The 56,661-nt window shown below is 52.2% G+C and carries 54 protein-coding genes and 1 pseudogene (2 of these 55 running past the window's edge); 23 read left to right on the top strand and 32 right to left on the bottom strand.

The features are described from left to right. Window positions 1-119 carry the 3' portion of a methyl-accepting chemotaxis protein gene (locus tag ACO6VX_RS14430; RefSeq protein WP_266094443.1) on the top strand. Its footprint begins 1,855 nt before the window's first position, so the window shows 119 of its 1,974 coding nt (coding positions 1,856-1,974); the start codon falls outside the window, past its left edge; its stop codon occupies window positions 117-119. A 104-nt stretch (window positions 120-223) separates the two neighbouring features. Beyond that, window positions 224-1,240: an NADPH-dependent aldehyde reductase Ahr gene (gene ahr / locus ACO6VX_RS14435; RefSeq protein ID WP_010257039.1), complete on the top strand. Its 1,017-nt coding sequence runs from the start codon at window positions 224-226 to the stop codon at window positions 1,238-1,240. A gap of 49 nt (window positions 1,241-1,289) precedes the next feature. Here the strand turns inward: ahr and ACO6VX_RS14440 are convergent, their stop codons facing one another. Next, window positions 1,290-1,958, bottom strand: coding sequence for a DUF2268 domain-containing putative Zn-dependent protease (locus ACO6VX_RS14440; RefSeq protein WP_031292291.1), 669 nt, complete (start codon window positions 1,956-1,958; stop codon window positions 1,290-1,292). Window positions 1,959-2,308: 350 nt separating this feature from the next. On the opposite strand from ACO6VX_RS14440, the gene ACO6VX_RS14445 reads away from it, so the two are divergent. After that, window positions 2,309-3,088: an MBL fold metallo-hydrolase gene (locus ACO6VX_RS14445; RefSeq protein WP_010257042.1), complete on the top strand. Its 780-nt coding sequence runs from the start codon at window positions 2,309-2,311 to the stop codon at window positions 3,086-3,088. Between the two features lie 74 nt (window positions 3,089-3,162). Next, the gene (locus ACO6VX_RS14450) at window positions 3,163-4,155 is read left to right on the top strand and encodes a GlxA family transcriptional regulator (protein WP_010257045.1); all 993 of its coding nucleotides are present in this window, start codon (window positions 3,163-3,165) and stop codon (window positions 4,153-4,155) included. A gap of 91 nt (window positions 4,156-4,246) precedes the next feature. On the opposite strand, the gene ACO6VX_RS14455 is transcribed toward ACO6VX_RS14450, so the two are convergent. Beyond that, a complete protein-coding gene (locus ACO6VX_RS14455; RefSeq protein WP_010257048.1) occupies window positions 4,247-4,648 on the bottom strand; it encodes an H-NS family nucleoid-associated regulatory protein in 402 nt (133 codons plus the stop codon). Window positions 4,649-4,923: 275 nt separating this feature from the next. Between ACO6VX_RS14455 and ACO6VX_RS14460 the strand changes: the two genes are divergently transcribed. Then, window positions 4,924-6,486, top strand: coding sequence for a sensor domain-containing diguanylate cyclase (locus ACO6VX_RS14460; RefSeq protein WP_033770124.1), 1,563 nt, complete (start codon window positions 4,924-4,926; stop codon window positions 6,484-6,486). 68 nt (window positions 6,487-6,554) lie between these two features. After that, a complete protein-coding gene (locus tag ACO6VX_RS14465; protein ID WP_159227255.1) occupies window positions 6,555-7,001 on the top strand; it encodes a VOC family protein in 447 nt (148 codons plus the stop codon). 229 nt (window positions 7,002-7,230) lie between these two features. Here the strand turns inward: ACO6VX_RS14465 and ACO6VX_RS14470 are convergent, their stop codons facing one another. Continuing rightward, window positions 7,231-7,632 carry an H-NS family nucleoid-associated regulatory protein gene (locus ACO6VX_RS14470; RefSeq protein WP_010257055.1) on the bottom strand — a complete coding sequence of 134 codons (402 nt, stop codon included), beginning with the start codon at window positions 7,630-7,632 and terminating at the stop codon, window positions 7,231-7,233. Window positions 7,633-8,504: 872 nt separating this feature from the next. Between ACO6VX_RS14470 and ACO6VX_RS14475 the strand changes: the two genes are divergently transcribed. Next, on the top strand, window positions 8,505-8,690 hold the full coding sequence (locus tag ACO6VX_RS14475; protein WP_010671932.1) for a DUF2256 domain-containing protein: 186 nt from the start codon (window positions 8,505-8,507) through the stop codon (window positions 8,688-8,690). A gap of 52 nt (window positions 8,691-8,742) precedes the next feature. Here the strand turns inward: ACO6VX_RS14475 and ACO6VX_RS14480 are convergent, their stop codons facing one another. The 3 genes from ACO6VX_RS14480 to ACO6VX_RS14490 form a co-directional block, all read right to left on the bottom strand. Continuing rightward, window positions 8,743-9,045, bottom strand: a complete 303-nt coding sequence (locus ACO6VX_RS14480; RefSeq protein ID WP_010257059.1) for a hypothetical protein — start codon at window positions 9,043-9,045, stop codon at window positions 8,743-8,745. A 105-nt stretch (window positions 9,046-9,150) separates the two neighbouring features. Beyond that, window positions 9,151-9,693, bottom strand: a complete 543-nt coding sequence (locus ACO6VX_RS14485) for a YfaZ family outer membrane protein (RefSeq protein WP_033770122.1) — start codon at window positions 9,691-9,693, stop codon at window positions 9,151-9,153. Window positions 9,694-9,756: 63 nt separating this feature from the next. Then, window positions 9,757-9,993 (bottom strand): YgdI/YgdR family lipoprotein, encoded by a 237-nt coding sequence (locus ACO6VX_RS14490; RefSeq protein ID WP_010257065.1) that lies wholly within the window; start codon window positions 9,991-9,993, stop codon window positions 9,757-9,759. A 971-nt stretch (window positions 9,994-10,964) separates the two neighbouring features. Here ACO6VX_RS14490 and ACO6VX_RS14495 point away from each other — a divergent pair. The 3 genes from ACO6VX_RS14495 (at window position 10,965) to feoB (ending at window position 14,392) form a co-directional block, all read left to right on the top strand. Then, window positions 10,965-11,345, top strand: coding sequence for a YgiW/YdeI family stress tolerance OB fold protein (locus ACO6VX_RS14495; protein ID WP_010257071.1), 381 nt, complete (start codon window positions 10,965-10,967; stop codon window positions 11,343-11,345). Window positions 11,346-11,840: 495 nt separating this feature from the next. Beyond that, window positions 11,841-12,065, top strand: a complete 225-nt coding sequence (gene feoA / locus ACO6VX_RS14500; RefSeq protein WP_033781080.1) for a ferrous iron transporter A — start codon at window positions 11,841-11,843, stop codon at window positions 12,063-12,065. Beyond that, complete coding sequence (feoB, locus tag ACO6VX_RS14505; protein ID WP_422431641.1) at window positions 12,065-14,392, top strand: Fe(2+) transporter permease subunit FeoB; 2,328 nt, start codon at window positions 12,065-12,067, stop codon at window positions 14,390-14,392. Before feoA ends, feoB begins: the two co-directional genes overlap by 1 nt. A 435-nt stretch (window positions 14,393-14,827) precedes the next feature. On the opposite strand, the gene ACO6VX_RS14510 is transcribed toward feoB, so the two are convergent. After that, window positions 14,828-15,865 carry a tyrosine-type recombinase/integrase gene (locus tag ACO6VX_RS14510; RefSeq protein ID WP_089415106.1) on the bottom strand — a complete coding sequence of 346 codons (1,038 nt, stop codon included), beginning with the start codon at window positions 15,863-15,865 and terminating at the stop codon, window positions 14,828-14,830. A 933-nt stretch (window positions 15,866-16,798) separates the two neighbouring features. Here ACO6VX_RS14510 and ACO6VX_RS14515 point away from each other — a divergent pair. Beyond that, window positions 16,799-17,269 (top strand): SgcJ/EcaC family oxidoreductase, encoded by a 471-nt coding sequence (locus ACO6VX_RS14515; RefSeq protein ID WP_061703002.1) that lies wholly within the window; start codon window positions 16,799-16,801, stop codon window positions 17,267-17,269. Between the two features lie 294 nt (window positions 17,270-17,563). On the opposite strand, the gene ACO6VX_RS14520 is transcribed toward ACO6VX_RS14515, so the two are convergent. From ACO6VX_RS14520 to ssuD, 5 genes are all read right to left on the bottom strand, one after another. Beyond that, on the bottom strand, window positions 17,564-18,781 hold the full coding sequence (locus ACO6VX_RS14520) for a monooxygenase (protein WP_122459962.1): 1,218 nt from the start codon (window positions 18,779-18,781) through the stop codon (window positions 17,564-17,566). Then, window positions 18,774-20,234, bottom strand: coding sequence for an MFS transporter (locus tag ACO6VX_RS14525; protein ID WP_033781082.1), 1,461 nt, complete (start codon window positions 20,232-20,234; stop codon window positions 18,774-18,776). Before ACO6VX_RS14525 ends, ACO6VX_RS14520 begins: the two co-directional genes overlap by 8 nt. A 358-nt stretch (window positions 20,235-20,592) precedes the next feature. Then, window positions 20,593-22,002, bottom strand: a complete 1,410-nt coding sequence (locus tag ACO6VX_RS14530; RefSeq protein WP_111534866.1) for an LLM class flavin-dependent oxidoreductase — start codon at window positions 22,000-22,002, stop codon at window positions 20,593-20,595. 68 nt (window positions 22,003-22,070) lie between these two features. Further along, window positions 22,071-23,483, bottom strand: a complete 1,413-nt coding sequence (locus ACO6VX_RS14535; protein ID WP_182500968.1) for an FAD/NAD(P)-binding protein — start codon at window positions 23,481-23,483, stop codon at window positions 22,071-22,073. 19 nt (window positions 23,484-23,502) lie between these two features. After that, complete coding sequence (ssuD, locus tag ACO6VX_RS14540) at window positions 23,503-24,675, bottom strand: FMNH2-dependent alkanesulfonate monooxygenase (protein WP_033759967.1); 1,173 nt, start codon at window positions 24,673-24,675, stop codon at window positions 23,503-23,505. 274 nt (window positions 24,676-24,949) lie between these two features. Here ssuD and ACO6VX_RS14545 point away from each other — a divergent pair, with 274 nt between their 5' ends. Next, a complete protein-coding gene (locus tag ACO6VX_RS14545) occupies window positions 24,950-26,839 on the top strand; it encodes a sigma-54-dependent Fis family transcriptional regulator (protein WP_323170425.1) in 1,890 nt (629 codons plus the stop codon). Between the two features lie 119 nt (window positions 26,840-26,958). After that, on the top strand, window positions 26,959-27,885 hold the full coding sequence (locus ACO6VX_RS14550; RefSeq protein WP_170933491.1) for a sulfonate ABC transporter substrate-binding protein: 927 nt from the start codon (window positions 26,959-26,961) through the stop codon (window positions 27,883-27,885). 314 nt (window positions 27,886-28,199) lie between these two features. Here ACO6VX_RS14550 and yahO read toward each other — a convergent pair whose 3' ends face one another. From yahO to ACO6VX_RS14565, 3 genes are all read right to left on the bottom strand, one after another. After that, window positions 28,200-28,469, bottom strand: coding sequence for a DUF1471 family periplasmic protein YahO (gene yahO, locus ACO6VX_RS14555; RefSeq protein ID WP_010257103.1), 270 nt, complete (start codon window positions 28,467-28,469; stop codon window positions 28,200-28,202). Window positions 28,470-28,744: 275 nt separating this feature from the next. After that, a complete protein-coding gene (locus ACO6VX_RS14560) occupies window positions 28,745-29,881 on the bottom strand; it encodes an HlyD family secretion protein (protein WP_122459968.1) in 1,137 nt (378 codons plus the stop codon). Between the two features lies 1 nt (window position 29,882). Next, the gene (locus tag ACO6VX_RS14565) at window positions 29,883-30,209 is read right to left on the bottom strand and encodes a DUF3302 domain-containing protein (protein ID WP_010257107.1); all 327 of its coding nucleotides are present in this window, start codon (window positions 30,207-30,209) and stop codon (window positions 29,883-29,885) included. A 594-nt stretch (window positions 30,210-30,803) separates the two neighbouring features. On the opposite strand from ACO6VX_RS14565, the gene pqiB reads away from it, so the two are divergent. The 3 genes from pqiB to ACO6VX_RS14580 all read left to right on the top strand — a co-directional run bounded on the left by pqiB (window position 30,804) and on the right by ACO6VX_RS14580 (window position 33,132). Continuing rightward, window positions 30,804-32,456: an intermembrane transport protein PqiB gene (gene pqiB, locus ACO6VX_RS14570; protein ID WP_192073353.1), complete on the top strand. Its 1,653-nt coding sequence runs from the start codon at window positions 30,804-30,806 to the stop codon at window positions 32,454-32,456. A gap of 140 nt (window positions 32,457-32,596) precedes the next feature. After that, complete coding sequence (locus ACO6VX_RS14575; protein ID WP_039387444.1) at window positions 32,597-32,848, top strand: type II toxin-antitoxin system Phd/YefM family antitoxin; 252 nt, start codon at window positions 32,597-32,599, stop codon at window positions 32,846-32,848. Then, complete coding sequence (locus ACO6VX_RS14580; protein WP_010257115.1) at window positions 32,845-33,132, top strand: type II toxin-antitoxin system RelE family toxin; 288 nt, start codon at window positions 32,845-32,847, stop codon at window positions 33,130-33,132. Before ACO6VX_RS14575 ends, ACO6VX_RS14580 begins: the two co-directional genes overlap by 4 nt. A gap of 273 nt (window positions 33,133-33,405) precedes the next feature. Here ACO6VX_RS14580 and ACO6VX_RS14585 read toward each other — a convergent pair whose 3' ends face one another. The 3 genes and pseudogenes from ACO6VX_RS14585 to ACO6VX_RS14595 form a co-directional block, all read right to left on the bottom strand. Further along, entirely contained in the window at window positions 33,406-33,696 is a 291-nt protein-coding gene (locus ACO6VX_RS14585; RefSeq protein WP_022624282.1) for a helix-turn-helix domain-containing protein, read from the bottom strand. Continuing rightward, window positions 33,693-34,025, bottom strand: coding sequence for a type II toxin-antitoxin system RelE/ParE family toxin (locus tag ACO6VX_RS14590; RefSeq protein ID WP_031292300.1), 333 nt, complete (start codon window positions 34,023-34,025; stop codon window positions 33,693-33,695). The genes ACO6VX_RS14585 and ACO6VX_RS14590 overlap by 4 nt, the downstream gene beginning before the upstream one ends. 118 nt (window positions 34,026-34,143) lie before the next feature. After that, window positions 34,144-34,418 (bottom strand): annotated as a pseudogene (locus ACO6VX_RS14595) (SAM-dependent DNA methyltransferase); the annotation flags it as partial. Window positions 34,419-34,595: 177 nt separating this feature from the next. Here ACO6VX_RS14595 and ACO6VX_RS14600 point away from each other — a divergent pair. Continuing rightward, window positions 34,596-34,787 carry a hypothetical protein gene (locus tag ACO6VX_RS14600; protein WP_241773195.1) on the top strand — a complete coding sequence of 64 codons (192 nt, stop codon included), beginning with the start codon at window positions 34,596-34,598 and terminating at the stop codon, window positions 34,785-34,787. 104 nt (window positions 34,788-34,891) lie between these two features. Here the strand turns inward: ACO6VX_RS14600 and arnF are convergent, their stop codons facing one another. From arnF to arnB, 7 genes are read right to left on the bottom strand one after another with little or no spacing between them, the layout of a single operon-like run. Then, window positions 34,892-35,257 carry a 4-amino-4-deoxy-L-arabinose-phosphoundecaprenol flippase subunit ArnF gene (gene arnF / locus ACO6VX_RS14605; RefSeq protein ID WP_022624285.1) on the bottom strand — a complete coding sequence of 122 codons (366 nt, stop codon included), beginning with the start codon at window positions 35,255-35,257 and terminating at the stop codon, window positions 34,892-34,894. Then, on the bottom strand, window positions 35,254-35,574 hold the full coding sequence (gene arnE / locus ACO6VX_RS14610; RefSeq protein ID WP_022624286.1) for a 4-amino-4-deoxy-L-arabinose-phosphoundecaprenol flippase subunit ArnE: 321 nt from the start codon (window positions 35,572-35,574) through the stop codon (window positions 35,254-35,256). The genes arnF and arnE overlap by 4 nt, the downstream gene beginning before the upstream one ends. Continuing rightward, entirely contained in the window at window positions 35,574-37,241 is a 1,668-nt protein-coding gene (gene arnT / locus ACO6VX_RS14615) for a lipid IV(A) 4-amino-4-deoxy-L-arabinosyltransferase (protein ID WP_422431652.1), read from the bottom strand. The genes arnE and arnT overlap by 1 nt, the downstream gene beginning before the upstream one ends. Continuing rightward, the gene (gene arnD, locus ACO6VX_RS14620) at window positions 37,241-38,143 is read right to left on the bottom strand and encodes a 4-deoxy-4-formamido-L-arabinose-phosphoundecaprenol deformylase (RefSeq protein WP_022624288.1); all 903 of its coding nucleotides are present in this window, start codon (window positions 38,141-38,143) and stop codon (window positions 37,241-37,243) included. The genes arnT and arnD overlap by 1 nt, the downstream gene beginning before the upstream one ends. Then, a complete protein-coding gene (gene arnA / locus ACO6VX_RS14625) occupies window positions 38,143-40,122 on the bottom strand; it encodes a bifunctional UDP-4-amino-4-deoxy-L-arabinose formyltransferase/UDP-glucuronic acid oxidase ArnA (RefSeq protein WP_397325150.1) in 1,980 nt (659 codons plus the stop codon). Before arnA ends, arnD begins: the two co-directional genes overlap by 1 nt. Beyond that, window positions 40,119-41,102, bottom strand: a complete 984-nt coding sequence (gene arnC, locus ACO6VX_RS14630) for an undecaprenyl-phosphate 4-deoxy-4-formamido-L-arabinose transferase (protein ID WP_010257142.1) — start codon at window positions 41,100-41,102, stop codon at window positions 40,119-40,121. The genes arnA and arnC overlap by 4 nt, the downstream gene beginning before the upstream one ends. A 1-nt stretch (window position 41,103) precedes the next feature. Further along, window positions 41,104-42,240 (bottom strand): UDP-4-amino-4-deoxy-L-arabinose aminotransferase, encoded by a 1,137-nt coding sequence (gene arnB, locus ACO6VX_RS14635; protein WP_060678748.1) that lies wholly within the window; start codon window positions 42,238-42,240, stop codon window positions 41,104-41,106. 698 nt (window positions 42,241-42,938) lie between these two features. Here arnB and ACO6VX_RS14640 point away from each other — a divergent pair. After that, a complete protein-coding gene (locus ACO6VX_RS14640) occupies window positions 42,939-43,517 on the top strand; it encodes a YceI family protein (protein ID WP_167430598.1) in 579 nt (192 codons plus the stop codon). 22 nt (window positions 43,518-43,539) lie between these two features. On the opposite strand, the gene ACO6VX_RS14645 is transcribed toward ACO6VX_RS14640, so the two are convergent. The 4 genes from ACO6VX_RS14645 to ACO6VX_RS14660 form a co-directional block, all read right to left on the bottom strand. After that, window positions 43,540-44,325 carry an anti-sigma factor family protein gene (locus tag ACO6VX_RS14645; RefSeq protein WP_422431655.1) on the bottom strand — a complete coding sequence of 262 codons (786 nt, stop codon included), beginning with the start codon at window positions 44,323-44,325 and terminating at the stop codon, window positions 43,540-43,542. Then, the gene (locus ACO6VX_RS14650) at window positions 44,322-44,771 is read right to left on the bottom strand and encodes a sigma-70 family RNA polymerase sigma factor (protein ID WP_010257152.1); all 450 of its coding nucleotides are present in this window, start codon (window positions 44,769-44,771) and stop codon (window positions 44,322-44,324) included. Before ACO6VX_RS14650 ends, ACO6VX_RS14645 begins: the two co-directional genes overlap by 4 nt. 87 nt (window positions 44,772-44,858) lie before the next feature. Then, entirely contained in the window at window positions 44,859-45,395 is a 537-nt protein-coding gene (locus ACO6VX_RS14655; RefSeq protein WP_022624294.1) for a tetratricopeptide repeat protein, read from the bottom strand. A 143-nt stretch (window positions 45,396-45,538) separates the two neighbouring features. Continuing rightward, a complete protein-coding gene (locus ACO6VX_RS14660) occupies window positions 45,539-46,552 on the bottom strand; it encodes a Gfo/Idh/MocA family oxidoreductase (RefSeq protein WP_422431657.1) in 1,014 nt (337 codons plus the stop codon). Between the two features lie 108 nt (window positions 46,553-46,660). Between ACO6VX_RS14660 and ACO6VX_RS14665 the strand changes: the two genes are divergently transcribed. From ACO6VX_RS14665 to ACO6VX_RS14675, 3 genes are all read left to right on the top strand, one after another. Then, window positions 46,661-47,671, top strand: a complete 1,011-nt coding sequence (locus ACO6VX_RS14665) for a LacI family DNA-binding transcriptional regulator (RefSeq protein WP_422431659.1) — start codon at window positions 46,661-46,663, stop codon at window positions 47,669-47,671. A gap of 602 nt (window positions 47,672-48,273) precedes the next feature. Next, window positions 48,274-48,717 (top strand): PACE efflux transporter, encoded by a 444-nt coding sequence (locus ACO6VX_RS14670; protein WP_022624297.1) that lies wholly within the window; start codon window positions 48,274-48,276, stop codon window positions 48,715-48,717. A 234-nt stretch (window positions 48,718-48,951) separates the two neighbouring features. Continuing rightward, window positions 48,952-49,155: an Hha/YmoA family nucleoid-associated regulatory protein gene (locus ACO6VX_RS14675; protein ID WP_010257166.1), complete on the top strand. Its 204-nt coding sequence runs from the start codon at window positions 48,952-48,954 to the stop codon at window positions 49,153-49,155. Window positions 49,156-49,690: 535 nt separating this feature from the next. Here the strand turns inward: ACO6VX_RS14675 and ACO6VX_RS14680 are convergent. Continuing rightward, window positions 49,691-49,903, bottom strand: a complete 213-nt coding sequence (locus ACO6VX_RS14680; protein ID WP_223566314.1) for a DUF333 domain-containing protein — start codon at window positions 49,901-49,903, stop codon at window positions 49,691-49,693. Window positions 49,904-50,559: 656 nt separating this feature from the next. Between ACO6VX_RS14680 and ACO6VX_RS14685 the strand changes: the two genes are divergently transcribed. Together ACO6VX_RS14685 and ACO6VX_RS14690 are read left to right on the top strand one after the other, a co-directional pair. Continuing rightward, window positions 50,560-53,457 carry an autotransporter outer membrane beta-barrel domain-containing protein gene (locus tag ACO6VX_RS14685; protein ID WP_422431662.1) on the top strand — a complete coding sequence of 966 codons (2,898 nt, stop codon included), beginning with the start codon at window positions 50,560-50,562 and terminating at the stop codon, window positions 53,455-53,457. Between the two features lie 40 nt (window positions 53,458-53,497). Further along, window positions 53,498-53,815, top strand: coding sequence for a NirD/YgiW/YdeI family stress tolerance protein (locus ACO6VX_RS14690; RefSeq protein WP_033760000.1), 318 nt, complete (start codon window positions 53,498-53,500; stop codon window positions 53,813-53,815). A gap of 62 nt (window positions 53,816-53,877) precedes the next feature. On the opposite strand, the gene ACO6VX_RS14695 is transcribed toward ACO6VX_RS14690, so the two are convergent. Continuing rightward, entirely contained in the window at window positions 53,878-55,122 is a 1,245-nt protein-coding gene (locus ACO6VX_RS14695) for an HlyD family type I secretion periplasmic adaptor subunit (RefSeq protein WP_010257175.1), read from the bottom strand. Beyond that, window positions 55,119-56,661, bottom strand: the 3' portion of a protein-coding gene (locus ACO6VX_RS14700; RefSeq protein WP_309600721.1) for a type I secretion system permease/ATPase. 734 nt of this gene lie beyond the right edge of the window; the window shows 1,543 of its 2,277 coding nt (coding positions 735-2,277); its start codon lies beyond the right edge, outside the window; the stop codon is at window positions 55,119-55,121. The genes ACO6VX_RS14695 and ACO6VX_RS14700 overlap by 4 nt, the downstream gene beginning before the upstream one ends.

Raw genomic sequence — 56,661 nt, forward strand, 5'->3', positions numbered from 1 at the left:
ACATTGCGAAGCATCTCGGCAGCCTGCGTGAACTGACGCAGGGGATGGATGCAATGCAGGAGGCCGTCGCGCAGCTCAAGGTGTTACAAACTCTTTCCGGTGCGCAGGTTAAGGCCTGATTTATCAGCATAAAAGACAAAAAAGTGCGGTGTAAGCGTAACGACCAGGCAGGGCGGGCTTTCAGTTGTTACACTTGTCGGTGATTAACCACGCAGAGGTATGAATGAAAATTAAAAGTTATGCAGCCATGCAGGCTGGCCAGGCCCTTGAACTCTATGAGTACGATGCCGCCGAACTGGCAGCCGAAGAAGTCGAAGTCCAGGTCGAATATTGTGGCGTCTGCCACTCAGATCTGTCGATGATCGACAACGAGTGGGGCATCTCTCAGTTCCCGGTGATTGCAGGACATGAAGTGATTGGCCGGGTTTCTGCCCTGGGCGAAGCGGCTAAGAACAAAGGTCTTTCAGTCGGCCAGCGTGTAGGAATCGGCTGGACAGCAAAAAGCTGTCAGCACTGCGATGCCTGTATTAACGGCGAGCAGGTTAACTGTCAGCAGGGCAGCATCCCGACCATCATGAACAAAGGTGGTTTTGCCGAGAAGCTGCGTGCTGACTGGCAATGGGTTATTCCGCTGCCAGAAAAACTGGATGTGGCGAGCGCCGGTCCGCTGCTGTGTGGCGGTATCACCGTGTTTAAACCGCTGCTGATGAGCAACATCACGGCAACCAGCCGTGTGGGTGTGATTGGTATCGGCGGACTGGGCCATATCGCAATCAAGATCCTGCACGCGATGGGTGCCGAAGTGGTGGCATTCAGCTCAACGCCAGATAAGAAGCAGTCGATCCTGGATATGGGCGCGGATGAAGTGGTTAACAGCCGTGATCCAGAAGCTCTGAAAAAGCAGGCAGGCCGTTTTGACCTGATCCTGAGTACTGTGGCGGTCGACCTGGACTGGAAACCTTATTTCGCTGCGCTGGCACCTCAGGGTAAATTCCACACCGTGGGTGCCGTAATGAAGCCGATTGAAGTGAGTGCTTTCGATCTGATCCTGGGCGACAAAGCGGTGACCGGTTCATCAACCGGCTCACCAGGCCAGCTGCGTTCGCTGCTGCGACTCGCCTCGCGTGCGGATATTGCGCCACAGGTTGAGTTCTTCCCGATGTCTGACATCAATAAAGCGCTGGATCACGTTCGCGCCGGTAAAGCCAATTACCGTGTGGTTCTGAAAGCCGATTTCTGATGCGAATCTGAAATGACATGCCGCAGCCTGCTGCGGCATTTTTTTATCCTCAATTTGTCAGCAGTCCCTTAGCCAGCCCCGCGGCAATCACCTCATCGGCTGTCACGCTGAACCATTTCTCTGTAGCACATTCCGCGTTATCACGGCGCCATGCGGCAACCATCTGGTAGCCCAGCGTATAGCCATACCATCGGCGAAAGTCACCCGTGCCGAAGAACCAGGCAGAATGATCATAATGAGGACTTTGCAGCGTGGTCAGCGGCACTGGATTAGCCTGCAACTCGCTTAGCTCTATGGCTTGCTCCCAGGGCTCTGCTGCCGTTTTAAGCAGCCAGCAGACGAACTGACCCGCCAGACCTTCGCTGACCAGCGCTTCACCCAGCGTCCAGCCATATCCCGGCCCGCGCATTCGCAAACAGTGATGGACTTCATGCACGATATGCCGCACCAGCGTGCCATTTTCCAGCATCCCGGGCAGATTCGGATTTGCCGGGTCAATGGCCAGGCCGAACAGGGTGGGCCCGTAAGCCCGGCCTGCAAAACCGGTTTCAGGTATTACTGCCTCCGGCATGCACTGAACCAGAATATCCAGACGAGGGACACGTGTCACGGAGGAGAGGTGCTCGCAGGCGAGCTCAGCGGCCCTGACTATTGACGATTTATAGGGCCCAACATCACCCGATGCCTCAAGCCAGTGCAATTTCCATAAGTCGTTCACAGACTCTCCTGTCAAAGGTTGATAATCAGAACACAGGTCCGGGACGCGCCAGAGCTACTAATACCTTAACCGGCAATGCTTTAAACAGACACCGGAAGAAAGCGTTATCGTTGTCGGTAAAGAGTTAAAAGCAACTTCCGGAACGCCTGCCTTTCCTGAACATTCAGGGCTGTCTCGTCGCGACGCCAGCACCGATAGATACCCTGCCACAAGAAAATAGTGCAGTTTGGCCCGATTCCATCGAACACTGTCCTTTGAGCCTGTTACGCGCAGGTAAACAGTGCCGTAAATTAACCTGATGGTAGCCAGTAAGCCTGGCTGATTTCACTGAGACTGTTTACGGAGCCAAAATGAAGCTGACCCAGATTCGTAATGCCACCCTGCTACTGGACTATGCAGGCAAAAAATTCCTGATCGACCCGATGCTGGCCGAAAAAGAGGCCTGGCCCGGGTTTGCCGGAAATGCCCGTCCGCATCTTAGAAATCCGATGGTTGAGCTGCCTGTCCCGGTCGCTGCACTGCTGGCAGTCGATGCGGTGATTATTACTCACACGCATATGGATCACTGGGATGAGGCTGCGCAGCAGCTAGTGCCGAAGACGATGATGATCTACAGCCAGGATGAAACGGATGCAGCGCTGATTCGTTCGCAGGGGTTTGAAAATGTTCGCGTGCTGCAGGATGAGAATCCGTTTGTTGATGGCCTGACGATTTATAAAACCGACGGTCAGCACGGCAGCAATGCGTTATATGCCGACAAAGTGATGGGCGATATTCTGGGTGACGCCTGTGGCCTGGTCTTTACCCATCCGGCAGAAAAAACCCTCTATATAGCTGGCGATACCGTATGGGTCAAACCCTATGTCAGAGCGCTGCAACGTTTTCAGCCGCAGGTGGTGGTAATGAATATCGGCAATGCAACCAACGATCTCTATGGCCCGATTATCATGGGAAAAGAGGATACCCAGCGCACGCTGAATATCCTGCCTGACGCAACGCTGGTTGCCTCACACATGGAGGCGATCAACCACTGTTTGCTGACGCGCGCAGAGCTGCGAGCCTGGACTACCGAACAGGGTATTGCTGACCAGGTGCTGATCCCGGAAGATGGTGACACAATGACGTTCTGAGCGTCGTGGCACTAACCCGGCACAATTGTGCTGTGAGGTCTCAACACTACGCTGCCACACAATAAGGGGAGAGGATGGCTGTTCTGAAAGTCGCGGTGCTGGCAACGGCCGGTTTTAGTCCGTTTCATTTTTCAGTTCCCTGTATTCTGTTCGGCTCAGCCCTGCCGCAGCCGGATCTGTTTCATGTTGATATCTGCGCACTGAAACCAGGCCCGGTCATCTCAGAGATGGGGTTGTCAATTACGGTGGAACAGGGTCTTGACCCGCTTGATCAGGCGGACATTATTATCGTGCCCTACTGGCATAATCCGGCTGAAAAACCTGCGCAGGCGCTGCTTGATAAGCTAGTGGCAGCCTGGCAGCGCGGCGCAGAGATCGTTGGACTATGTCTGGGCACTTACGTACTGGCTTATGCAGGTTTGCTCGATAAGCATCGTGCTGCCACTCACTGGGAATTTGAGCGTGACTTCAGCGAGCGCTTTCCGCAGGTTCACCTCGACAGTAATGCTCTTTATACCCGAGACGATCGTCTGATCACCTCTGCCGGCACCGCGGCGGGCATCGACTGCTGTCTGGATATCATCCGTCACCACTATGGCAGCGCCATGGCTAATCGGGTAGCCAGACGCATGGTGGTGCCGCCTTACCGTGAAGGCGGTCAGGCGCAGTTCATTGAGCGACCGGTTCCAGAAACAACGCGTGACAGTAAGATCAACGCGTTGCTGGCGTCCCTGCGACAGAATCTGGATCAGCCACAGGATCTTGACTCACTTTCGCGGACGCTTGGCATGAGCAGGCGAACGCTGACGCGTCATTTTCACAAGGCGACAGGCATGTCCCTGGGAGAGTGGCTGACAGCAGAGCGTCTGCAACGCAGCCAGCTATTACTCGAAACCACCGGCATCAGCATTGAATGTGTGGCAGAAGAGGCGGGTTTTGATTCGCCCGTGTCATTTCGTCAGCGTTTTAAATCCCGGTTTGGCGTCTCTCCCAGTGAGTGGCGCCGGACATTTCGGGGGCCGCATCCGGTGATGAGTGATGAGACATTACGACAGGACGATGAGTGACCAGGCCCGGATGAATTTCTGCGCCTGTGACTTTGCCTGCCGGAATATTCCCGCGTAATGACGGTCACTATTCCGGCAGAAATAAATGCGACTACAGCAGGAAATCATCCAGCGACTGGCCGTTTTCAATGGCCGCCTTAATTACGGAGGGCGTTCGGCCCTGACCCGTCCAGTAACGAACCTGACCATTTTCGTCATTGTAACGGTATTTCGCCGGACGCTTTGCGCGTTTCTTTTTGCCGGTTACCGAGGGGGATGCGCTATTCACCAGCTCCGCCGGGTTAATCCCTTCTTCCATTAACAGCTCCTGGTAGAACGCCAGTTTTTCTGCTTTCTCACGGGCTTCCGCTGCCCGCGCGTTTTCCTCTTCACGACGTTCATTTACCACGGTCTCTAATTTCTGGCGTAACTCTTCCAGCATATCTAAAGCCATATTGCGCGCCTCTGCACGAAGCGTGCGGATATTGTTCAGGCTGCTCAGGTTCTTACTCATAACAAATCCTCAAATACTCAACTTAATCAATGAAGTGCAAATTATTCAGCTGGCAAGGGTAACATTTACCCACGTGATATTTGAAGCGCTAGTGTAGCCTTATTCGCTATTAATCCTCTATTAAGGGTGCTAGTTGAACCAATAAAGAAGAAATTTTAAGCGAAATCTGCTGGTTAATTGCGGATTATCATTGTTGAAACAGGATTGTGGGATTTGCATTTTTGCTTTTGATTAACTGTGCTTAAATCAGTCAACAGGGTTTATTAAGGACAGGCATGAAGTTTCGCCAAAAAAATGAGGGTTCAGCGCCAAAAATCTCGCCGCTGCTAAGAAGTATTATCCTTTCAGGCGTATTGCTCAGCGTGGCGGTGATTGGCTTAAATGTGTGGACGCTGCGGGAAGACTGGAATGAAACCGTCGATAAAGCTGAAGATACGGCGGTTAATCTGTCGCTGTCACAGGCGCGCCAGGCGGACGATACTTTTTTGCAGACCGAGCTCTCTTTGCGCGAGGTGCAACGCGAGCTCGAAAAGCAGATTGCCACAACCGGTGTAGATGGCGAGTCGCTGAGCCAGACGATGCGCCTGTTGCAGAGCCACCTGCCACAACTACACGGCTTGTTCTACTATGATGCGCAGGGGAAATGGATAGCCACTTCTATGAGCCGGATACCGCCTGACATCAATAATTCCGATCGTGAATATTTCGATTATCACCGCACCAGCCCGCGCGATACCCTGCACGTCGGCCCGGTGCTTCGCAGCCGCACCACTCACGAGCTGGTGATCCCGGTTACGCTGCGTGTGAACGATGCCTTTAACGGCTTTCGGGGCGTCTTACTCGCCACCGTCAAAGTGGACTATTTCCGCCGTTTCTACAGCTATTATGAACTTAGCGAAGGCGATGTACTGGTACTGATGCTGGCAGACAGTACCGTGCTTTACGCCCGTCCGATGCCGGATAGCTACATCGGCAAAAACCTCTCAGTGAGTCCGCTTTTCCTCAGGATGCTGGCCCATGCGGATAAAGGCAGCGGTCAGTGGACCGCTGCGCTTGATGGTAAAAAACGCATCTTTGGCTTTGTCCGCTCACAGCGATACCCGCTGGTGGTGGCCGCGGGATATGACAAGCGCGCGCTGTTTAACCACTGGCTCAAAAGCTGGGTACATGATCTGATTCTGAGCCTGGCGCTGCTGATTGTTATTCTTTTACTGGGTGCATTTGTACTGCGTCAGGCACGGCATACGCTGCGTTATCAGCTTGAGCTGACCCGATTACGCGATGATCTGACCGCGGCTAATCGCGCACTGGAAAATCTGGCACAGAGTGATGGGCTGACGGGTGTTGCCAACCGGCGCCATTTTGATCACATGCTGACTGAATGCCTGCAGAACGCGGAGCGCAGTGGCCAGCCGGTGTCATTGATCCTGCTCGACATCGATTATTTTAAACGTTTCAACGATACCTACGGCCATGTGGCGGGTGACGACTGCCTGAAAAAAGTGGCTACTGTTCTGAAGAACGCCGCCCGCCGCAAAAACGAACTTACGGCCCGATATGGCGGCGAAGAGTTTGCCATTATTTTGCCCGGACAGCCGTTGTCAGCCGCGTTGAACTTCGCTGAATCGATCATAGACGCTGTTAACAGGCTCGATATTCCGCATCTCACCACGGAACTGCCGCAAAAGCACGTCACCCTGAGTGCAGGCTGCGCCGTCTATCTTGCTTCAGACTCACAACAGGAAAAAGAATCGCTGATAGCGCGCGCGGATGAGGCTTTGTATCACGCGAAACGGGCAGGGCGTAACCAGGCCATGTGTGAAGAACGTAGCGGCTGAGCATCCGTGATCAAATCCTGAATCCTGCCTGTGGCATGGTGACTGCTCAACTTAAACAGGGAGCGGCCATGTCAAACGATACCGGTTTCACTCATCTTGCTTTACAGGTACGGGATTTAGAGAAGAGCGTAGATTTTTATCAGCGTTATGCCGGGATGCAGGTGATACATCAGCGTGAACCTGGCATTCCTGAAGCACAGAAAGTGGCATGGCTGTCGGATTTAACCCGACCTTTTGCGCTGGTGCTGGTGCAATCTGACAACAATGAAGATACACCGCTGGGTCCATTTGGTCATATAGGCGTGGCCTGTAGCAGCCGTGAAGAGATAGATGAAAAAGTGGCACTCGCACGTCTCGAAGGTGTGTTGCGACGCGACGCGCAGCAATCTGGTGTGCCAGTCGGCTACTGGGCATTTTTTGCCGATCCTGATGGCAATACGCTTGAGCTCTCTTATGGTCAGCAGATCGGACTGGAAATTATCACAGCCCGCAACACACAATCGCTGAATAAATAAAGCGGTTGAGAGAACAGAATGAATCCCATTATCTGTTGCGTGACTGCGTAAAGCTTTTCAGTTATTGAGTTCAGGGTAACGCCTGAGCAGGATTATGGATGGAGAGACAATATCAAGATGAGAAAGGAAAGGGTACAGGCTGGCCGGTAATTGAGATGCTTGAGCCTGACGATTTATGGTGAAAAAACCGCCTGCCTGACGCAGGCGGTGTTTCATTATGCATACTGAATTAAATCAGGAAATCATCCAGCGATTTACCTGCATCAATGGCAGATTTAATAGCAGATGGGGTACGGCCCTGGCCAGTCCACTGCTTAACCTCACCATTTTCGTCGGTGTACTGATATTTAGCCGGACGAGGAGCGCGTTTTTTCTTCACGGCTGGTGCAGTCGGCATACCATTTAACAGTTCGTTAGGATCGATACCTTCCTGCAACAGTAATTCACGGTATTTTGCCAGTTTCTCAGCTTTTTCACGATTAGCTGCTTCAGAAGCCTGTGCTTCTTCACGTCGCTCACTCACCACAACCGACAGTTTTTCCAGCATTTCTTCCAGGGCAGCAAGGTCAAGCTCGCGAGCGTTTGCGCGAAGGGTACGGATATTATTCAAGCTGTTGAGAGTGTCACTCATCAAAGTCACCATAGTCATGTTCAGATAATAAAATACAGAGCGGGTTCACGCTGATGCTTTTCGTCAGACCTGCTTTTTTAAGATGCTTGCCTTCGAAGAATCAAAATACAGAACCGATAGTTCAACGCCAACATATTAATCGCTTTCTCAAAGAGTTTAAACTGTAATTAACGTAAGACCCTTAAACAAAAGTAAAGTTACTCTTTTTTTTACACTCTTCGCTCAAAATGTCAAAAAGGTGCCTCATCTGATGATGTTCAATAATTTAGTTACGTTATGGAAAAACCGGGCTTTCACGTCGCTTTTCCAGCGGAATCGCTTCGCTAATCACGGAGCTGCTTTGTTCCGATAGGCAGTCACCGTGCATACTTCTCCAGATAAAGCTGGATATGTCCATGAGGCCACCATAATAGGGTTGTAAAGGACGCATAGCAAAATTACTAAAAAATAACCATCAGGCGGCTGATTTATTCAGACTATATGTAAGGCCATGAAATCAGATTAATTTATCACTTAAATAACGTTCTGGTTAAGGCGATCATCACCAGACGGGTTATGGCTTGGTTTTAAAAGCCCGGAGAGACAAACCCCAGTAAAGGGGGATAAAACAGTCAGAATCACGCGTGGCCTGTATGACCCTGGATTGATTATTTACGGGCGTAATGACTTTTTAGCCGCCGTATGGGGCCAGAGAGGATGTCCGCTAATCAAGGCAACCTGAGCCACATCATCCGGGTACCATATTGCCTTATGCGCCGATGAAGCGGTAAACAGTGCGATCTCAATTGCCCTCAATACTTACTCACAAGCAAGCTAAACTGTATAAGAGACGCTATTGTCAGCGTTATAAGGGATTCTCAGGAGAGACTGGCGTGTTCAAAGGCAATAAAAAGTCATTACCGGTTCGCTACTGCAAAACGTGTAATAAACCGATGTCATGGCGAAAAAAGTGGGAACGATGCTGGGACGAGGTGTTGTATTGCTCGGAACGGTGCCGGCGGCAGCGTACTGATCGGCAAGAGGATGATACAGAAATAAAACCTGAACCTGACCTCTGACGCTGATCAAAGCTGGCCAGGGATTGACCTGGCCTCAGTCAGGGGAATGGGGCTATTGCTGTACCTCGATCTGTTGCCAGCCTCTTTTAAACATACAATCTTTAACCAGTATCTCTCGCTGGCTTTCATTGGCGTCGCTGGTGGAGTAATCGGTGTCAGTGGTTTTATATTTACTGTCTTTTGAGGTGTATTTACCGCTAACAACATTGTCAGGGGGTAAATCCCGCAGTGCCTGGGCCCGACAGGCTGTTTCCGCTATTGTTTCCTGCTGTTCAGATGCATCAGGCTTGACCCATTTATACTGCACACATCCGGTCAGACAGAGAGTAAATAACATCAGCATAAGAGGTTTCATAATCTGTTTCTCAGTGCTCCCCGCCTGAGTTGAGACGAGTGATTGAGTAAGGAAACCGATCGGCAGGGTTTCCTCACCACAAAAAAAGGGAAGAGTCATCCGACGTTAAAATGTCAGGCCGCCACCGATATAAGGACCATCGATCAGGGTATGACCCGGACGTCCATCTTTGCCATCAACACCCGCATAGCGATAGCCCACTTTTAAAACCAGTGGATCCACAGGTGACCAGCTGACACCGCCATTGGCCTCAACGAAATTCTTAACGCTGTTGGTCAGCTGTTCCGGGGCGGAATAACCTTCTCCATACAACGCAAAATTAGCGGGCAGATTGATTTTCACACCGCCGCCAACAGGAAACGCAACGCCGTTATCTCCTTTTTTGCCGCCGATGTAAGCGGCTTTAACGCCAGCCGTCAGCATCACAGGTCCAATTTCAAGGTTATAACCGGTACCCGCCTGACCAATCTGAACACCATCCGCCGTATTTTTGATCCACTGACCATCAACATAAAGCCCGCCGGATGAACGGCCGATTTCTGCGTCCAGCACCGAGGTGTTTTTACTTTGTTCGGCATTCAGGCCAATGGCCATGGCAGAGGAGGATGCACACAATAATAAGCCAAAGCCAATTACAGAAATTTTCATTGCTCAGTTTTCCCACAGAATCAGATTTTCAGGATAATGATTAAGATTGCTATTAAAGCAGGTTTACTTTTGCACAATCTCTTTAACATCGTGCTGTTGTAACTGATGCATGTTTCCATCCGTGTCTTTATAAGAGATCATGCCTGTTTCTTTATCTTTTGCGGGTTTGCCATGAGTCGTAATCATGTGCCCATCGTTGGTGGAGATCACATAATTGCTTGAGCAGGCGGAAAGGGACATAACAGAAGTTATCATCGCAATAGCAAAAGCGAATTTCTTGCCAGAATTAAAAGATGTCATTTTACTTTCCTGTCGTTTCTTTTTAAGAAGATGCGGCATTATTCGCTGTGATTGTTAAACGACATGCTAACAATCCGGCTGTTTGCCTCTTTATCAGGATGATAATGATCTGGATCAATATCATGGGTTGCTCAGGAGTATGCAACCATGGCGGGTATTGATTGTTTTGCGACCAGTACTTGCGGAAGCGAAGGCAGAAGGTTGTACTGAGAGAATCAGGAAGAAAACCAGCAAGGTAGAGGAAAAGAAACTTAAGCTCGAATCCGCAAAAATGAATCTGAAAGAAGGACAGGCTGATGCTCAAAGACTGAATTAAACTGATTTACTCGTAGGCTCACGCTGGCGAATCTCCGAACATCGGTAAATTCCGCATGTTCCTTTATCTCTTGTCAGTTTGGGTGGGCATCAGGCTATCACCACTCTCCTCTTCTTTTTATGCATTTTCAGACAGTATCAGGCAACATTCTTACCCTTTTAATGCCAGAAAGGGCTGCATTCCGAATGGGAGCCGTTGTCGATACACTGCATACTCAGCGTTACTGGGTTCTGTTAATATCATAGGGAACCAGGCATAAAAAAAACCACTCAGTTGAGTGGTTGTAAAAAGAAAAAAATAGTTAATGAGCAAAACTGCGATACATAATGTTTTAATACTGGGATATATCTATGCCAGGAAATAATATCCGTTAACAGACATGTTAGCTATGGGATTTATATGAAATGATGCAAAGTGAAAGCGTAACAATGACCATAATACACTGAATGTTAAAAATTCACCACTCACGTAACTGTTTATCGATTAATTTATTTTTTTAACAACATGGATTAAACTTTGATTGTTTTTCTGATGCGGATTTATCGTGCGCATCATGCTCATTACATTTTTAAAACACATGGAGGTAATCACTTTTCTTAAGATCCCGTTAAGATCTGCATCGTAAATTAGCCCGACAATTTTAACGGAGATAAATATGAAAAAGTTTCTTTTAGCAGCATTGTTTGCCGGTATGAGTTTTGGAGTTGCTGCACAGGAAGGTTTTGTTAATCCAGCAGGGCAGGGGTATTCTCAGGGCGGATTTAAAGGTCCGACACCCGGCGTCTCTTCTGTCGCTCAGGTTAAGACGCTGCGTGATGACGCATGGGTCGTTCTGGAAGGTAACATCATCAGACAAGTGGGGCATGAACTTTATGAGTTCAAAGATGCTACCGGAACGATTAATGTCGATATTGATGACAAGCGCTGGATGGGACAATCGTTATCACCGAGTGATAAAGTCCGTCTTGAAGGTGAAGTTGATAAAGACTGGAACAGTGTTGAGATTGATGTAAAAACGGTTCGGGTTCTTAAGTAATCCTTATTCGCTCATCACCTGGCGGTGGCCTGAAAATCAGGGCACTGCCATTGTGAAAATGATCCTTCCAGGACGCCTTTCTTTCATTACAGCGGCCGCAATTTAGTTACAACACCCTATTTGAGCAGATTACGTTACCGGCGCTATCCTGCCAGATTGGTTTTTTTGATTAAACCTGAACGGAGCCGTTCTGTGAATCCGAGTGCTCATTGACTAGCCGCCCCGCACGGCCCGAAGGGCCGTAGTAGTTATTTACGGCATATTGAATGATGTAACTAAATGGATGCTCTCTGCTAGAGTGCGGGAATGATTCAACATTCTCCACATCCGCCTTTAACTGTTGAACCCGCGCCTGGAAGACCCCCCATTTAATGCGCTGTTGACCTGCCGTTGACCCTGACGGCAGTTTTCTTCTGCCTGCCCGATGCCAGATCAAAAACCGAAACGAGTATCATTTATAGAATGAGTGCTTCTTACTTTTAGGCAGGGCGTGATATGGCAATTAATATGGGCAGTACCTACCGAATCCTAGGCTATCAGCCATCGGTAAATCCCGCCTGGCGCCAGAAATTACTGACAATGGGCATGCTTCCCGGCGCAGTTATTGAGGTCATTCGCGTGGCGCCAATGGGCGACCCAGTGCAGATCTCTACCCGCCGTGTCAGCCTGGCGGTGCGGCAGCGTGACCTGGACGACATCATCCTGGAGGAAATCGTCTGATGAAGAAGATAACCATCGGGCTGATTGGTAACCCCAACACTGGCAAAACCACGCTGTTTAATCAGCTCACCGGTGCCCGACAGCGGGTCGGGAACTGGGCTGGCGTCACGGTTGAGCGCAAAGAAGGTCAATTTTTTACCGCGCAGTCAGATGTCAGGCTTATCGATCTGCCAGGCACCCGATCGCTGACAACACTATCTGCTGAAAGTTCGATAGATGAGAGCATCGCCTGCCAGTATCTCTATCAGGATCATGCCGATGTGGTGATTAATGTCGTCGATGCCTCCAGTCTGGAAAGTAATCTGTTCCTGACCTTTCAGCTGCTGGAACTGGGCGTGCCCTGCATTGTCGCCCTGAACATGCAGGATATTGCCACCAGCCAGAACATCACTATAGATGTCGCAGCGCTGTCAGCTCATCTGGGATGTCCGGTCGTTTCACTGACCTCAACCAAAGGTGATGGCCTTGCCCAGCTCAAAGCGCTGATTGACCAGCCCCATATTTACCGCGCACCGGAACGGGTACGTTATCCGGCTGCGATTGAAACGGCCATTGAGCAGCTTTGCCAACAGATGCCCGCCGCCATAGCCCCACAAAAACGCTACTGGCTGGCCTTGCAACTGCTGGAAGGGGATATCAACAGTCAGAAACTTTGTCCGGCGCTGGTTCCGCATTTGTCCGAGATTATGCAGCAGGCCGGTGGAGAGACCGGCGTACAGATTGCCGATTATCGCTATCGCACCATCAATGCGCTTTGCGCGGCAGTGAGTAACATTCATCACGCAATGCCCGCAGGTCTGACCCGCAGGATCGATAAAATTGTGCTGAACCGCTGGCTGGGCATTCCGATATTCCTGGCAGTGATGTATGTGATGTTTGTTCTTTCAATTAACATTGGTGCCGCGCTACAGCCACTGTTCGACAGCAGTTCGGTGGCGATATTCATTCATGGTGCGCAATGGCTGGGCTATGTCTGCCACTTCCCTGACTGGCTGACGGTTTTCCTGGCGCAGGGTATCGGTGCCGGTATCAATACCGTGCTGCCGATCATTCCGCAGATTGGCCTGATGTTCCTGTTCCTCGCTTTCCTTGAAGACTCCGGCTACATGGCGCGCGCCGCTTTTGTGATGGATCGTCTGATGCAGTCACTGGGCCTGCCGGGAAAATCCTTTGTGCCGCTGATTGTCGGCTTTGGCTGTAATGTCCCGTCGGTCATGGGGACACGGACGCTGGATACACCGCGTGAGCGTCTGCTGACGGTGTTGATTGCGCCTTTTATGTCATGTGGCGCACGGCTGGCGATTTTTGCGGTTTTCGCTGCGGCATTCTTTAACACCCACAGTTCCAGCCTGGTTTTCTCCCTCTATCTGCTGGGAATTGTGGTGGCCATCGCGACCGGGCTGGTGCTTAAGCATACCCTGCTGGGCGGAGAAGCCTCGCCGTTTATCATGGAGTTGCCGGTCTATCACCGGCCTCACCTCAAAAGCCTGCTGTTGCAGACCTGGCAACGGCTGAAAATGTTTGTGGTGCGAGCCGGACAGGTGATTATCCTGGTGAGCATGCTGATTGGCGTACTGAGCAGTTTTGCCTTTAATGGCCAGATGGTTAATGACATTAACCACTCTGCGCTGGCGGCGACCAGCAAAGCGATCACCCCCGTGCTGTTGCCGATTGGGGTCACTCAGGATAACTGGCAGGCAACAGTGGGGCTGGTGAGCGGCATCATGGCGAAAGAGGTCGTGGTCGGCACGCTCAACAGCCTTTACACCACAGAGGCAATCCAGAGCAGTCCATTTGATCCGCAGGCTTTTGACCTGCCTGGTGAGCTTAAAGAGGCGCTGACAGAGACCTGGGCGGGGTTAACGGCTGCCTTCAGAATTGATGCGCTGGCCCATCCCATCGATGCCAGTAAAGGCGATGGTGAGATGGCGACTGGTTCGATGGGCGTGATGTCTGCCAAATTTGGCAGTGGTTTTGCCGCTTACAGTTACTTAATTTTTGTCCTGCTCTATGTTCCCTGCGTCTCGGTCATGGGGGCTATTGCGCGGGAAGCCGGTAAAAAATGGATGATGTTCTCATTCTTCTGGGGACTCAACATCGCCTACACCACGGCCACGCTGTTTTACCAGACCGTCACTTTTGCCGACCATCCTGCATTCAGTGCGACCTGCCTGATAAGCGTGCTGGTGCTGAACGGAATCATCCTGCTGGCATTGCGAAAAGCGGGAAGCCGGGTGCAGTCAATACCGGTCATGCTCAGGGAGGAAAAGGGGAGTTGCAGCGGCTGCCACGGCGGCTGTGATAAGCAGAAAGGCTTTGCCCGGTAAAAATAAGTACTGATGGCATTCACTCTTTCCGCTGCCGGCGATTCCTGGCCGCAGCGGACAGGTGAGGATTGTCCTGTTGATTATTCTTACGATTTGAAGCCAGAATAGTGGGATGATTAGCGTATGAGCAGTGACAAAGGCAACATGACAATTAACCCGGCCAGAAGCATTATCCTGCCCGCTGAAGGCAGATGTTTACCAAAGCAACTCTGACCATGCACTGCAGCATGCCCTTATTATGGATAGCGGCTCCTGTTTTGCAGACAGATTCGCAGCATGCGGTATGGCAGTAAGAATAAATCAACTAAATCAGCCGGATGAGCGCTGTTGATCCCCGCTTCAGCGTTCATCCGTACCGGCTTACACACAGGCTGTCCACTTTTTCTGTGGATAACTTCAGCCTGAAAAAGGACTTTATTCTCTTTTCAGGAGCCATCAGCCAGGATAATCAGGGTCACCATATTGCTCCATAAACTCCACCATGGCACCTTTGTGTGCATCCACATGGCGAATATAGCGCATCAGTGTTTCTGGTTTTTTCCACGTGCCTTCCTGCATGATCCTGGCAATCGGATAACCTTTATCTGCCATATCCTGCGCAGCTCCTACCCTGGCGCTGTGGCCACTCCAGCCGGTGTAGCGATTTTTGTTGGCCTTTACTGCGCCCTCTTTTCCGGCAGTGCGCCATGCCCGGCTAAAAATCTGTTCCAGTGCCCTTGTGCTCATCGGCTTTTCGGCAATCAGTGGCCGGCCAGACCGATGTACTGCAGTAAACAGCCAGGCATCGGGCTGGCTGGATAGCCCGGACGCTTCAATCCACTCTTCCAGTCGCTGAGTTGAACGGGCGCTGAGCGCCTTAATCAATCCGCCGGTCTGCACAATAGTTTTTGTCCATGCCACATCCAGAATGATGCGACCATCACCGGCACGCATCACATCCCGCACCCGCAAACGCGACAGTTCACTGATACGCAGTAGCGTTGCATAAGCCACATGTAAAAAAGCCAGATCGCGAAGCGCCTGAAGGTTATCAGAACCTGACCATTCTTCATCCAGCGCCAGTAGATCACTCAGCCTGAAGGGCACGGCCTGGCCTGCCCGCTCTCCGTTGATCACCGCCACACGATTTATCTTCTTCATCGTACGGAAAACCAGCGGAGAGACATTGGGCACCGGCAGCCCGGCGTTACGGTGTAACATCGAAATTAACGCCGCGTGTGAAGTGACGGTTGAGGAGGCCCGGCCGCTTTCAGCCAGAAAAGAGAGATAGTCACGCAAATCGTCTGCGCTCATCGGCAGGAAGCTGCGCTGGTTATCTTCCGACCAGCGATTGCAGATTCGCATTACGCTAAGCAGCTGTCGCCAGGTGTTAGGTGAGAAAGCCTCTTTATCCTGAACGAACTGCCGGAGCCGCTCGGTGATATCGCTATTCCGGTCAACCGTCAGAGGGGTTAACGGCACTAACTCACTCATATTTGCTCACTTATCAACCAAAGACGCCGATGATCGCGCTACGTTAATTCTGAGAACTAAGCAGGGGGATAACCGGTCAGAATTTACGTAGCGTTGTCATTTTCAAGGAGAACTTTACTGCTATCCATCTTAACCTAGCACCATCCCTATGTCATGACTTCGTATAAGAACAATTATACGAAGTCAGTATGGCGTAACTGATCCCGTCTGGCTTTTAACGGATTGACGCTCATCGCAGTCAGTCAGGGAAGGTACAGGTCACACGCTTTATCGATAGCTGAACGTAACTCACTGCGAGTTGTTCAAGTGAAACCACGATGCAAAAAAATGTCTCAAACTAAGTCGCGTTTAAACCAGGGTATGAACGGTTTAATCATTATTTAAATAAATCAGCGCATCACGATGCTTTATTTTTCCAGCGCAATAATGAACAGGACCATCAAAATAGAGATGTTGAAAAATGGCAGACGACGTTAATTAGTTAGTCAGTTAAATTAATAAATCATAAAAAGATTCCATATAACACTGCTCAAAGGCAATACCCTTTGAAAGTTTTTATAGAGTACATAAATTAAACACTACTTCCCGATATTACGTTCATAGCTCTGAACAGGCGACATGGCATTTACGCTACCAAAAGAGATCCAGGCATTAACCCTCAGAACAAAAAACTAAATACCAGCTTATCGCCGATTTAAATACCAGGCAACACTTCTTTTCATCTATCTTGTTCCCCTGCATATCAAAAGCGTCGATAAGTATATGCATCAGCTTTTTAATCGAATAAAGCGGCTAATGTATTTATCGCAGCAGTATTATTCTGGCTGATCAGCCGGATTAAGACGTATTAACGAGTTATACACATTTTATGGCGGCGTCTGGAAGAACGCACAGAACGCTGGCTTCACCCAGGGTAAACATGAGGATATTTTCATGAAAAAAACGTTATTATCGCTGTGCCTTTTAGGTCTTTCCTTCGCCCCAGTTGTTACGCAGGCACAACAGTCCGTGACCTGTGTCAGAGCCTCAGAGCAGGATGTGGCCAACCTGTTTGACGCCTGGAATGACTCTCTGGCAACCGGTGATGCAACAAAAGTCTCTGAATTATATGTCAGCGATGCCGTTTTGCTGCCGACCATTTCAAATCAGGTACGTCTGACCGATCAGGAACGTATCGATTATTTTAAAGATTTCCTGAAAAAAGGGCCGAGCGGTAAAATTGATTCCCGGACTATCAGAATTGGTTGTAATAAAGCGATTGATACCGGCGTTTATACATTTACTTTTAAAGATAACACGCACGTCACAGCACGTTACACCTTCACTTATGTCTGGGATGGTAAGGGCTGGAAAATCTCAACCCATCACTCTTCAGCTATGCCAGAGCCTGTAAGCAAGCCTTAACAGACGCGCTGATGAAAAAATAGCCAGCGTCATGATGTGATGCTGGCTCTTTTCCCTTTACGCAAAAATAAACGTTCGGGCTTGAAGATAATAACGCCTGGCTCATACTTAATAAATGGCAATTAATATCCTTCGCATTTAGCGTGTCTGTTTCCTGTATCACGGACAGTATAAGTGCTATTAAATGGCCAGCGTCAGTTTCTCATCCGAATAAAATGAAATCTGTCGGTTTGGTGTTTCCATTTCAGGCTGATCAATTCCCAAACGCAAATATCTGCCCATGAAATAGCGGTTTTACACTCCATTTCCATTGCCTATCTGCCAGATGAAGGTCGGATCGGTGCCGTTCACCTCCCAGTCACCCACGTTACGTAGCTTGTAGATCACCGGATTGTGCGACGACACCGTTCGTGCATTACGCCAGTGGCGGTCGAGTGCCTTGCTGACTCGGGTATCAGATGCACCCAGCGCATTGAAGAATTCTGTTGCCGCACGCGTCACCAGCTCAACGGCCACCGCCTGTGCCTGAGCGGACTCTACTTCGGCCAGCACGTTTGCCGCATGAAGCTGTGCCTCATCTGCGCCACTAAGTTGCAGCTCAAATGCCCGCTGCAACGAGTGGGTCGCCCGGTCGACGGCGGCTTCGGCTGCCCATGCCCAGCTGCTTATCTGACCGACCACCTGCAACACCTGCACATCCTGCTTCACCTGCGAAGCATTACCATGACTGTAAATGCGTTTACGCTGCGCCACACCCCGAGCAGCATCGCGCACCACCGCCCGCCCGATGCCCGCCAGCGTGGCCAGTAAGACATGCTGATAGAATGCCGTCTGATAGCGGAAACGCTCACTGAAATCATAGACATGGGGCAGTTCAACCCGGGCCTGATGAAAGCGCGTCGTACCACTGCCGGTCAGTCGCTGCCCGAAGCCATCCCAGTCATCATCGCGCTCCACCTCATTCTGGTGGGTGTTCACCAGGGCAATCACGTCACGACCGTTATCTGCGCGCTGAGCATAGACATCAATCCAGTCTGCATAGAGCGTGCCGGTGCTGTAGAACTTCTCACCGCTGATCCGCCATCCCCCCTCATCGGGAGAAACCTGAGTGTTGACCTCACCCAGCTTAACCGCGCCGATCTCGCTCCAGCCGCTGCCCACCAGCTCACCGTCCACAAAGCGGCGGAACCAGCGACGCCGATCCTCACTGGCTGGCTGGTTCAGGCGATCCTCAATAAATGCGAAGTGCGCACGCAGCGCCTGTGGCAGGTTGGAATCTGCCTCAGCCAGTTCGGTCAGCAGAGCAAATAACTGCGGCAGCGAAACCCCAAAGCCGCCTTCTTCTTTAGGGATACGCAGGGTGCCAAAGCGCGCCGCTTTCAGCCAGCGAATCGGTTCATGCAACAGTGTGCGTTCGGTTTCACGGGCACTTGCCCCCTCAGCGATGCGGGCGAACAGCGGCCTGAAATGCTGAACCAGTTCGTCAAATTCGGTACGATTTAATTCAGACATGATCCTCTCCTGAGTCGGGTTGTTCATCGATGTCCTGTCGGGTCGGTTCAAAACGAATGATTAACAGGAAAATAATCGGGATAAGTGCGGCCAGTGAGACAATCCAGAACATATTGGTGCCGTAACGCGCCTGCAAAATTGGCAGAATAAACAGCGCCAGCGCGCTGCCCACACCGGAGAGCGAACGACTAAAGCCGACACCGGTGGCGCGTATGTGGGTCGGGTAGGAGAGCGCCGGATAGATCATCAACTGCGCGCCGGGTCCGAATCCCTCTGCAAAGAGCCATAAACCCAGCATCAGCACCGCAAACACCACGCCAGCTGTCGCCTGCGGATGACCGATCAATGCCAGCGAAATCAGTGCGATAAACTGCAGCGCAAATCCGGCGATCGCGACATGCCGTGAGGGAAATTTCCACGCCAGTCGCATCCCCAACAGCCCGCCGGTAAAGGCGAACAATGCATTCAGTCCCAGCGAGGCAGAGATAGTTTCAAATACGCCCGCGCCGAGAAATTGCGCCAGGATAGAGGGCAGGAAGAAAGCGATGGCGGTGTATTCAAATGAAATACAGACGTTCATCACCGCACTGACGACCGTGCGCTCCAGATAAGGCTTCTGAAACAGTACGCGGAAACGCACTTTCGGCTTCGCTTTCACCGCATCGGTTTTAGCGGGCGGCTCCTCATGCGCAACAATGCCGTAAGAGTCACGCAGAATACGCACCGCACCGCTCAGGTCGCCCTGATTCGCCGCCCACAGCGGTGACTCATTCATAAACTTACTGCGCACCGCAATAATCAGTAGCGCCGGTACGGCGCCAAACAGCAGCGAGGCGCGCCACAGCCAGTCGATATGTTCGGCGGGCAGCAGGAAATAGAGTGCAAAAATAATAAAGAAGCAGGCAGACGAAGCGGCATACCACATCGGGCACCAGGCTGCGAGGCGCGATGCTTTATTGCCCTTGCCGGAGAACTTAGAGAATTCTGCCAGATAGGCCATGGCAACCGGCAGATCGATCCCGACGCCGATGCCCATCAGAAAACGGGCACCAATCAACACCCAGACGTTGGGGGCCAGACCTGCCGCAATGGCGGAGACGACAAAAAACAGCATGTCCGCCATAAACACTGAGTAACGGCCATATTTATCGGTCAGCCAGCCGCCGACCAGATTACCCACAATGGTGCCGATCATGATTGACGACGTCACCAGGCCCGTGAGTACCGGGGTTAAACCAAACTCCTTCACCACATCATCAATGCCGTAGGAGAGGGTAGTGAGATCGTAGGCATCAAGAAACACGCCGCCCAGCGCCAGGAAAACAATCCAGCGCGCATAGCTGTTTTTTTCGGTGTTACTGTTAATCAGCCGGGCCACATCACTCACCGATCGAACCGGTTGAGAGTGAGGCGGTGGCGCAGTTAAGGTGTTGTCAATTTCTAATGTACTCATCGTATCCTCGTTATTATATTCAGCAGGTAGCGAGGGTTTTATATGAATTACTTGCATAGTTAACAACCAACAAAATCAGATAACTATTATAATTAATTCAATAAGATAGGATTATATCTCACCCACACCAGACCCCGCATGAAATATAAAATTCATCCGGTAGCGTTCAGCGAAATGTTGTTTTTTATACTGCTGAAACGGGTGAAGTTTCAGCAGTATATGGCAGACCTGTTTAGCAACGGTTAACAGCAATGACCGGTCCGGTAATGCCTGTCATCAACCGGCGACAAGACGTACTCTTATCTCTTTGCACTTTGCTATGCGCCGGTTATTCATGCCGGACAGCCAGCCGTCTCTGTTATGAAACTTCCACCCTTGCTGCTCGCTGTTCCACATCCGCACTCCGGCGATAACCGGCACCCGGATGCGGCAACGCCAGCCGTGGCCCCTGGCCAAATAACTTTTCACGCAGCGTACCGGGCTGATACTCCTGCTTGTAGACGCCACGCTTTTGCAGTTCCGGCACCAGCAGTTCCACCACGTCAGTAAAGGTTTCGTGCGTCACGGCGTAGGCGAGGTTAAAACCATCGACATCTGTCTCTTCGACCCAGCTTTGCAGCTCATCGGCCACCGTTTCGGCGCTGCCCACCAGCAGCGGGCCAAATCCGCCGATGCCCACCCAGTCTGCCAGTCCCTGCACCGTCCACTGGCGGTTGGGATCGGCAGTGGAGAATGTCTCAACCGCCGACTGAATCGCATTGGTGTGCAGATGTTTCAGTACCTGATCCGGCTGATACTGCCCGAAATCAATGCCGGTCCAGCCTGAGATCAGCGCCAGCGCGCCTTCGTAACTGACATAGCGCTTGTACTCCTGCCATTTGGCCTGCGCCGCCAGGTCGGTTTCGCCAACAATGACTGTCTGCAGGTTGAAGATCAGTATGGAGCGGGGATCGCGTCCCGCTTCAGCGGCTCTCCGGCGAATATCCGTCACGGTTTTCTTCAGCAGAACTTTCGAAGGTGCCGCCACGAACACGCATTCGGCATGCTCCGCCGCAAACGCTTTACCGCGGCTGGAGGCGCCCGCCTGATATAGTACCGGCGTGCGCTGCGGCGAAGGTTCACACAGATGGATGCCGGGCACCTGGAAGAATTTACCCTGATGATTTATCGGATGGATTTTATTCGGGTCGCTGAAAATATGACGTTCACGATCGCGCAGGACCGCGCCATCTTCCCAGCTTCCCTCCAGCAGCTTATAGATAACCTGCAGATATTCATCGGCATAGTCGTAGCGCGCATCGTGATCGGTCTGGGCCTGATGTCCAATATTACGCGCACCGCTTTCCAGATAGGAGGTTACAATATTCCAGCCAATGCGGCCTTTGGTCAGATGATCCAGCGTCGAGATCCGCCGCGCAAACGGGTAGGGGTGTTCAAACGACAGTGAGGCGGTCAGGCCAAAGCCCAGATGTTCCGTCACCAGCGCCATCGGCGTGATTAACGCCAGCGGATCGTTTACCGGCACCTGCGTGGCGTGCCGAATCGCGGCCTGGTTATTGCCATTGAGCACGTCGTAGACCCCAAGCACATCAGCAATAAACAGTCCATCAAACCTGCCGCGCTCCAGCAGGCGTGCTAAGTCGGTCCAGTACTCCAGATCTTTGTACTGCCAGGAGCGATCCCGGGGATGCGCCCATAAGCCGGGCGATTGATGACCGACACAGTTCATATCGAAAGCATTCAGGCGAATTTCACGTTGCGATGACATAGCGACTCCTGGGCGGATGCGGCAATCGCTTGCCGTCCACCTTTTAGTGATTGTTCCGGAAGGGTGATTCAGTAGATGAGTGAGCCGGGACATCGCTCGCTGAGGGGCAGCGGCGTAGTGGAGAGTAGCTGCCGTGCTACGGACTCAGCATGTTCTGCAACCTGCGGTAATCCCATGAGTTCGCCAAAGCGACCACGCGCGGCAGGCCCGGCTACATAGAGATGAGGATTGGCATCACCCTGCGCATTCAGCGTCTGTGACAGCGCGTTAACCTGGATGCCCAGCGCCAGCGGGTCGGGCTGAATCACGCCGTCGCCGTGGAGCTGGCGCAGCAGCGCGTTACTTTTAAGCAGTGCGTTGTGCGCTGGCCCGGTGGTGACAATCACTTTTTCCACCACCCGGATTTCTGATTGCGCTCCACGCCGGCGCAGCGTCAGCTGAAGATTGTTTCCCACCGCTTCCGCGCCCATCAGACGCGCCGCCAGCAGTGACAACTGACCGCTCGCCTGCTGCTGGTTGAGTATCTGGCTTACCTGCGGGGCAATCCGGTAGCGGTGAACATCCCACCAGGGGCGTAGATGGTGCAGAAAACGCTGCTGCTCATGCAGTGAAAGGCTCTGCCAGATACGCTGGCCGTTACGGCGGATATCATCCAGCACCAGCTGCCAGGGGAGATTTAACGCGGCTGCCTGTTTTACCTCCTGACGCACCCGATGTAACCAGCCACGTGCGCTGGCGGGCTGTGGCTGACTGTAATCCAGGGTGTAGCTCTCATCGCTGCCGCTCAGGTTGGCTCGCGGCAGCTGTCCACGGCGTGAGAAGGCGGTAATCTCTCCGCGATGCTGCTGGCGATGCAGCGATGCCACCACATCGGACATGGTCAGGCCTGAACCTATAATCGCTACCCGATCGTCAGGTGCGACCTGTGCCAGCGCGCCATTCTGCCAGGGATTGGCAATCAACCCCGGATGCCCCTGTAAGGGCTTCAGCAGCGCAGGCAGGTCCGGCGGTGGATGGCTGATGGCCAGCACCACCTGATCGGCCCGGATCTTCTGCCCTGAGGCTGTTGTGACTACGCCATCCTGCAGCGCAACCGCGCTGTCACGCAGATGACTAAGTTTTACCGGCGAATGCTGCTGCTGATGCACAAACTGCGTATTGACCCAGCGACCAAACTCACCGCGTTGCGGGTAGACATTGCCGTCACGCCACAACGCGTCCGGGTCGGCCTGAAAGGCGGGCGATGCGCGATAGTCGCGGTCAAATATGCCCTCCTCATCCCCTGCAAGCTGCATTCTGGCGGCTGGCACATTGATGCGGTGGGCCGGATCGGTGGTGCCGTATGCCACACCCTGAGCAAGCTGCGCTCGTGGTTCAATCACCGTCACGTGCCACCCTGCCTGGCCAGCCCGGGCCAGATGGATCGCCAGCGCGGTGCCGGTAAAACCACCGCCGATAATGACTATCTGCTGCTGTGACATAAGCGAACCTTCTCTTCTGTTAACTGGCGCTGGCCTGTTTATCAGGACGACGGTCGCCGCCAATGGTTTCACCAAAAGGACCGGTGTTCACGCTGCGCTGTCTCTTTTCGGCGTTGGCAGCCAGCGGTAACAGCGGCATCACCAGTTCAGCGAAGCGGTGCGCCTCTTCAAGGTGCGGATAGCCGGAGAAAATAAAGTTCTCGATCCCCAGCGCCTGATACTCCCGGATGCGATCGGCTACCTGCTGCGGACTCCCCACCAGCGCAGTACCCGCACCGCCGCGCACCAGGCCGACGCCTGCCCAGAGATTGGGACCAATGCGCAGGCTGTCTCGCGAGCCCTGATGCAGCGCGCTCATCCGCGCCTGTCCGGCTGAGTCCATGCGGGCAAAGATCTTCTGTGCGGCGGCAATGGTCTCTTCATCCAGATGAGAAATCAGCCGCTCGGCCGCCGCCCAGGCTTCCTCTTCGGTTTCACGGACAATGACATGCAACCGGATGCCGTAGGAGAGGCTACGGCCACTCTCCTGCGCCCGCTGACGAACCACCGCCAGTTTTTCCGCTACCTGTTCAACCGGCTCACCCCACGTCAGATAAGTGTCGATCTGATTCGCCGCAACGTCGATAGCGGCATCAGACGAGCCACCAAAATAGAGCGGTGGGCCATTTTCCTGCACCGGCGGAAAGAGGATCTCAGCGCCTTCCACGCGGATGTGATCACCCGAAAAATCGACCTTCTCGCCTTTCAGCAGGCGGGAGTAGACCTCAAGAAACTCTCTGGTCACCTGATAGCGCTCTTCATGACTCAGAAAGATGCCGTCACCTTTGTTCTCAACCGGATCGCCGCCCGTGACCACGTTAATCAATAACCGTCCGCCAGAAAGCCGATCCAGCGTAGCCGCCATACGCGCCGCCAGGCTTGGCGGTTGCAGGCCAGGACGTACGGCTACTAAATAGCGCAGCTTTTTGGTGATCGGTGCCAGTGCAGAGGCGACCAGCCAGGAATCCTCGCAGCTCTTACCGGTCGGGATTAATACACCGTAGTAGCCCAGATTATCTGCCGCCAGCGCAACCTGCTGTAAATAGGGTAAATCGACTGCTCTGCCGCCTTCGGTGGTGCCAAGATAGCGCCCATCGCCATGGGTGGGCAGAAACCAGAAGAGGTTGAGGTTTTCCTGTGTCGCATGACTCATTAGCAGATTCCTTTATAACGATATTTGAATTTAATACATAGGCATAAATTCTTTAGTTATATAGCTTTTAGCAGGATGCGTGCCAGTCTGCTACTTAATATTTATCTCATTAATTCAACGATATATTCATAATTTCGCTTGATGCATATTGCTGCATTTGCGACAGGTAAAGTTACAGCCTGCTGCATTGGCAACAATCCGGTCCGGTTAGCCTCTCGTTTCCGCGTTAGCCACGCGGTATGGTCATGGCTTTCCAGTTAACCCGGTAAATGAGATGCAAATTACTAGCCCTGAGTTGATTGACCCCGCATCGCGCGCCTTTAAAAGCGTGCTGGATCAGCTTGCGCCTACCGACGCGACGGTGCTGATCATTGGTGAAACCGGCACCGGCAAAGAGGTGATGGCGCGCTATCTGCATCATCACAGCGCCCGCAGCAGACAGCCATTTCTGGCGGTCAACTGCGGTGCCCTCACTGAGAGTCTGGCGGAGTCGGAGCTCTTTGGTCATGAGAAAGGGGCATTTACCGGCGCACAGGATCGGCATCGCGGCTGGTTTGAGGCGGCAGAGGGCGGGACGCTGCTGCTGGATGAAGTCGGTGAACTGAGTGCGTCGCTGCAGGTGAAGCTGCTGCGCGTGCTGCAGGAGCGCGAGATTACCCGTGTGGGTTCCTCCCGGGCTGTAAAGGTCAATGTGCGGGTCATTGCGGCCACCAACCGCGACCTGGCGGTGGCGATTCGTGAACGGCGGTTCCGGGAAGATCTCTACTACCGGCTGAATGTGGCCAGCGTCACTCTGCCGCCGCTGCGCCAGCGATGCGAAGATATCCCGGTCCTGGCTACTCACTTCCTGCAGCTCTATGCGCGCCGTCTGGGCCGACCTCAGTTACGTCTCAGTGAAGATGCTGTCGCCACGCTGATGGACTACAGCTGGCCGGGCAACATCCGCGAGCTGGAGAACACCCTGCATAATGCCGTCCTGCTCAGCAAAACCTCGCTGGTCACACCGCAGCAGCTCCGGCTGAATAATCTGACGGGGAGCGAGCTGCCACCGGGAGAGGAGGCGCTGGATCAGTTTTTACGGCAGCAGATGCAGCAGAGCGAAACACCGCTCTATCCCCGGGTGATTGAGGCGCTGATAAAGAATGCGCTGGAACTCACTCAGGGCAATCAACTGCAGGCCGCCGCGCTGCTTGGCATCAGTCGTCATACGCTGCGCACCCAACTGGGCCATCTGGGGGTGATTAAACCGCGCCGCACTTCACTGAGTCAGCGCGACACTTCTCTGAATCAGCAGCCCGAACGGGAGCGGGAACTGCGCATCGGTTATCAGAAATTTGGCAACCTCGGCATCCTGAAAGCGCGCCAGTCACTTGAACAGCAGCTGGCCGATCGGGGCGTCAGCGTGCTGTGGAGTGAGTTTCCTGCGGGTCCGCAGCTTCTGCATGCGCTGAGCCAACAGGAGATCGATTTCGGCACGACCGGTGAAGTTCCCCCCTTGTTTGCGCAGGCCAGCAACAGCCCGATGGTTTATGTTGCCTGGGAACCCGCCGCGCCGCAGAGCGTGGCACTGCTGGTACCGAACAGCAGCCCGGTTCAGCAGATTGGCGATCTCAGAGGAAAACGCATCGCCGTGAATCGTGGTTCCAACGTTCACTATCTGCTGCTGCAGATTCTGGATGAAGCGGGTTTAGGGCTGGATGATGTGCGCATCGTCTATGCACCGCCCAAATATCCGCTGACGCCCAGCGATCTCAACGCAGTGGATGCCTGGATGATGTGGGATCCGCTGCTCAGCGATGCAGAGAACAGCGGACAGTTCAGGGTGATCGCTGATGGCACCGGCCGGGTCAATAATCATCAGTTTTACCTTGCCGAACGCGGGTTCGCCGCGCAGTCGGGCGATCTGCTGCAGGTTCTGCTCACCGCGCTGGAGCAGACTGGCCGCTACATCGATGCACACCGTGCTGAAGCCGCTGCGTTGCTCTCAACCGAACTCGGGATATCAGCGCCTTCACTGATGCATGCCTTAGCGCGGCGCAGCCACCAGACCCAGCGCATGAACTTAGCCATCATTCGGGAACAGCAGACCATCGCTGACCGCTTCTATGCACTGGGGCTATTGAGTCGCGCCATTCGGGTACGTGAGTCGGTCTGGCATCCATAGCGTTTTTTTCGCTAAGCATCGAACATTTGATCGCTAAGCGCTTCAACCTGCGTTTGTTATGTTGCGCTGACAACAACCAGACTCAGGAATGAGAGATGAAAAGAGTTTTGCTTAGCGCAATGATTATTGCCGCCCAGGCGGGATTAGCGTTCAACACCCAGGCTGCAGCAGAGAAGCCCGAAACAGTTAACATTGGTTTTCAGAAAGCCAATATCTTCGCCCTGCTGAAATATCGCGGCACGCTGGATCAGGAATTTAAGAAACAGGGGATTGCGGTTCACTGGATTGAGTTCCCGGCTGGGCCGCAGATGCTGGAAGGCCTTAACATCGGCAGTATCGATCTGGCCGCAACTGGCGACGCGCCACCGACTTTTGCTCAGGCCGCACAGGCCGATCTGGTTTATCTGGCACATTCTCCCGCCAACCCCAAAACTGAGGCGATTGTGGTGCCCGCCGACTCCCCCATTAAAAGCGTGGCGGATCTCAAAGGCAAACGCGTGGCGCTGAATAAAGGCTCTGACGTTAACTATCTGCTGGTCACTGCGCTGGAACAGGCGGGGCTGAGCTATAAAGACATTACACCGGTCTATCTGCCACCCGCGGATGCGCGTGCCGCTTTCCAGCGCGGTGCAGTGGATGCCTGGGTAATCTGGGATCCTTACTACGCAGAAGTTGAAACCAACGCCCACGCGCGGCTGATTAAAAATGCCGAAGGCCTGGTGCCACACTACACCTTCTATCTTGCCAGCCGTAAGTTTGCGGAAACCTGGCCGCAAATTGCCAGCCAGGTGGTGGATGAGCTTGGGTCGCTAAGTACCTGGGCCAATCAACATCAGGAAGAGGCGGCAAAAATCATGTCCACCTCAACCGGTCTGCCGCAGCCGATCTGGCAACGGGCGCTGGCAAGGATGCCGTTCGGGGCTGAGCGGATGACACCTGAAGTCTTCACGCAGCAGCAGGCTCTGGCCGATAAGTTTACCCAGATTGGTCTGTTACCAGTGAAGGTCGATATCCGCAGTGCAACCTGGTCGCTGGATAAGAAATAGGGGGAGGCGGGCGGCGGCTGATTAGGGGAACCTTCGCCTGACGGCTGATAACGTCATCGCCTGGAGTTAATCAAGTGCAGGCAGATTAGCGTGACGTGTTATCCGCGCATCAGCCTGGGCAGATAAGGTCCTGTCACCGACGTTCAGCTCATCCTCGCTGAAAACGGTTTAACGTCCTGATGGTGCTGTAAGAAAGATGCCCTTTACATTAGTAAAGGGCATCGATTAACCTGTATTAAGAACATATTTCCTGAGGCTCCGAAAAAAATCATCTATTTCAGTCTGTATTTCAGACAGATAGCTTCATTACTTCGCTATTTTTTCTTGTATACATCAGCGGTACCTTTAATTTTGTTATTCGTATTGGCTGAGGTCAGCACGAACACATCGCCGCCTTTTTTATCGGCCATTTCTGATAGCTCCGCTTTTGCATCTGAAGGGCTGGTCTCACCTGATGTTGAGATATCGCCTATCTTTTCATACTGATCCTTCACTTTCATAAAATCATTCTTTGACATCATTTCGGCAGCAAATGAGCCAAACGATAAAGAGCAAATAACCACACCAAAAATTAATTTTTTCATATACGTATCCTCGGAATGTTACAAAAGACGATTAGAATTCGTAACTACATTTAAAACATAGCATATTCAATGCAAACAGCTATTTCAAAAGCTTATTTACGATCCTGTTTTGTGATAACCGATCAGTAATTTAATTAACCACCCATCGTGTTTTCAGGGTAATTTCAAATCAGGGCTTATTACAAATTCAGGCCGCTCATAACTGTTCTGATTAACTTCTTCTGAAAGGGGGCAAACGGTTAATCGATGGAAAGTTAAGGATATATTTATCATCATCAGTGATCCAGGTAGAGGTAATGCACCCAGCTGGTCATTCTCAGCAAAATTTTACGCATGACCGAAACATGCGTGAAGTGGTCAGAATAGACCGCAACCTGAGCAAATATGCCGTCTGGCAATGCATCAACGTCCTGATTTGGGTTTAATTCAATTATGGCTAATACGCCGTCAGAACCTGAAGCAAGGCTCAGTGATTGCACCGTTCCCTGTGCCTGATAAGCTCCGCCTGGAACCACTGGCAAAACTCTGAGCAGTTTTCCTGAGAATACCTGTCCCGGAAGGGCATTAAAAACGACCTCTGCTTCATCTCCCGCCGTGAGGCGAAGCAGGGAATTTTGTCTGAACTGAGCAATGATTTGACGTTTTTGTACAGGAATGAATATCATGACCGGGCGCAGCGGCAGGGCGGCTGCGTAGCTTCCGGGACGGATTAAGACCTGAGTGACATAACCATCACTGGGTGCGCGAACAACCGTCTGATCCAGGTTATACCGGGCTTCTGCTAATTGCGCGCGCAGACTGGCTATCTGGGATTGTTCTCCTCCTGATACACTGTTCAACTGGCTTCTGAGCTGCTCCTGTTCCGCCAGAGAACCTTTTACCAGGGCATCCTGCGCCAGAAATACCTGTCTGGCATTATCAATATCACGTTCGGAGAATGGATTGACTTTTGCCTTACTGCCTTTGAGATAGCGTTGATAGTCCAGAAATAATCTATCCCGCTCAGCAGATACATGGGTTGTGTAGGCAACGGCTTCGCTTAATTGTCCTTTCATCGCTTCAATATTGTTAATAGCAGTGCTCAGGTCGGCTTGTAATCTTTCGACGCGGACCTTATAACGTGTCTGATCCAGGGTGAAGAGCATTTCTCCCTTTTTAATAAGCACTTCTTTTTTATCAGTAACTTCATTTACGACGCCGGTCACTTGTGGGGTAACAGGAATCGCGACAACCGCTTTTTGTGCCAGTGACGTATAGGGATGGTTATAATTCATTAGCAGAATTAGCGCGCTGACCAGAAAAACGCCACCGAGGGCCGCTGTTGGCACTGTCCATTTATTGACGGGTATGCGAAATATTTTAAAAACAGCCCAGGCTATCGCAACGTAGCTTAAAATAATGAGCAGATCCATATCATCGCTCCGGTCGCAGCGGTTTCGAATCAGCCTGTAAACGCTCCAGTTCTGCTACGCGCTGCTGCAGTTCCAGTAATGAAGTGTATTGACTCTGCATCCCCCAGCCGCGCTCAGGACGATAAAGAGTGGCCCAGATCCACAGGAAAGGCCATATGACATGCAGTGTAAACAAACTTACCCAACCTGCAACGTGAATGGCATCGGCATGAGGATGATTACGGGACTTTGCGATTAAATAGGGAATATCATGAAGAACGATAATTCCATAAAAAATAATTATGAAAACGAAGATCAGCATACCCAAAGCAAAATAGTTAAGGAACATAGGTGCCTCTGCTAAATTGGAATGCGAAGTGAAATTAGAACGTCTGCAAGAATGTTTCTATTCGTAAAAGAGTTAACCTGACACACCTTGTTGACAGACGCAATACCAGAAAGTCATGCAGCGCTCAGGGATTTGAGGCACTTCAGCGAGGACGTAGTTGGGCAATACTGTTCATTGGTGATGATTTTAGTGGATTTATTACACTTTAAACGCAGGATTATTCCTCTTTATTTTGAGTCGTTAACCTCCATGATATTGGTAACTGATTGATTTGATTTTATTAAAATAACATGACACGTTGATCACAGATTTGTATTTCTAAAGCTTTATTTAAAAAAATATCTTTATACTTATTAACTATCCTGTCCCGACGTTGTTGCGAATTATCCGATCCATTATTTACTGGAAAATAATAGATCTCCGTTTGATAGTAGATTTTATGATCCTGACTTATTGAAATTTAACGCTTAATGATGAGATTAACTATCATGGCCTCAGGAAAGACCAGCGAATACATAGCCCTGAGATTGAATCCTTCTTCAACAGAACGCCCTGAAAAGTTCAGGTTACTCTGTTCTTACACGAGTCCATACTTTGTCGGATAAGCCGGATAGTGCTCATGTAAACCCCAACAAAAGATGGTCTTCTGTCTGGATCATTCCCTTTGTCACGCTGCTCATCGGTGCCTTTTTATTGTATTACCATAAAAGCCAGCAGGGACCTCTGGTGATTCTGATGACCGAAAACGCACAGGGGATTAAGGCAGGTAAAACCGTAATAAAAAACCGCAACATTGATGTGGGTGTCGTTGAAAGTACCGAGCTTACTGACGATCTTAAGCACGTCGAGATCAAGGTTCGCATGCACACTGGTATGCAAAAACTATTGAACGGCAATAGCGCTTTTTGGGTGGTCAGGCCTGAAATTGGATTCGAGGGGATAACGGGCTTAAGTACCTTGTTCTCAGGCGCCTATATAGCTTTACAGCCAGGTTCTCCGGGGCCAGCGCCGGAACGCTATCGGCTGTCAGATGCGCCTCCCCAGGCCTCACCGAATGCAAAGGGGATCAGAATCACGCTTAATAGTCGTGAAGCGGGGCAACTCATGCCGGGCTACCCGGTTCTGTTTCGCGGCCTGCGTGTCGGGTCAGTCGAGAACAGCCGGTTTGATATGGAAAAAAGGATGATGCGTTATCAGGTTTTTATCGCTTCGCCCTTTGATCAGCTTGTCACCTCAAACGTTCGTTTCTGGAAGAATAGTGGGATTGCTGTGGATTTATCCTCATCCGGGATGCGCGTGGAGATGGGCTCCATCACCACATTATTAAGTGGCGGGGTCAGTTTTGACCTGCCTGAAGGCGTGGCCCTGGGCCAGCCGGTTAAGGGCGTAGCAACTTATACTCTTTATGACGATCTGCGAAGCATCGCGAATTCTCGTTATACCGAACACCTCGACTTCGTGATGTTCTTTTCCGATTCTGTTCGCGGACTTCAGGCAGGCGCGCCTGTCGAGTTTCGTGGAATACGCCTGGGGACGGTTGCTCAGGTTCCTTTTAACTCACCAGAGATAACCCAGAATTTTCGCAGCCATTATGAGGTTCCCGTACTGATTCACATTGAACCCCAGAGATTCATGAGCGGTATGAGGGAAGACTTTGACCTGGAGAAAAAGCTACAGCTGGGTAAAAAACAGGGGTTAAGAGGCTCCCTGAAAACAGGCAGTCTGCTTTCCGGTTCGCTGTTTATCGACTTAGACTATTATGCAAATGTTGCACCCGACAAAGGACCGGATATCGTCGCGGGTTACAAAGTCATCCCCACAACGCCTGGTGGTTTAAACCAGATACAGCAAAAGATTGTGGCTATAGTGGATAAGATGAACAGCCTTCCGCTTCGGCCACTGATTTCAGTTGCGACCGGTACGCTAAAACAAAGTCAGCGCACCATGACAGAAATACAAAAATCGCTCAGGCATATTGATGGATTTATCAGCAGCCCTGCAATGAAAACACTGTCTGAGGATATGCAGCAAAGCCTGCAACAGCTCAGCCGCAGCATAAAAGGTATTCAGCCTGGATCGCCCGTATATCAAAAATTGACGGGGGATATGCAGCGCCTGGACCTTGTGCTCAGAGAATTGCAGCCGCTTCTCAAGACCTTAGATAATAAAAGCAACGCGCTGATTATTCAGGATGCTGCAACTGACGATCCTGTTCCTGTCGGCGCGAAAAAGAGAAATGAAAAATAACCCCATCTTCCGGCATTTCAAATGGCTCATTCAGCCTTTGCAGTTCATCAAACATAGCCATTTGTATCTACCGAAAGAGACTGGTTATCAGGTCTTGAGGCTGCTACTATAAAGACCTTTTAAGCAGTCCTGGAGGCTCTATGCCAAACATTATTTTAAGCGATACCAGCGCCAGCGTAAGCGAACTGAAGAAAAACCCGATGGCCACGGTTAATGCAGGTGACGGTTATCCTGTCGCCATTCTTAACCGCAACCAGCCTGCATTCTATTGCGTCCCGGCTGAGCTTTATGAACAAATGCTTGATGCCCTTGACGATCAGGAACTGGTTAAGCTGGTCAGTGAACGCAGCGGCCAGCGTCTGCTTGATGTCGATTTGGATGCGCTTTTGTGAGTTATACCGTCAAATTCAGGGAAGAGGCTTTTAAAGAGTGGCAGAAGCTGGACAAATCTCTCCAGCAGCAGTTTGCCAAAAAACTGAAGAAATGTTGTGATAATCCCCATATTCCTTCTGCCAGACTACGTGGGATTAAAGACTGCTATAAAATCAAACTCAGAGCGTCCGGGTTTCGCCTGGTTTATCAGGTAATAGACGACCAGCTGGTGATTGCCGTTGTTGCTGTGGGTAAACGCGAGCGCAGCGATGTTTATCATCTTGCCAGTGAAAGGATGCGGTAGGGAGGGAGGGAGGGCTGTGTCCGATGAGTATTGACGTAATTCAAGCGATATTGAAAATCAGACATCTTATTTAACATAATTAGTATTATTCGCACTTCTGCAGATGGCCAATTTGGTAGTGTCACTTGATAGCAGAAATGGCAAGCTATCAGCTTCAGATGGGAAGGGATGAAGACGGTCAGGTGAAAGGGTATAGCCGGTGCATCAGCACCGGGTTTATCCTGCCCCGAAGGGGCTACCGTCATGGCAGTTCGCGCGATGCAAAAAGGCAGCTCAAGCTTCCTCTGGTTCGCTTATCTCAATACTGGTTATGTGCAGTCCGGCATGTGACATCATGCTGACCAGCTTATCAATTGAAAAGCAGTTGATCCGACCTCCTGCCAGCTCGGACACTCTGGGCTGTGAAACGCCCAGCGCAGCAGCAGCAGTGGCCTGATTCAGGCCATTACGTTTAATCCAGCTATTCAGGCGGCCTACTAACTCGGCGCGGAGTTTCATATTTTCCGCCTGCTCTGGCGTTTCGCTAAGAGCGTCCCACACATTATCAAAAGTCTGAATATTCATTTTTTACGCTCCTCAACCAATCGGCGATAACGATTTCGGGCAAGTTCTACGTCACTCTGGCTGGTCTTTTGTGTCTTTTTCTGGAAACAGTGCAGCACATACACGGCTTCTTCAAATTTGGCGACATACATGATCCGGAAAATGCCGTCATTACCCCGGATTCGGATTTCACGTGCTCCCTGACCTACCGTAGCAAAATGCTTCCAGTCGTCCGGCTCCAGTCCCTGCTGGATCAGGTCAAGCTGATACCCTGATGCGGTCCGGGCCTCTTCCGGGAAAGCCCGTAGATCCTCAAGACTGCTGTCAATAAAACTGATTTTCTTACGCATCATCACCTCATTATACGAAATTTCGTATATTGTGCAATTTCTGCATTACTCATGCACCCATACAAACCCGTAACCACTGCTTCCCTACCATGTAGTTTCCTGCTGTTTTGTCCATGGCCTACATTGCCCTGATAAAATCCAGCATCGCCTTGATCCGGCGCTGGCTTTGAGACATTCTTCAAAATCGTTGAGATAGTAAGCCGGTGTATAGCGCACCCGGTTAAACTCCAGCGTCAGCGTATTACCGGTGACAACCTCAGCTGCAATGCCCAGCAGGGAAAGCTGTATAAACGCCATATCCACCGTGACAGGATCAATATCAAATCAACTGACGGACATCTGAACTGATGGATTAAATCCGGCTTCAATCAGGCAATCTGCATAAGGTAGCATCGGTCATGTGGGTGTAATTAAGCAGGCGGAAGTAACGCACACCGATACGGGCATAAATGTCCGTTATCCCGCCGCAGTACATTTCTGCAAACATGAACGTTTCACAGTCCCCGTTCTCATTGCATGCCTGTTTCAGCGGATAGAGTCTCCCCAGCGCATCAGTAAGCGATGAAAGAGATGGGCAAGCCCGTATCAGAGTGCATGATGGTGGCTGCGCACGGCTGGGATGTGGGTGGAGCAAAACGTGCAGACATGAAAACTGCATTTATTACCCGCAAAGGACAGGCACTCTACCCGCTGGCACCTGCACCCGATCTAATCGTCAGTGATATTGGCGAGCTGACTGCAAAGATAAAACCGCTTTGCTGACCCGCCGTTTACCGCAAATACTTTAATGCCGCGAGAGTTACTCGCTGCCCGAAAAGGCTAATAAAAGGCGCAGTTGATGCGCAAACGCTAACGTCATTCTTAAATCAGGGCTTAACCACAATACACAGCAGGCCGATGACAATAATCACTACGCCCGCCAGGCTGTGCCAGCTGAACGCCTCATGGAATACCGGCAGACAGACAGCCACCAGCCACACCAGCACATAACTGAGGCTGAGCAGCGGATAGACGCGGTTCAGCGGAAAATAGCGCAGCGCCCTAATCCAGCAGAGCATCGAAATTCCATAAGCACCCAGCCCGGCCAGCAGCAGCAATGCGGGCAGCAGGGCAACAGCAGGCAGCGACGTTATGCTGCTGACATCGGGCAGTCGCGGCATCGCCCAGCGCATCATCAGCTGTGCCGCTGAGACCAGCAGCACGCTGCATGCGACCCATCCATACCCTTTCATAGCTGGCTCGCCATCAGCGCCACACCCGTCACCACCAATAGCGTGCCGGCGATCTGGCGCAGCGTCAGGCGCTCGCGCCAGAGGATGCGTCCTGCCAGCGCAACGAAAATGAAGTTAAGGCTCAGCATCGGATAGGCCTGGCTGACAGGCACCCGCTGCAGGACCAGCAGCCAGAGAAGCATCGCGACACCCAGCAACAGCACGCTCACCCCAATCCAGCTTAAGCGGACCCGGCGCGATGCCGCGTGAGTCGCCTGTTTCTGGCACAGTTGCGCGCTGCAACTGAGCAGACTGACCAGTACAATCAGCAGCAGCATCACTTCATCTGACTGTAATAGAGGCAGACCAGCCTGCCCTGGCGATAGACGGCGTCCGGCACCGGAACATCCTCGCCGATATCACTGTGTACTGAATCAACCAGCAACAGCAGTGATACGCTTCCCGTACGGCGATGATCGGCAAGCCAGCCGCCGAAGTCCGCCTGAGAGACAAAGCGGGATTGCGCATCCGGGTAGCTCAGCCCATATTCCAGCTCGCCTTTGGTGTCATAGAAGCCGATATCGCTACGTTGCAGATGCCAGGCTGCGGCAGATGCCACGCCGGGATTGTCCGCCAGGATAAAGTGACTTGAGGCCAGACGCAGGCTGATCGTCGAGACAAAACGCTGCGGCTGTTTGGCGTCGCGGATTTTATCCGGGATTGCCGTACCAATAAACAGGGCGACGCCCAGCGGGCAAAGCGCGGCCGCCAGCCAGCGGCGCTGTGCAGAGCGGCAGCTATATGCGCCCACCAGCCCCCAGATGAGAAATGCCAGTGCCCCCAGCGCAAGCTTCAGCATCTCGTGCGTGGCGAACAGCGGATGATGCGTCACACTCCAGGGAGCGAGCACCAGCACGACCGTTGCCAGGGTAATGATGCCGAAAATCAGGTTGAGCCCGCCATTGACTGTTAATGCGCGCCCTGCCCGCTGTGCGGCGTTCAGGCCATAGTGCGCCATCAGCAGCGACAGCGGCACAAAACAGGGCAGGATATAGGTTGGCAGCTTGCCTTTCGCCAGGCTGAAAAACAGCAGCGGCATCACCGTCCAGCTCAGCAGATAGAGCGCGCCGGGATGCTGCTGACGCTCGCGCCAGCCGGTCATCAATGCGCCCGGTAACAGCGCCAGCCACGGCAGCGTTCCCAGCAGCAGAACCGGCAGGTAATACCAGAAAGGCGCTTTGTGCTGGGCATTGTCCTCAGCAAAGCGCTGAATATGCTCAACCCAGAAGAAGTAGTGCCAGAAATCCGGTGCCTGATGATAGATCGCCAGCGCCCAGGGTGCGCTGATCGCCGCGGCTGAGAGTAGAGCCAGCGGACCGAAGCAGAGCAGTTCGCGCAGTCGCTGCCGCCAGATCGCCCAAGGCAGAATCGCCAGCACAGGCACTGCCAGCGCCAGAAAGCCTTTGGTCATAAACCCCATGCCGCAGGCGAGACCCAGCAGCAGATAGCCGCCCGCCCGCCCGGCGCGTCCGCTGGCCTCCGTCGCCAGCCAGAAGCTGCACATCGCGGCAGCCAGCCAGAGCATCAGCATCGGATCGAGCACCGCATAGGTGCCAACGCCATAGACCAGCAGCGAACTGAGGAAAATAATCGTGCCGACGGCAGCCGTGCGTGCCGAACCAAACAACCGCCTGCCGAGCCAGTAGATCAGCACGGCGGTCATCGCCGTGGAGAATATCGATCCCGCCCGCACGCCAAAGTTGTTGTGGCCAAACAGCCACTGACCCAGCGAGTTGACCCAGTAACCCGCAATTGGTTTTTCAAAATAGCGCAGACCGAAGAAGTGTGGCGTCACCCAGTTACCGGTTGCCAGCATCTCCCGGCTGATCTCCGCATAACGGGTCTCATCCGGCTGCCAGAGATCGCGGAACATCGGCGGAAGCAGGTAATAGAGAATAAAAAAGCTGAAAAAAAGTAGCCACTTCGTGTTGTTACGTATCCGCACTAGTTCGCCTCTTCAGTCAGTTTCTGGCAGCCCAGCCACCCTTCCCGTCCGGGGATTTCGCCTCTGACCACCCTGCCCACCGGCAAGGTACTTAGATCGTCGGGCAGCAGCTCGCTTAACGGACAGAACTGAATGCCGTGACGGTCCGCAGCAGCCAGCAGCTGGTCAAAGTCCGGGTAGCCGATAATCCCTTCGACTTCGGCATGCACGGTGTAGACCGCCCCATCATCAGAAGAGAGCATTTTCGCCAGAATGTAGTCGTTATAGCCTTCTGCGCTGACCTCGCGGCCAACCACTTCATCCCATGTGGGCAACGTCACCGGAATCTGTACGGTACCGATCTGTCCATCCGGCAGCATGGGCCGGAACGGGCCGCTGCCGCGACAGTCGCTGTTGTAGTGAAAGCCAAAGTCCTGTTTGGCGGCGATCACCCGGCCATCGGCTCGCCAGCCCGCGACGGCCGAACAGCTGACAGGATGACCGAGTATCTCACTCAGCGTTTCGGTGCCACGTGCTATCTGCTCAACCAGCTTATCCTGCGGCCAGACACCGGCCCAGGTCTGCCAGGCAAAATGGTCCCAGGCGTGCAGACCGACTTCGTGCTGACGAGTGGCGTCCTGCATGATGTGCCGCAATCTCCGTCCCATCTGTTTTCCCGGCCAGGCCGTTCCGGCGAGCAGGATGTCCCAGCCATAGAGAGACGCGGCGCGGGAGCGCAGCATCTTCATAAGAAACGCCGGTTTCACCAGCCGCCAGAGATGGCGGCCCATGTTGTCTGGTCCCACGCTGAAGAAAAAGCTGCCCCGCACCGCATGACGCCGGAACAGCTCAAGCAGCGCCGGCACGCCCTGCTTCGTGCCGCGCCAGGTATCTACGTCAATCCGCAGACCGATCTTCTTCATCACTTATCAGCCTGTGGCTCAACGGTGCGCAGGAAGAAGTCGAGCGTGTTGTCGATAGTGACATCCATCGTCACGGTCGGTGTCCAGCCGAGCAGGCGACGCGCATTGCGGATAGCCGGTTTACGGTGCTCCACATCCTGATAGCCTTTGCCGTAGTAGCTGCTGCTTTCTACTTCGCGGAAACCGGCAAACGGCGGGAACTGGCTGCGCAGCGGATGACGTTCAAAGCTGGCCAGCAGCTGCTCGGCCAGCTCTTTGATACTGGCTTCGTTGTCCGGATTACCGATATTGATGATCTGACCATCACAATTCAGCTGTTTGTTTTCGATAATGCGGAATAGCGCCTCAACGCCATCCTGAATATCGGTAAAGCAGCGCTTCTGTTTGCCGCCGTCAATCAGCTTAATGGGCGAGCCTTCTACCAGGTTAAGAATGAGCTGGGTTATCGCGCGGGAACTGCCGATGCGCGCTGCATTAAGGTTATCCAGACGCGGTCCCATCCAGTTGAACGGACGGAACAGGGTAAAACGCAGCCCCTCTTTTTCGCCGTAGGCCCAGATAACGCGGTCCAGCAGCTGTTTGGATACCGAGTAGATCCAGCGCTGTTTGTTGATCGGCCCGACGACCAGATTAGAGCAATCCTCATCGAAGCTGTCATCGGTACACATGCCGTAAACTTCTGAAGTGGATGGGAAAATGATGCGCTTCTGATACTTCACACAGTCGCGAATGATTTTCAGGTTCTCTTCGAAATCGAGCTCAAACACGCGCAGTGGATTGCGGGTGTACTCAATTGGCGTGGCGATGGCTACCAGCGGCAGGATGACGTCGCATTTTTTGATGTGATACTCAATCCATTCGGAATGGATAGCGATATCCCCTTCGACGAAATGGAAGCGCGGATGATCCAGGAAGCGGCTGATCGCGTCTGAACTGATATCCAGGCCATAGACCTCGAAATGCTCATCCTGTAACAAACGCTCAGTGAGATGATTACCGATAAAGCCGTTAACGCCAAGGATCAGCACGCGGGTACGACGTTGCAGCGCTGACTGCGGTTTTGAATAGAGCAGTGCGCCAGGGACGATGCCCAGACTCTGCGCCAGCTGGCTGCCATTCATGTAAACGCCATGCTCGGACTGGCCGGTCTGGATTTCCAGCGCGCCCTCGCCACAGGCGATCAGGAATGGCTGCTTAGAAAGTACCGTCCCTGGCTTTGCCTGATGCTGCTGCGGATGAACCCGGCTCTTCCAGACGATAAATTTAACCGAACCGGCAAAGGCGAATGCGCCAGGCCAGGGATCGGTAACCGCTCTGACCAGATTATGAATCGTCTGAGCAGGCTGATTCCAGTCAATGCGGCCATCTTCAGCCGTGCGACGATCTACCCGTGTCGCCTGACTTTCATCCTGTGGCCACTCACTCACTTCACCCTCACGCAGGCGAGGTAAAACGTCGCCGAGCAACTGCTCTGCAGCCTGGGTTAGTTTACGATGCAGCGTCAGCGCGTTGTCCTGATTTTCAATAGCGACCTTCTGCTGCGCCAGAATGTTACCGGCATCCGCGCGCTTAACCATGCGATGTAGCGTAACGCCCGTTTCAGTTTCGCCGTTGACCAGCGCCCAGTTCAGCGGTGCCCGGCCGCGGTATTTTGGCAGCAGCGAGCCGTGCAGGTTAAAAGCACCCTTTTGAGCGCATTGCAGGATCTCATCGCTCAGCAGATGGCGATAGTAGAAGGAGAAGATCATCTCTGGCGCCATGGTGCGGATGCGGTCAAGCCAGATCGGGTGATTCGCCTCGTCGGGTGCATAGACCGGAATGCCATGCTCTGCCGCCAGACGGGCGACTGAGCCGAAAAAGTGGTTTTCGGTCGCCACATCGTTGTGAGTAAAAATGGCGGTGATCTCATAGCCTGCACTCAGCAGCGCATTGATGCCGACACAGCCCATGTCGTGATAGGCGAAAACAACGGTCTTCATGATTGAATATCCTGTACTGAAGGCTCTTCTGGAGCGTGAACAATGCGTTGAACGAAATAGCGCGGACGCGCCCGAACGTCGTTATAAATGCGCCCGATGTACTCCCCGAGCAGTCCCATACCCACAAACTGGGCGCCGATAAACATGAACAGCACGGCGAACAATACGAAGACGCCGTCACCCGCCCAGGCCGCGCCAAAAAAGAGTCGCAACACGATCAACACCAAAGAGAAGGCGAAGCCGGAGAGCGCAATCAGGCTGCCGACCACGCTGAGCAATCGCAGCGGCGTGGTGGTCAGACAGGTCACCAGGTCGTACATGAGGTTAATCAGGCGCATAAAGCTGTATTTCGAATCGCCAAAAGCGCGCTCGGCATGGATCACCGGCAGCTCAATGGTGTGTCGGGCAAAGGTGTTGGCCAGGATCGGAATAAAAGTGCTGCGTTCGTGACAGTTGAGCATCGCCTCGACGATGTGGCGACGGTAGGCGCGCAGCATGCAGCCGTAATCGCCCATCGCCTTGCCAGTGACCCGCTGAATCAGCCGGTTGAGCGTGCGCGAGGCCTTCCGACGGAACCAGCTGTCCTGGCGCTGCTGACGGACGGTACCCACCACGTCATAACCCTGACGTGCGGCGTCTACCAGCCGCGGGATCTCTTCCGGCGGGTTCTGCAGATCGGCATCCAGCGTAATAATCAGATCGCCACGAACCTGGCTGAATCCGGCCATGATGGCGGAATGCTGACCGTAGTTGCGGTTGAGCAGCACGCCGGTTATCCGGCTGCCGGGAACGGTGGCGGCCTGTTCAATCAGTTCGGCAGAACGATCGCTGCTGCCGTCATCCACCAGCAGAATTTCATACTCAATCTTAATTGAGTCACAGGCGGCGCAGGTGCGCTGAAGCAGCTCCGGCAGACTCTCCTGCTCGTTATAGACCGGGATGACCACGGAGAGCATGTTGATCGGTTTGATATCGCGCATCTCAGGCTCCGGCAATGTCATGTAAAGCCTGAATCACACGTTCGACATCCTGATCCGTCATTGACGGAAACAGTGGAATCGAACACATCTGCTGGCTGTTAAGTTCACTGGCGGGAAGACGTAAATCGGGATAGTGCTCGCGATAATATTTATGGGTATGCGCCGCACGGAAATGCAATCCGCTGCCGATATCCCGCGTCTTCAGTGCCTGCATAAAGGCATCGCGCGACAGACCGCAGCGCTGTTCATCAATGCGAATAATAAACAGGTGCCACGCATGCTGATGTGGCCAGGCGGGCAGTGACAGCGGCGTGAACGGCAGCGTGCGCAGCGCTTCAAGATAGCGTTCAGCAATCTCACGGCGGCGGGCAATAAAGCCCGGCAGTTTCTGTAACTGCACCAGCGCAATCGCCGCGCTGATATCGGGCAGATTATATTTAAAGCCCGGCATCATGACTTCCGCCTGCGGCAGACGCCCCTGGGTATGACGATCAAACGCATCCACCGCCAGGCCATGAAACTTCAGGCTGCGTATACGATCGGCGAGAGTGGCGTCATCGGTCACCACCAGGCCCCCTTCCGCGCAGGTGATATTCTTGATGGCGTGGAAAGAGAAAATCGCCGTACCACGATGCCCGATCGGTTTTTGGTGATATGTGGTGCCCACCGCGTGAGCCGCATCTTCAATAATGGCAATCCCACGCTGCTCAGCCAGTTGATAGATTGACGCGAGATCGGCAGGTGCACCAGCGTAATGCACCGGAATAATCGCGCGGGTGCGGGGCGTAATCGCCTGCGCTATCCGGTCCGGCGTGACCATCAGGTTGTCGGGATCCACATCAATCATCACCGGCGTGGCACCCAGAAGCGTGATCAGGTTCAGGGTAGAGACCCAGGTCATGGACGGCGTGATCACCTCATCGCCAGGCCCGATCCCCATCGCCATCAGCGTGACATGCATTCCGGCAGTGGCAGAGCTTACTGCAATGGCGTGCTGGTTGCCGGTCATCTGAACAAAGGCCTGCTCCAGTTCGGCGCATTTTGCCCCGGTCGTTATCCAGCCAGAGTCAAATACCGCTTTAACAGCAGCCAGCTCTTCATCACCGAATGAAGGCCGGGAAAATGGCAAAAAATCCATGCTAAAACTCCTGCAGATCAAACCCATAAGCTGTCGCGCGTTGTTAATCAGGCACAACGCCAGAAAATAATCGAAATAGCGAATGACTCACAGTCGGCCAGGGTGTTATCGACACCACGCTTTCCCGTTCTGGAATTAAGGTTACCGGACTGCTAATACAAACTACCGTATGAAAGTTAACTGAACATTAAATGAAGAGTGTGAATTGAAATAAAATCAAGGGAGGGCAAGTTAAGGATTTCAGAAAAAGTTCACTATTAAATGGCTAATAATAGCCCTGACCTCAACTCTTTTTGATTTATTGATATTTTGTTTAAAATCAGCAGACTCTGTCAGTCACCAGAGCAGGATTCAGCTCATCCGAATGAAGTCACTTCTGGAAAGAAAAATTAACACGCTGAAATTGCTGGGCTAAATTCAGTCTGCTACTCACAGTATCACATCGAAAAAAATAGCGCTCCGCTCATCTCAGGATGAATCACAGATTAATAAAGCCGTCTTAATGTATTCTTAATATTTTTCGTTATTAATGTTCTGCCCTTGCAATAATCATTACACTTTGGTGATTCTCAGGTGACAGTCAGTTAATATCTGTCAGATTATCTGTGCCTGTAAGGTAAAAACAGTGCTAAAAAAAGTGAATAGGATCGCGGTTTCAGGCGTTAACGTTGGGTCTGCCTAAAAAAGAGAAAATAGTGATGATGCGTGCCGCCTGTTTATGCACTCTGTTAGCCCTGCTCAGCCCGGTGCTTTACGCCGCGCCGGTAACCTATGCCATTACCCCCGATAAAACGTCGATAGGCCTTTCATGGCGCGCCTTTGGTCACCAATTTTCGCAGGCCAGACTGCAGGGTGTGAGCGGCACGGTGACACTCAATCCTGATGAAGACCGTGACGATCGTATTGAAGTGACTATTCCGGTAGGGACACTGGTGGCCTCGAACAGCCTGTTAACCTGGCAACTGAAAAGTAATCTGTTTTTTGATGCAGAGCATTACCCAAACATTCACTTTGTCAGTAGTCGCTTGGCCTCACTGGGTGGCGGCAATTACCGTATTTTTGGTGTGCTGACGGTTAAAAATGTCAGCCGGCCAGTCGTGATGCTGGCCTCGCTGGACAGCGGAAAGACAATTGATCCGGCTTCAGGTTCGCTGGCGCTACATGCCTCCACCGCCATCTCCCGCTCAGCCTTCGGAATGGATCGGCTGGTCGGGGTGGTTGATGATCGCGTCAACATTGCGCTGGCCATTGCCGCGCAGGGCAGAAAGCCGCTGTAACGGTAACCGCTGAAGGGTCCGATTAACTGAGTGCTGTCTGCAATGTTTCCGCTGTTGCAGCCAGTTGAGCCGGTGGGTTGCGGCCAATCAGCACATATTGATAGCCGTCACGCTTCCACCAGGCCAGCTGCATGCCATGGCGCTTTTCATGGGCGATGGGATTCGCGCTGTCCGGCTCAGGCGAGATACAGAGCGCCATCGGGCCATAATCAGCATGCAGCCAGGCGATTTGTGCAATCGACGTCCGTTCGTAGCGCAGGATCCGCACCATTTTCAGTTCAGCCCCTGGCAGGCTGAGTTGCTGTTGATGCAGCTGCAATCCTAAATCGAGTCGGGTACGGTCCAGCCCCCTTTGCAGCATGGCGGCGTCATCAGGCGTATCGGCCAGCGTTTCAGCACTGTAGAGCGACATATAACGCGCCTCCAGATCGCGGATATTCTGGCTTTCATCTTTCTCATCATCTTCCGGTCTTGCCAGGAAACCGATGCCACTGCCCACCAGCAAAAAGCTGACAGACGCAGCAATCAGTGCCCGACGGCTGTAGCCTTTGGCTGGCATTGACTCTGGTGCCGTGATGGCTGCCAGTTGCTGTGCCATTCTGGCCTGCGGTGCCTGTTCCAGCAGCGGCGCAAAAGCCTGTTCAAAATCGAGATTACTGTGCTGTAAATGCTCAACCCGTGCCGACAGTTCGGGATCCCCTGCCATCGCCTGCTCAAACTGCACGGCTTCCTGTGGCGTCATCTCACCATCCAGCCAGGCAACGATTGCCTCATCGCGCCACGGTGGCGTAAAAGTTTCCCTGTTCATCTCCGTTTCTCCTGCGGTGCGGGCGAGGTCGCCGGCTGTCTGGCCAGCGTGGCACGTGCGGCGGCCAGACGGCTCATAATAGTGCCAATGGGAACCGAGAGCGTCTCTGCCGCCTCTTGATAGGTCAGACCTTCGACATACACCAGAAACAGTGCATTACGCTGCGCCTCGGGTAAGGCGTTAACCTGTAGCATAATGCGCTGGAAATGGCGGTTGTCGTCGCTGTTGGTGTGGTTGTCTGCGGCCAGCAGCGCATCGGGATCCACGAATCCCTGTCCCTGCCGGACCTTTCGCGCCCGTAAATCACTGGCCCAGATGGAGTGAAGGATCGAAAAAAGCCATCGATCAATGCGTGTGCCCGGCGTGAACTGCGCGCTGCGTTCCAGCGCGCGTACGCAGGTTGACTGCACCAGCTCTTCTGCCATGTCACGGTTGTGTGACAGCACATAGCCGTAACGCCAGAGCCGCGTCAGATGTTCCGCAAGGTGCTGACGGATGTCACTGTGAGTGATTTTTCGCTCCTCCCTTCCGCATCAGACCTCGGGGTGGCCATTGATCGCGGCCTGCAGATCGCGATATTCCTCGCAGTCTGTACCACAAATCCCGGCAATGGTTTTTAACTGTTCGCGCGCCAGATCCGGACGCCCTTTGATCATCCAGGCTTCGCCCAGATATTCACGCACTTTAGCGTAACGGGGATCAAGTGCAATGGCGCGCTGATAATAGCCAATGCCCTCGTCCGTGCGGCCCAGTTTACGGGTGGCGTAACCACGATAGTTCCAGGCTTCACGGGTATCCTGATTTTTCAGCGTATCCAGCAGGTTCAGCGCCGCCTGATATTCGCCCTTTTTCGCCAGATGCCAGGCATAGCGGGTTTTATCGTCGTCACTCAGCTTGCTGGTCTTCTCAGGCACACAACTTTTAGTGTGACTGTCATAGACCTGACCTTTGGGGCAGTCAGGCGTCTTTTTATCACTGTCATTGTCGCCCATCGCCATACTCAGCGGAGAGTGCAGCATCAGCAGCAGTGCCGGAACGGCAAGCAGAGAAAAACCAGAATGCGTTGTCATAATTTATCCTTATCGGGTCTGTGAGACAGGCGATAAAGCCCGCCGGATGCAGTCCGCTAGCGCGGCGCTGTACGGTAAACAGCTCAGCGCCGGTTTCTATTCGATAAAAATAAAATTATTTTTTGCCAGGGTGCCACGCTGAATCAGAACGGTAGTTTTTCCACCGCACAGAAACGCCGTTCCGCCAGGGAGATCACTGCAGCTTCCGCAATCGCCTGGGCTTTCAGTCCATCCTCAAGGCCAGGAAGATCGTCAACCTGCTCACCGTTCAGCGATCGGATAAACGCATCCAGATGAGCATAGTAAGTTGGCTGCACCCGGCTGAACCAGTCGGGCAACAAGCCTGGCTGCTGAATCTGCGCACCCTGATAGCAGCTGACGCCGCGCTGTGGCTGAGAGGCTGATTCCAGCATCCCGTGCGGTCCCATCACACTGATGCGTTCATCGTAGCCATAGCCGGTGCGGCGGACATTATCGAGCTGTGCCAGCGCCCCGCCCTGCAGCCGCAATAGCAACGTGCTGGTGTCCACGTCGTCAAATTCGCTGATCGAGAGCAGAGCCAGCGCTGCACCCATCGCTGCCACCTCGGTCACCTCCTCTTCAGTCAGCCAGCGCAACAGGTCAAAAAAGTGGATAGCCTGATCGCGCATCTGTCCCCCGGACGCCTGAAGATAGGCCAGCGGCGGCATGGCTGAGGAGCGGCAGACCATCTGAATCAGTTCCGCCGGGCCGATCCGCCCCTGGCGGAGTTGTTGCTTCAGCTGCTGATGGCTGACATCAAAACGGCGATTAAACCCTACTGTAACCGGCACGTTGTAAGGAAGAACATTAGCCACGGCAGAGCGGGCCCGCTCAAGAGAGAGATCGACCGGTTTTTCACAGTAAATAGCTTTACCGGCGCGGGCTGCTGCTTCCAGTAAGTCAGCATGTGTCGGCGTCGCGCTGGCGATCAGCACCATATCAATCTGCTCATCATTTATCGCCTCAGTGACAGACGCGGCCCGGGCACCAAAGCGGGTCGCAAAGGCAGCGGCGCGAGTGGGTTCTGCATCCGCGACCCATACCAACTCAACTCCGGGGTGCGCCTGAAGATTCGCGGCATGAACTTCACCAATAAAGCCACACCCCAGCAGGGCAACACGTTGCTTTTTATTCATTTTTTTGAACTCCATCATAGTCCGGCAGAAAGATGCATCTGCAGGATAACGCTGCGTTTTACACTGGCGGCACGGTGTTTTGAGGTGTTTACCTCACAGGAGAGCGGCATGTCGCTGAAAGAGGTCGCCCGACGGGCAGGTGTGGGACTGGCAACCGTGGATCGGGTGCTCAATGAACGTGGCGGCGTCTCGCCGGAGACGGTTCACAGGGTGCTGCAGGCAGCACGTGAAGTCGGGCTGAAGCGGATCCTGCCGGAGGAGCATCGTCATCCGTGGCAGATAGAACTGCTGCTGAGCAGCAACGATTCGTTTTTCTTTAAGCAGCTGGCACAGGATTTTACTGAGGTTTCCTCGCATCTGGGCTATCGCCGGTTAACGCTGCGCCGCACTTTTGTCCCCGAGGCTCAGCCAGAACGACTGGCAAAGCTTATCAGGCAGGGCGGTGAAACGCGGGATGGTCTGATCGTTTTTGCCCATGAACATCCGGCGATCTATGAGGCGCTGGACCATTGCCAGGCACGTGGCGTACCGGTGCTCTCACTGGTCACCGATTTACCCGGTGCCGCCCGGCTCTGTCATGTGGGGATCAATCAGTTGCAGGCAGGACGTACAGCCGCTCAGCTGATGGGCAAAATGCTGCATCAACCCGGTGAGGTGTTGATGGTCAGTGGGCACCAGGATTACAGCGCACATCGTCAGCGTATTGAAGGGTTCCGTGACCTGATAACCAGTCGGTTTCCCCATCTTCAGTTACGTGAAGTTCTGGCCGCCCAGGAAAATCGCGACACCCTCAGTAAGTTGCTGGAGAAGCAGCTGGTACAGAGCGGTCATCTCCAGGGCATTTATAACACCGGGCTGGGGAATACCGAGATCGGGCAGGCGCTGGCACGACATCGTCGGCTGAATCAGTGCATCTGGATTACTCATGAGCTTTACGCCACCACCCGCACGCTGATGGCGCAGCAGAGCGTTGCGCTGACACTGGATCAAAACACCCGGCAGCATGCCCAGCTCGCGCTGCAGCTGATGCTGAATTATCTGGAGCAGGGAGAGAAACCCGATATCTACATTAACGGAAAAGTGGATTTCATCATTTATACGGCAGAAAACTGTCTTTAAAGATTGCCCGTTGTGTCATATCCACCGGTAAAGAAATATGCTTTACCTGCCGTCGATCATTGCATTCAGCACTATTTCCCGCGCGAGACAGTGCCCGGGAAAGTGGCTCACTGGCTCAGAAGTGCATAGGAAATAGCCTGCCACAGATAATCTGATCGCAGTGACAAGCTGAAACCGCCCCTTTATGTCAGATAAAAAATCTAACTATCATCTAAATATTAAAATATAAATCTATATATGCATTTTTTATGGTTTTAATATTCAGATGCAGAGTGATGACGTTAATATCGTATCCGACTGAACAAACAGCGAAGTGAAACGGGTGAATTAATGTACGACAGAGGTGCGGAAACAGAGCAGGAATAACACTCGCTGTCCTGAACGGTTAACCATTAAAAGCGTACTTTGCAGAATTGATCAATATCAAAACTTAATGGGTTTTTATCGTCATATTTCTATTGGGTTTCACTTTCTGCCAGGTTGATGCTAAGTTCTCGTCGGTTTAAAACAGGGCAGTATGAAGAACCGTTTCACTGATATTACGGCCACCCTGAATTTTTCCTGCGCCAGTACGGTGCCTGACTAATTAATGAGCGTCTGATTTGGAAAAGTGTTTATATCCGGTGCGTACCAGAACTGAGAGAGTGCTGCACGCGGTGGTATTCGAAGTTGTCGCTAATGTGCTGGTTTTCTTTATCCTGATTATTTTTACCTCCGCAGCACCATCGCAGTCGTTGTTGCTTACATTGGTCTCATCGACTCTGGCTATGGGATGGAACTACCTGTTCAACCTGATGTTTGACAGTGTTCAGCTAAGAACAGGATTTAAAAAGAACTTGCGAATGAGATGCCTCCATGCCGTTCTGTTTGAGGCGGGTCTGTTATTAGTGTTAATCCCCTTTGCAGCATGGTGGCTGGATATTACGCTATTCTCAGCGTTGAGACTTGAATCCGGACTGGTGCTATTTTTTCTGACCTATGCTTTTCTGTTCAATTTGTTATGGGATTGGGGAAGATCAGCAAAATCAATGAAGATATTAAATTAATGTATCATGCCATTAAAATTTACTTTCAGAAATTAACCTTTCGCTTAGCCGGCTAATGGAACTTCGCGTGCGAGTGATCGCGCCCGAATGTATCCGATGCGTAAGGAAACAAGTATATCTGGTGTCAGGAGCCGCTTACTCTCGCCTGGCAGCATTGATATAACGGCGCGTCTGCATAAATTAAGTTCAGACTGCGTATAAGCTCATTTCACAGGTTAAATCAGCAAGAATATTATGGACAAAGTCTACTATCTGAATAAGTTAAGGAACTGCCCGTCAACCGATATTCTGGATATCGTAACAAGCTATATGCGGAAAAAACTTCCTGGTGACGACCTCTCTTCATTTGAAGGCGCTTACGATCATCGTAAAGCCGAACTAATAATGAATGAAACCTACAGTGAAGTTCCTTCAGAAGTATGGAGACTGGTGTGCTGAGGCGAAAAAAGGAGGGCAGGATCACTCATAACCCATTATCTGCTGAGGGCTGATCACCCTGCAGATCATCAATTCCTGATAATCCTGGCGCGATGCATTTTGATCTCCGTCGGGCAGAATCGGTGAACAGATAAATCAGAGCATCACCTTTAGTGCTGTGATGCTCTGTCATTCTCAACAAACGCACGACATACAGCGCTGTAAGAAATAGTAAGACAAACCTGCCAGGCCACTGTAAACCGTTTTAAATATGACGCCAAAACTGGCTTCGTCTATTGTATTCAGAAAAGCTCGTACAAATACTACCTTCCGGACTCACACGACTACGATAATGATTATCTGTTCAGGCTATATGCTGCCAATATAGCTCATGATCCACCAGCACCGACCCGGTACGGCAAATCGTGTCAGGGTGATAAAAAAGCTGCTCAGTCGTTAAGCAAGGGTGTATTAAGCTGATTCAGATGATGCAATACCATTACTTTTAAATGTTGTTCGCCCGAACAGGGAGCATGCAGGCGAACAAAACGGGAATTCATTTCAGATGGTCACGATGATACAGAGCCCACTGCTCAATCCTTTCTCCAGAGGGTAGCAGGCAATAGGTTGTTATACCTGCCGAAGATTTTTCCTGGACCTGCTGACCACCGCGATTAACGCAATATTCACTGGCTGGATTACGCATTGTTAAACGCTGCGGTTCCTTGCTGTGCGGTGTGCAGGCGATAAGTAGTGAAGCCAGTAACATCAGTGAAACTCCTGCTAACCTGTTTGTGACGAACATAAAACCTCTCTTAACCTTATTTTTGTGAATTAATCATTTACCCTCCAGTGGTGTGATTAAGTCTGATAGCACAACAACGACTTTATCAGTAATCCTCCTTTCTCCTGCCACATGTTAACCTCAGGGGTGACAATCATCATGTTTCCATTCTGCCGTCCACTCTGCACTCACCACTATGGGTAGCGATATATAATTATAGCGTGCTGCCACTAAACCCGCGCTTAACAACCTTACGCGACACATAAGCAGACAGACCTTTAATGCAGTGATTAAAATGAATAAAGCCAAAATTAGAATGCATGTGACGATAATTAACAAAAAACCCATTATTACAATCGATGCATTATCTTAATTTTTAATGGAAATTCCTCGCGAATACGGCTTCGTCTTTAACGTTTACTTAAAACAGGCACACTTGCGATGCCTTTACATAAATCCTTTTCCCGCTGCATAATCCCGCAACATTTGTATGCGCACTGCCATTAATGGGATCAATAAAACCTACAATTTATTGGTATCGCTTAAATATCGCTGCTGCTTAACACCTGAATAACAACTCATGATTCAGGTGCCATTTAACGATCACACTATCAATAAAATCTTAAGGAAGAGTGACTGAGATGAATAATAAATTCCCGCGAAATAAAATCGCAAAAGCATTAATGCTGGCAAGTGGGATGGGGGTTGTGCCTCTGATTAGCTATGCTGCAGTCATCGGAAGCCAGACAGGCAATGAGATCATCTTAACTGATGGCACCACGCTGATTGCCGACCAGTCATCTGGCGACGGTTATTATGGCATCCTGGTTAATGGCGCTACCGCCGCAACGGTTACCATCGGCAGCGGCAGCACAGTTCGCGTGTCAGATGCTGAACGTTATGCAAAAGGGATTTTTATTGAAGCGGCAAACAGTGAATTTACTGCAGATAAGTTAACCCTCAACGTTTCCGGTAAAACAGCGGTCGGCATTGAGTTCGGCGGAAAAAATGTAACCGCCAGTTTAGGATCAGGTTCCTCGGTCACCACGGTAGCATCAGGTGATTCTTTCGCAGAGGGCGTCGTTGTCAGCAATAGTTCCTCGCTGCAGGCAAACAACCTGCAAATAAGCACCCAGGGCACTGGCGGAACGGCTCTGCGCGTCAGCGGTTACGGAAGTCACGCCAGTCTGGGCGACGACAGTAATTTACAGACGAATGGTCTTAACAGTAATGCCGTTCAGGTTGATAACCTGACCGGTGAGTCGATTAATGGCGTGGCCACGTTGAAAGCAAATGCATTGACGATCAACACCCTTGGCAATAATTCGCAGGGTATTAATATCCAGGATAATGGTTCGGTTGATCTGGGCAGCAACTCGACCATTATTACCACTGGGGATCTTTCTGCTGGCATCTGGAGCTGGGGTGAGCTGAAGGCCGATCATCTGACAATCAGTACTGCGGGTGAGACCTCTGCAGGTCTGTCAGGCCGTGACAACAGCCTGTCAAACATTGGTGCTGGTAGCGTGATCTCCTCTGATCAGACTGGCGGCATTGTGACTATGGGCGACAATGCCATCGTTAACTTCATTGGCAGTGAAGAAGAACGCAATACGGTCTATTCAGCAGGTTTTTATGGCGTATCCGCACAGTCAACCGGCGCAACCATTAATCTGCAGAACACCGATATTATGATGAAAAATGTGGATACCATGACCCTGGGTATTTGGTCCACAAGCGGTGGCACAGTTAACGGTGATGCAGTGACCATTACCGGTCCGGAGAATGCCACAGGTGTCTTCGCCATGGCTGGTGGTAAAGCGAATCTTACGGGTGATTTGACCATTGATATGGGCTCTCCGAATGGGATAGCCATGGCTACGCAATATGATGATGGTTATGCAGCAGGTGTCATCACCACCGACGTAAAAGCGCAGATCGTTGGTAGCGTTTTATCCCGGGCCGGACTCATCGACCTCAATCTGACATCGGGTTCACTCTGGTCTGGCAGCGCCAGCAGCGATAACGTCAATAATGGCCATCTGAACGTTAATCTGACCGACAGCACCTGGAATGTATCGCGAACATCCAATGTCGATAATCTGACATTGAGTAACTCGCTGGTTGACCTCTCTGCAGCCTCGGATGACGCAACCTATTCAACATTGACTATCGCCAACCTCAGCGGCAGCGGCGACTTCGCCTTGCGCACCAATCTGGCAGGCGATGGTGCTGGCGTGAATAACATTGGCGATAAAGTTGTGGTGACAGAGAGTAGTTCCGGTGATTACGGTCTGACCATACAGAACCGCGGCAGTGCCGTCACCACTGGCAACGAAGTACTGACTGTGGTTGAAACGACTGATGGCATCGCCACCTTTAAAGGTAACGCCGACGTGGAACTTGGTGGCTATGTTTACTCGGTCAATAAGCAAGGCAACAACTGGGTACTCTCCTCACCTAAAGCACCAGAAACCCCTGAAGCAGATGATCCGGCCGTTATCCCTGCGGATGAGCCTGCCGCGACTCCTGCTAATGAGCCTGCCGCAACTCCTGCTAATGAGCCTGCCGCGACTCCAGCCGATAACGGTGGCACGGCGCCTGCCGGGCAAGACAACGCAACTTCCCCTATTACCAGCACGGCCAACGCAGGGGCTAACTTCCTCAACACTGGCTATCTGATGAACTATGCCGAAATGCAGACGCTGATGCAGCGTATGGGTGATGTTCGTCAGGGTAAGACAGCCGGGAATGTCTGGCTGCGCGCTATAGATGGACGGTTCAGCGGCTTTGATAATGGCAAGCTGAGCCGTTTCAGCCTGAACTACACCGGTTATCAGTTTGGGGTCGATAAACGTTTGTCCGATGAAATTCCGATCTATCTGGGCCTGTTCATGGGGGTAACTGAAGGATCGCCTCATTACCAAAATGGTAACGGCAACATCCGTTCTGAGCATTATGGCTTCTACACCACCTGGGTAAATGATGCCGGTTTCTATGTTGATGGCGTTGTGAAAGTCAACCGGCTAAGGAATCAGTTCAATGTTCACGATACACAGAATAACCAGGTATCCGGTAACGGTGTCTCCTCAGGTCTGAGCGGATCGCTTGAGGCGGGCAAAAAGTTCAGCTTCTCTGATCGGCTGGCAGGTTTTTATCTTGAACCACAACTACAGCTGACAGCAGGTCATCAGGATGGTGCTTCCGTAGGTGCGTCTAATGGTCTCAATATCACACTTTCAAGCTACAAATCACTGATGAGCCGGGCAAGCGTGCTGGCAGGGTATGAAATCAATCAGAGCAATTACAAACTCAACACCTATGTAAAAACGGGTGTAATGCGCGAGTATGCCGGGGATGCTGCTTATGCTCTGAACGGATCAAATGAACGTCTTTCCTTTAAAGGAAATGGCTGGAATAACGGCGTCGGCCTGAGTGCCCAAATCAGCAGCCATACGCTCTTCCTGGAGGCCGATATGGTAGACGGAAAACGTTTTAACCAACGTCAGGTTAATGCTGGCTACCGTTTTAGTTTTTAGAATCAACGTGCAGCAAGCGCTCGTATAACAGGAGGTGTTAATGAAAAAAACATTATGGATGCTGCTGGCCTTGATCTGCTCAGGATCCGCTTTCGCACGGCAGGAGTCCACCATCGCAGAAGCAAAAAACATGCGAGACGAACGTCATGTTACCCTTACCGGTACGATTAGTGGACGGGCTGACGATGACCACTACTGGTTACAGGACTCAACGGGTCGTATCCGTATTGATGTCGACGAGGATGACGAAGACGACGACGGCTTCCTTATTGGTAAAAAGGTACGGATAACGGGTGAGGTAGATCGCGATGACGGGCATAGCGAAATCGATGTTGATCGGCTCTTCATTCTGAAATAATTCCGGACTTCTGTGTAAAAAAGCCAGCTGTAGCGCTGGCTTTTTTACATTCAGGGCAGGTTTTACTTTTCGCGAAACGCTTCCTGTACGCGCAACAGAGGACGCAACAGATATTGCAGCAGGCTCTTCTCGCCCGTACGAATATCAACGGTGGCCGTCATACCGGGAATCACCCGTAGTTCCTGACTGCCGCTTTTCGTCAGCGTATTATTTTCCGTTAATACCATTACCCGGTAATAAGTATCATCGACGCCTGGCCTGCGGGCAGCTTTACTTTCCTCATCTTTTAGCGCGCCCGAACTGATACTTTGAACATGTCCGGTCAGGCCGCCATAAATCGAATAGTCATAGGCAGAAATTTTTACCACAGCTTCCTGACCGGGTGCCAGAAAAGCCACATCAGAGGGCCGGATACGGGTTTCCACCAGCAGCTGGTCATCCAATGGTGTCACCTCCATTATTGCGGCACCAGGCTGGATCACACCGCCAAGCGTATTGATTTTAATACTGTTAACAATGCCTCGTACTGGCGTGCGAACTTCAGTACGCTCAAGCGTATCATGGCGGCCATGGGCAGTTTCCTGCAGGCTTGTCATCTCAACATCGACTTTGGACAGTTCATCGTTAGCCTCGTTACGGTAGCGGTTTTTTCGCTCGGTAATTTGCAATTCGGCATCATTCATCTGACGCTCAAGTTTCAGAACCTCAGTTTTTGACAGCAGCGATCTGGCTGAGAGCTGTCGCGCCATTTCAAGCTCTTTCTGCAGCAATGTTTTTGACTTCAGATAGCCTTCAATTGACTCATTTACCGCCCTTTTGCGTAGTTTCCAGGCATCGGTTTCACGGGTAACCAGTTCAGGTACTTTCATGACCTCTGGCGGGAACACAAGCTCGCTGCCGGTCGCTTCTGCTTCAAGACGCGCGGCCTGGGCTTTCAGTGCCAGCAGGCGGTTAGCGCTTTCGCGGAAGGAGGCTTCGGCGCGCGTGGGATCGATTTTGGCCACAACCTGACCTTTTTCAACCGTATCGCCTTCATGCACCATTAACTCCTGCAAAATACCGCCCTCAAGGCTTTGCAAAACCTGTTCGCGGGAACTGGGAACAATTTTGGCTGACCCGGTTGTCACCTCTTCGATGTTGAAATTGGCGGCCCAGACGATTACCAGCACCATTAACGCCACGCTGCCCCAGGCAATAAATAGCCAGCCTTCCCAGCGATCCTGACGGGCGGCCCTCACCATGTCACTGGCTGTATGTTCGGTCAGGCGCTTTTGATCAACGTTTTTATCAGGGGACAGGCTGCTCATACTGTTACCTCGCCAGATTGTGGCTGACGCTCTGTGCTTATCTCAACGCCAGCATGTTTCGCTGCGTTACGCAGCACCGATGCGGCCGGGATCTTCCCGCTGTTTAATAAACCGATAATCTCTTCACGCGGCCCATCAGCTACTTTGATGCCTTCATCCATCACAATCACCCGATCAACGTATTTCAGCACTGCCGGACGGTGGGTCACGATAATCACGGTTCGGCCTTCCATTGCCGGGATGAGCGCCTGCAGGATAGTGCGTTCCGACCCCATATCCATCCCCGATGTAGGTTCGTCCAGTAGCAGAACATCCGGATTCGACAGAATGGCGCGAGCCAGGGCTATCGCCTGCTTTTGTCCACCGGAAAAGTTTTCACCACGCTCACTGACAGGCATACCAAAGCCCATGGGATGGGCCGCGACAATATCACTCACCCCGGTCATTTTGGCAGCGGCCATCAGTTCTTCGTCGCTGGCATAGGGTGCTCCCATCACCAGGTTGTCACGCAGCGAACCATACATAAAACGTGGTTCCTGATTGACCAGCGCGATACGCGTCCGTAATTCCACCGGCTCGACCTGGCCTATATCTACGCCAGCAATGGTGATCGTGCCTGTTGTGGGTGGATATAGCCCAACCAGCATGCGCAGCAGCGAAGATTTACCGCTGCCCATTTTGCCCAGTATGGCAACCCGCTCGCCCTGACAGAACCGGACATCTAGCTGCTCAACGATGGCCGGTAAATCGTCTTTATAACGTAATGAAACGCCCTGACAGACAATCCCGGTCTGGCTGCCCTGGGGAAGCTGCACATAAACCTTCTCATTATCGCGTTCAGCAGGGGCCTGCATCACTTTATTGAGGATGGCCAGCGAGGTTTTTGCCTGCTGAATACGCAATCCCAGCGCGGCAAGCGTTGCTATGGGCATTATGGCGCGCCCCATCAGGGTCATAGTGGCAATGATGCCTCCCATTGAGATATCACCATCACCGACCAGATAAGCACCCCAGACCAGCAGAATAACGGTACCAAACTGCTGGGTCGTCTGAATGACGCTTGAGCCCATAGTGGCAAGGAACCGCGATTTCATATTCACTGCAGAGAGTTTTACGCTGGCAACATCGTGTTTAGAGGCGACCAGGTTTTCAGCACGCAGAACTTTAATGGTTTCAAGATTATCCAGTGATTCAATAACCAGACCGTAACGGTTACTGCCTATTTTCATTGACTCTTCAGCGTGGCGTTTCAAAGGGATCTGCATCAGCAGCACCATCGCCACGATGACCACTAATATCAGGATCACACACCAGACCAGTGGCCCGGCAACCAGATGGATTACAACCAGGAAGAGTAAAACAAAGGGTAAGTCAGCAACCGTCGTTAAAGCGGCTGACGTAGTAAGCTCGCGGACGCTGTCAAAGCTTTGCATGACATTGCCAAATGCACCGCTGGATTGGGCTCGACCCGACATTTTGCCGTTCAGCACGTGACGAAAAAGTTGTGCGCCTAACACCAGATCGATCTTTTTACCGGCG

Origin of the sequence: Pantoea sp. BJFS-204, assembly GCF_049310725.1 — a bacterium.
GTDB lineage: Bacteria > Pseudomonadota > Gammaproteobacteria > Enterobacterales > Enterobacteriaceae > Pantoea > Pantoea agglomerans.

What these genes read in the sequence shown, in the direction of transcription:
- ahr (WP_010257039.1), top strand. Translation starts at nt 224, where the DNA reads ATGAAAATTAAAAGTTATGCAGCCATGCAGGCTGGCCAGGCCCTTGAA.
- ACO6VX_RS14445 (WP_010257042.1), top strand. Translation starts at nt 2,309, where the DNA reads ATGAAGCTGACCCAGATTCGTAATGCCACCCTGCTACTGGACTATGCA.
- ACO6VX_RS14450 (WP_010257045.1), top strand. Translation starts at nt 3,163, where the DNA reads ATGGCTGTTCTGAAAGTCGCGGTGCTGGCAACGGCCGGTTTTAGTCCG.
- ACO6VX_RS14455 (WP_010257048.1), bottom strand. Translation starts at nt 4,648, where the DNA reads ATGAGTAAGAACCTGAGCAGCCTGAACAATATCCGCACGCTTCGTGCA.
- ACO6VX_RS14460 (WP_033770124.1), top strand. Translation starts at nt 4,924, where the DNA reads ATGAAGTTTCGCCAAAAAAATGAGGGTTCAGCGCCAAAAATCTCGCCG.
- ACO6VX_RS14465 (WP_159227255.1), top strand. Translation starts at nt 6,555, where the DNA reads ATGTCAAACGATACCGGTTTCACTCATCTTGCTTTACAGGTACGGGAT.
- ACO6VX_RS14470 (WP_010257055.1), bottom strand. Translation starts at nt 7,632, where the DNA reads ATGAGTGACACTCTCAACAGCTTGAATAATATCCGTACCCTTCGCGCA.
- ACO6VX_RS14480 (WP_010257059.1), bottom strand. Translation starts at nt 9,045, where the DNA reads ATGAAACCTCTTATGCTGATGTTATTTACTCTCTGTCTGACCGGATGT.
- ACO6VX_RS14485 (WP_033770122.1), bottom strand. Translation starts at nt 9,693, where the DNA reads ATGAAAATTTCTGTAATTGGCTTTGGCTTATTATTGTGTGCATCCTCC.
- ACO6VX_RS14490 (WP_010257065.1), bottom strand. Translation starts at nt 9,993, where the DNA reads ATGACATCTTTTAATTCTGGCAAGAAATTCGCTTTTGCTATTGCGATG.
- ACO6VX_RS14495 (WP_010257071.1), top strand. Translation starts at nt 10,965, where the DNA reads ATGAAAAAGTTTCTTTTAGCAGCATTGTTTGCCGGTATGAGTTTTGGA.
- feoA (WP_033781080.1), top strand. Translation starts at nt 11,841, where the DNA reads ATGGCAATTAATATGGGCAGTACCTACCGAATCCTAGGCTATCAGCCA.
- feoB (WP_422431641.1), top strand. Translation starts at nt 12,065, where the DNA reads ATGAAGAAGATAACCATCGGGCTGATTGGTAACCCCAACACTGGCAAA.
- ACO6VX_RS14510 (WP_089415106.1), bottom strand. Translation starts at nt 15,865, where the DNA reads ATGAGTGAGTTAGTGCCGTTAACCCCTCTGACGGTTGACCGGAATAGC.
- ACO6VX_RS14515 (WP_061703002.1), top strand. Translation starts at nt 16,799, where the DNA reads ATGAAAAAAACGTTATTATCGCTGTGCCTTTTAGGTCTTTCCTTCGCC.
- ACO6VX_RS14520 (WP_122459962.1), bottom strand. Translation starts at nt 18,781, where the DNA reads ATGTCTGAATTAAATCGTACCGAATTTGACGAACTGGTTCAGCATTTC.
- ACO6VX_RS14525 (WP_033781082.1), bottom strand. Translation starts at nt 20,234, where the DNA reads ATGAGTACATTAGAAATTGACAACACCTTAACTGCGCCACCGCCTCAC.
- ACO6VX_RS14530 (WP_111534866.1), bottom strand. Translation starts at nt 22,002, where the DNA reads ATGTCATCGCAACGTGAAATTCGCCTGAATGCTTTCGATATGAACTGT.
- ACO6VX_RS14535 (WP_182500968.1), bottom strand. Translation starts at nt 23,483, where the DNA reads ATGTCACAGCAGCAGATAGTCATTATCGGCGGTGGTTTTACCGGCACC.
- ssuD (WP_033759967.1), bottom strand. Translation starts at nt 24,675, where the DNA reads ATGAGTCATGCGACACAGGAAAACCTCAACCTCTTCTGGTTTCTGCCC.
- ACO6VX_RS14545 (WP_323170425.1), top strand. Translation starts at nt 24,950, where the DNA reads ATGCAAATTACTAGCCCTGAGTTGATTGACCCCGCATCGCGCGCCTTT.
- ACO6VX_RS14550 (WP_170933491.1), top strand. Translation starts at nt 26,959, where the DNA reads ATGATTATTGCCGCCCAGGCGGGATTAGCGTTCAACACCCAGGCTGCA.
- yahO (WP_010257103.1), bottom strand. Translation starts at nt 28,469, where the DNA reads ATGAAAAAATTAATTTTTGGTGTGGTTATTTGCTCTTTATCGTTTGGC.
- ACO6VX_RS14560 (WP_122459968.1), bottom strand. Translation starts at nt 29,881, where the DNA reads ATGGATCTGCTCATTATTTTAAGCTACGTTGCGATAGCCTGGGCTGTT.
- ACO6VX_RS14565 (WP_010257107.1), bottom strand. Translation starts at nt 30,209, where the DNA reads ATGTTCCTTAACTATTTTGCTTTGGGTATGCTGATCTTCGTTTTCATA.
- ACO6VX_RS14575 (WP_039387444.1), top strand. Translation starts at nt 32,597, where the DNA reads ATGCCAAACATTATTTTAAGCGATACCAGCGCCAGCGTAAGCGAACTG.
- ACO6VX_RS14585 (WP_022624282.1), bottom strand. Translation starts at nt 33,696, where the DNA reads ATGAATATTCAGACTTTTGATAATGTGTGGGACGCTCTTAGCGAAACG.
- ACO6VX_RS14590 (WP_031292300.1), bottom strand. Translation starts at nt 34,025, where the DNA reads ATGCGTAAGAAAATCAGTTTTATTGACAGCAGTCTTGAGGATCTACGG.
- ACO6VX_RS14600 (WP_241773195.1), top strand. Translation starts at nt 34,596, where the DNA reads ATGGGCAAGCCCGTATCAGAGTGCATGATGGTGGCTGCGCACGGCTGG.
- arnF (WP_022624285.1), bottom strand. Translation starts at nt 35,257, where the DNA reads ATGAAAGGGTATGGATGGGTCGCATGCAGCGTGCTGCTGGTCTCAGCG.
- arnE (WP_022624286.1), bottom strand. Translation starts at nt 35,574, where the DNA reads ATGCTGCTGCTGATTGTACTGGTCAGTCTGCTCAGTTGCAGCGCGCAA.
- arnD (WP_022624288.1), bottom strand. Translation starts at nt 38,143, where the DNA reads ATGAAGAAGATCGGTCTGCGGATTGACGTAGATACCTGGCGCGGCACG.
- arnA (WP_397325150.1), bottom strand. Translation starts at nt 40,122, where the DNA reads ATGAAGACCGTTGTTTTCGCCTATCACGACATGGGCTGTGTCGGCATC.
- arnC (WP_010257142.1), bottom strand. Translation starts at nt 41,102, where the DNA reads ATGCGCGATATCAAACCGATCAACATGCTCTCCGTGGTCATCCCGGTC.
- arnB (WP_060678748.1), bottom strand. Translation starts at nt 42,240, where the DNA reads ATGGATTTTTTGCCATTTTCCCGGCCTTCATTCGGTGATGAAGAGCTG.
- ACO6VX_RS14640 (WP_167430598.1), top strand. Translation starts at nt 42,939, where the DNA reads ATGATGCGTGCCGCCTGTTTATGCACTCTGTTAGCCCTGCTCAGCCCG.
- ACO6VX_RS14645 (WP_422431655.1), bottom strand. Translation starts at nt 44,325, where the DNA reads ATGAACAGGGAAACTTTTACGCCACCGTGGCGCGATGAGGCAATCGTT.
- ACO6VX_RS14655 (WP_022624294.1), bottom strand. Translation starts at nt 45,395, where the DNA reads ATGACAACGCATTCTGGTTTTTCTCTGCTTGCCGTTCCGGCACTGCTG.
- ACO6VX_RS14660 (WP_422431657.1), bottom strand. Translation starts at nt 46,552, where the DNA reads ATGAATAAAAAGCAACGTGTTGCCCTGCTGGGGTGTGGCTTTATTGGT.
- ACO6VX_RS14665 (WP_422431659.1), top strand. Translation starts at nt 46,661, where the DNA reads ATGTCGCTGAAAGAGGTCGCCCGACGGGCAGGTGTGGGACTGGCAACC.
- ACO6VX_RS14675 (WP_010257166.1), top strand. Translation starts at nt 48,952, where the DNA reads ATGGACAAAGTCTACTATCTGAATAAGTTAAGGAACTGCCCGTCAACC.
- ACO6VX_RS14680 (WP_223566314.1), bottom strand. Translation starts at nt 49,903, where the DNA reads ATGTTACTGGCTTCACTACTTATCGCCTGCACACCGCACAGCAAGGAA.
- ACO6VX_RS14685 (WP_422431662.1), top strand. Translation starts at nt 50,560, where the DNA reads ATGAATAATAAATTCCCGCGAAATAAAATCGCAAAAGCATTAATGCTG.
- ACO6VX_RS14690 (WP_033760000.1), top strand. Translation starts at nt 53,498, where the DNA reads ATGAAAAAAACATTATGGATGCTGCTGGCCTTGATCTGCTCAGGATCC.
- ACO6VX_RS14695 (WP_010257175.1), bottom strand. Translation starts at nt 55,122, where the DNA reads ATGAGCAGCCTGTCCCCTGATAAAAACGTTGATCAAAAGCGCCTGACC.